49 protein-coding genes and 1 tRNA gene (2 of these 50 running past the window's edge) are annotated in these 57,671 nt (G+C 40.7%); 15 read left to right on the plus strand and 35 right to left on the minus strand.

What is annotated here, in order from left to right:
• Both MSVAZ_RS00890 and MSVAZ_RS00895 read right to left on the minus strand, forming a co-directional pair.
• Nucleotides 1-79 carry the 5' end (the start) of a polysaccharide deacetylase family protein gene (locus tag MSVAZ_RS00890; protein ID WP_048116850.1) on the minus strand. Its footprint begins 818 nt before the window's first position, so 79 of the gene's 897 nt are visible here — the first part of the coding sequence; the start codon lies at nucleotides 77-79; the stop codon falls past the left edge of the window.
• Nucleotides 80-406: 327 nt separating this feature from the next.
• Complete coding sequence (locus MSVAZ_RS00895) at nucleotides 407-2,068, minus strand: IS1634 family transposase (RefSeq protein ID WP_048116854.1); 1,662 nt, start codon at nucleotides 2,066-2,068, stop codon at nucleotides 407-409.
• Between the two features lie 555 nt (nucleotides 2,069-2,623).
• On the opposite strand from MSVAZ_RS00895, the gene MSVAZ_RS00900 reads away from it, so the two are divergent.
• Complete coding sequence (locus MSVAZ_RS00900) at nucleotides 2,624-4,237, plus strand: right-handed parallel beta-helix repeat-containing protein (RefSeq protein ID WP_048116857.1); 1,614 nt, start codon at nucleotides 2,624-2,626, stop codon at nucleotides 4,235-4,237.
• Nucleotides 4,238-4,411: 174 nt separating this feature from the next.
• On the opposite strand, the gene MSVAZ_RS00905 is transcribed toward MSVAZ_RS00900, so the two are convergent.
• Nucleotides 4,412-4,954, minus strand: coding sequence for a metal-dependent hydrolase (locus tag MSVAZ_RS00905; RefSeq protein WP_048116860.1), 543 nt, complete (start codon nucleotides 4,952-4,954; stop codon nucleotides 4,412-4,414).
• Nucleotides 4,955-5,051: 97 nt separating this feature from the next.
• Nucleotides 5,052-5,756 carry a (5-formylfuran-3-yl)methyl phosphate synthase gene (locus MSVAZ_RS00910; RefSeq protein WP_048116862.1) on the minus strand — a complete coding sequence of 235 codons (705 nt, stop codon included), beginning with the start codon at nucleotides 5,754-5,756 and terminating at the stop codon, nucleotides 5,052-5,054.
• A 112-nt stretch (nucleotides 5,757-5,868) separates the two neighbouring features.
• On the opposite strand from MSVAZ_RS00910, the gene MSVAZ_RS00915 reads away from it, so the two are divergent.
• Complete coding sequence (locus tag MSVAZ_RS00915; RefSeq protein WP_048116864.1) at nucleotides 5,869-6,603, plus strand: HisA/HisF-related TIM barrel protein; 735 nt, start codon at nucleotides 5,869-5,871, stop codon at nucleotides 6,601-6,603.
• 324 nt (nucleotides 6,604-6,927) lie between these two features.
• A complete protein-coding gene (locus MSVAZ_RS00920) occupies nucleotides 6,928-7,188 on the plus strand; it encodes a hypothetical protein (protein WP_048116866.1) in 261 nt (86 codons plus the stop codon).
• A 40-nt stretch (nucleotides 7,189-7,228) separates the two neighbouring features.
• Here the strand turns inward: MSVAZ_RS00920 and tmk are convergent, their stop codons facing one another.
• Complete coding sequence (tmk, locus tag MSVAZ_RS00925; protein ID WP_048116867.1) at nucleotides 7,229-7,846, minus strand: dTMP kinase; 618 nt, start codon at nucleotides 7,844-7,846, stop codon at nucleotides 7,229-7,231.
• Between the two features lie 177 nt (nucleotides 7,847-8,023).
• Between tmk and MSVAZ_RS00930 the strand changes: the two genes are divergently transcribed.
• Both MSVAZ_RS00930 and MSVAZ_RS00935 read left to right on the plus strand, forming a co-directional pair.
• Nucleotides 8,024-8,686: a DUF166 domain-containing protein gene (locus MSVAZ_RS00930; RefSeq protein WP_048116870.1), complete on the plus strand. Its 663-nt coding sequence runs from the start codon at nucleotides 8,024-8,026 to the stop codon at nucleotides 8,684-8,686.
• Between the two features lie 80 nt (nucleotides 8,687-8,766).
• Nucleotides 8,767-9,192: a DUF2111 domain-containing protein gene (locus MSVAZ_RS00935; protein ID WP_082091000.1), complete on the plus strand. Its 426-nt coding sequence runs from the start codon at nucleotides 8,767-8,769 to the stop codon at nucleotides 9,190-9,192.
• A 259-nt stretch (nucleotides 9,193-9,451) separates the two neighbouring features.
• On the opposite strand, the gene MSVAZ_RS00940 is transcribed toward MSVAZ_RS00935, so the two are convergent.
• Nucleotides 9,452-10,282, minus strand: a complete 831-nt coding sequence (locus MSVAZ_RS00940; RefSeq protein ID WP_048116874.1) for a F420-dependent methylenetetrahydromethanopterin dehydrogenase — start codon at nucleotides 10,280-10,282, stop codon at nucleotides 9,452-9,454.
• A 415-nt stretch (nucleotides 10,283-10,697) separates the two neighbouring features.
• Between MSVAZ_RS00940 and serB the strand changes: the two genes are divergently transcribed.
• Together serB and MSVAZ_RS00950 are read left to right on the plus strand one after the other, a co-directional pair.
• Nucleotides 10,698-11,390: a phosphoserine phosphatase SerB gene (gene serB, locus MSVAZ_RS00945; RefSeq protein WP_198146774.1), complete on the plus strand. Its 693-nt coding sequence runs from the start codon at nucleotides 10,698-10,700 to the stop codon at nucleotides 11,388-11,390.
• A gap of 49 nt (nucleotides 11,391-11,439) precedes the next feature.
• Entirely contained in the window at nucleotides 11,440-12,297 is an 858-nt protein-coding gene (locus MSVAZ_RS00950) for a coiled-coil protein (RefSeq protein ID WP_048116880.1), read from the plus strand.
• A gap of 794 nt (nucleotides 12,298-13,091) precedes the next feature.
• Here the strand turns inward: MSVAZ_RS00950 and MSVAZ_RS00955 are convergent.
• From MSVAZ_RS00955 to MSVAZ_RS00985, 7 genes are all read right to left on the minus strand, one after another.
• A complete protein-coding gene (locus MSVAZ_RS00955) occupies nucleotides 13,092-14,012 on the minus strand; it encodes a class I SAM-dependent methyltransferase (protein ID WP_048116882.1) in 921 nt (306 codons plus the stop codon).
• An 87-nt stretch (nucleotides 14,013-14,099) separates the two neighbouring features.
• Nucleotides 14,100-14,753, minus strand: a complete 654-nt coding sequence (locus MSVAZ_RS00960; RefSeq protein ID WP_052727840.1) for a TetR/AcrR family transcriptional regulator — start codon at nucleotides 14,751-14,753, stop codon at nucleotides 14,100-14,102.
• A gap of 861 nt (nucleotides 14,754-15,614) precedes the next feature.
• On the minus strand, nucleotides 15,615-16,754 hold the full coding sequence (locus tag MSVAZ_RS00965; RefSeq protein WP_048116883.1) for a radical SAM protein: 1,140 nt from the start codon (nucleotides 16,752-16,754) through the stop codon (nucleotides 15,615-15,617).
• A 70-nt stretch (nucleotides 16,755-16,824) separates the two neighbouring features.
• Nucleotides 16,825-17,982: an NAD(P)/FAD-dependent oxidoreductase gene (locus MSVAZ_RS00970; protein WP_048116893.1), complete on the minus strand. Its 1,158-nt coding sequence runs from the start codon at nucleotides 17,980-17,982 to the stop codon at nucleotides 16,825-16,827.
• Nucleotides 17,983-17,998: 16 nt separating this feature from the next.
• Entirely contained in the window at nucleotides 17,999-18,940 is a 942-nt protein-coding gene (locus MSVAZ_RS00975) for a UbiA prenyltransferase family protein (RefSeq protein ID WP_048116895.1), read from the minus strand.
• 258 nt (nucleotides 18,941-19,198) lie between these two features.
• Complete coding sequence (gene tgtA, locus MSVAZ_RS00980; protein ID WP_048116898.1) at nucleotides 19,199-20,671, minus strand: tRNA guanosine(15) transglycosylase TgtA; 1,473 nt, start codon at nucleotides 20,669-20,671, stop codon at nucleotides 19,199-19,201.
• Nucleotides 20,672-20,870: 199 nt separating this feature from the next.
• Nucleotides 20,871-21,458, minus strand: a complete 588-nt coding sequence (locus MSVAZ_RS00985) for a pyruvate kinase alpha/beta domain-containing protein (RefSeq protein ID WP_048116901.1) — start codon at nucleotides 21,456-21,458, stop codon at nucleotides 20,871-20,873.
• 522 nt (nucleotides 21,459-21,980) lie between these two features.
• Between MSVAZ_RS00985 and MSVAZ_RS00990 the strand changes: the two genes are divergently transcribed.
• Together MSVAZ_RS00990 and MSVAZ_RS00995 are read left to right on the plus strand one after the other, a co-directional pair.
• Nucleotides 21,981-22,727 carry a proteasome assembly chaperone family protein gene (locus MSVAZ_RS00990; protein WP_048116904.1) on the plus strand — a complete coding sequence of 249 codons (747 nt, stop codon included), beginning with the start codon at nucleotides 21,981-21,983 and terminating at the stop codon, nucleotides 22,725-22,727.
• A 4-nt stretch (nucleotides 22,728-22,731) separates the two neighbouring features.
• Entirely contained in the window at nucleotides 22,732-23,121 is a 390-nt protein-coding gene (locus MSVAZ_RS00995) for a DUF473 domain-containing protein (protein WP_048116907.1), read from the plus strand.
• A gap of 339 nt (nucleotides 23,122-23,460) precedes the next feature.
• Here MSVAZ_RS00995 and thsA read toward each other — a convergent pair whose 3' ends face one another.
• The gene (thsA, locus tag MSVAZ_RS01000) at nucleotides 23,461-25,095 is read right to left on the minus strand and encodes a thermosome subunit alpha (RefSeq protein ID WP_048116909.1); all 1,635 of its coding nucleotides are present in this window, start codon (nucleotides 25,093-25,095) and stop codon (nucleotides 23,461-23,463) included.
• A 641-nt stretch (nucleotides 25,096-25,736) separates the two neighbouring features.
• Here thsA and MSVAZ_RS01005 point away from each other — a divergent pair.
• The 4 genes from MSVAZ_RS01005 (at nucleotide 25,737) to MSVAZ_RS01020 (ending at nucleotide 29,834) form a co-directional block, all read left to right on the plus strand.
• Nucleotides 25,737-26,075: a hypothetical protein gene (locus MSVAZ_RS01005; protein ID WP_084626039.1), complete on the plus strand. Its 339-nt coding sequence runs from the start codon at nucleotides 25,737-25,739 to the stop codon at nucleotides 26,073-26,075.
• A gap of 606 nt (nucleotides 26,076-26,681) precedes the next feature.
• Nucleotides 26,682-27,269, plus strand: a complete 588-nt coding sequence (locus tag MSVAZ_RS01010; RefSeq protein WP_232316167.1) for a DUF2795 domain-containing protein — start codon at nucleotides 26,682-26,684, stop codon at nucleotides 27,267-27,269.
• Nucleotides 27,270-28,176: 907 nt separating this feature from the next.
• Nucleotides 28,177-29,658 (plus strand): PI-PLC domain-containing protein, encoded by a 1,482-nt coding sequence (locus MSVAZ_RS01015; protein WP_048116910.1) that lies wholly within the window; start codon nucleotides 28,177-28,179, stop codon nucleotides 29,656-29,658.
• A complete protein-coding gene (locus MSVAZ_RS01020) occupies nucleotides 29,655-29,834 on the plus strand; it encodes a hypothetical protein (protein WP_048116912.1) in 180 nt (59 codons plus the stop codon). The genes MSVAZ_RS01015 and MSVAZ_RS01020 overlap by 4 nt, the downstream gene beginning before the upstream one ends.
• A 340-nt stretch (nucleotides 29,835-30,174) precedes the next feature.
• Here MSVAZ_RS01020 and MSVAZ_RS01025 read toward each other — a convergent pair whose 3' ends face one another.
• The 10 genes from MSVAZ_RS01025 to MSVAZ_RS01075 all read right to left on the minus strand — a co-directional run bounded on the left by MSVAZ_RS01025 (nucleotide 30,175) and on the right by MSVAZ_RS01075 (nucleotide 42,151).
• Nucleotides 30,175-33,222 carry an FAD-binding and (Fe-S)-binding domain-containing protein gene (locus MSVAZ_RS01025; RefSeq protein ID WP_048116914.1) on the minus strand — a complete coding sequence of 1,016 codons (3,048 nt, stop codon included), beginning with the start codon at nucleotides 33,220-33,222 and terminating at the stop codon, nucleotides 30,175-30,177.
• Between the two features lie 200 nt (nucleotides 33,223-33,422).
• Nucleotides 33,423-34,040: a 4Fe-4S binding protein gene (locus tag MSVAZ_RS01030; RefSeq protein ID WP_198146775.1), complete on the minus strand. Its 618-nt coding sequence runs from the start codon at nucleotides 34,038-34,040 to the stop codon at nucleotides 33,423-33,425.
• A gap of 6 nt (nucleotides 34,041-34,046) precedes the next feature.
• Nucleotides 34,047-34,406, minus strand: a complete 360-nt coding sequence (locus MSVAZ_RS01035; protein WP_048116916.1) for a TrmB family transcriptional regulator — start codon at nucleotides 34,404-34,406, stop codon at nucleotides 34,047-34,049.
• Between the two features lie 584 nt (nucleotides 34,407-34,990).
• Entirely contained in the window at nucleotides 34,991-36,214 is a 1,224-nt protein-coding gene (locus MSVAZ_RS01040; RefSeq protein ID WP_048116919.1) for a SufB/SufD family protein, read from the minus strand.
• Nucleotides 36,196-36,939 (minus strand): ABC transporter ATP-binding protein, encoded by a 744-nt coding sequence (locus MSVAZ_RS01045; RefSeq protein WP_048116922.1) that lies wholly within the window; start codon nucleotides 36,937-36,939, stop codon nucleotides 36,196-36,198. The genes MSVAZ_RS01040 and MSVAZ_RS01045 overlap by 19 nt, the downstream gene beginning before the upstream one ends.
• Nucleotides 36,940-37,427: 488 nt before the next feature.
• On the minus strand, nucleotides 37,428-38,090 hold the full coding sequence (locus MSVAZ_RS01050; RefSeq protein ID WP_048116925.1) for an MBL fold metallo-hydrolase: 663 nt from the start codon (nucleotides 38,088-38,090) through the stop codon (nucleotides 37,428-37,430).
• Nucleotides 38,091-38,099: 9 nt separating this feature from the next.
• Nucleotides 38,100-39,071: a DUF128 domain-containing protein gene (locus tag MSVAZ_RS01055; RefSeq protein ID WP_048116928.1), complete on the minus strand. Its 972-nt coding sequence runs from the start codon at nucleotides 39,069-39,071 to the stop codon at nucleotides 38,100-38,102.
• Between the two features lie 527 nt (nucleotides 39,072-39,598).
• Complete coding sequence (locus MSVAZ_RS01065; protein ID WP_232316168.1) at nucleotides 39,599-40,087, minus strand: DUF5817 domain-containing protein; 489 nt, start codon at nucleotides 40,085-40,087, stop codon at nucleotides 39,599-39,601.
• 51 nt (nucleotides 40,088-40,138) lie between these two features.
• The gene (locus MSVAZ_RS01070) at nucleotides 40,139-40,813 is read right to left on the minus strand and encodes an undecaprenyl diphosphate synthase family protein (RefSeq protein ID WP_048116937.1); all 675 of its coding nucleotides are present in this window, start codon (nucleotides 40,811-40,813) and stop codon (nucleotides 40,139-40,141) included.
• 153 nt (nucleotides 40,814-40,966) lie between these two features.
• Nucleotides 40,967-42,151: a redox-regulated ATPase YchF gene (locus MSVAZ_RS01075; RefSeq protein ID WP_048116940.1), complete on the minus strand. Its 1,185-nt coding sequence runs from the start codon at nucleotides 42,149-42,151 to the stop codon at nucleotides 40,967-40,969.
• A gap of 314 nt (nucleotides 42,152-42,465) precedes the next feature.
• Here MSVAZ_RS01075 and MSVAZ_RS01080 point away from each other — a divergent pair.
• Nucleotides 42,466-42,537: transfer RNA gene (locus MSVAZ_RS01080), tRNA-Arg, on the plus strand.
• A 416-nt stretch (nucleotides 42,538-42,953) separates the two neighbouring features.
• Nucleotides 42,954-43,367 carry a cupredoxin domain-containing protein gene (locus tag MSVAZ_RS01085; protein WP_048116943.1) on the plus strand — a complete coding sequence of 138 codons (414 nt, stop codon included), beginning with the start codon at nucleotides 42,954-42,956 and terminating at the stop codon, nucleotides 43,365-43,367.
• Nucleotides 43,368-43,622: 255 nt separating this feature from the next.
• Here MSVAZ_RS01085 and MSVAZ_RS01090 read toward each other — a convergent pair whose 3' ends face one another.
• From MSVAZ_RS01090 to MSVAZ_RS01145, 11 genes are all read right to left on the minus strand, one after another.
• Nucleotides 43,623-44,411, minus strand: coding sequence for a helix-turn-helix transcriptional regulator (locus MSVAZ_RS01090; protein WP_048116946.1), 789 nt, complete (start codon nucleotides 44,409-44,411; stop codon nucleotides 43,623-43,625).
• A gap of 574 nt (nucleotides 44,412-44,985) precedes the next feature.
• Nucleotides 44,986-45,771 carry a helix-turn-helix transcriptional regulator gene (locus tag MSVAZ_RS01095; RefSeq protein WP_048116949.1) on the minus strand — a complete coding sequence of 262 codons (786 nt, stop codon included), beginning with the start codon at nucleotides 45,769-45,771 and terminating at the stop codon, nucleotides 44,986-44,988.
• Nucleotides 45,772-45,926: 155 nt separating this feature from the next.
• Nucleotides 45,927-47,855, minus strand: coding sequence for a hydantoinase/oxoprolinase N-terminal domain-containing protein (locus MSVAZ_RS01100; RefSeq protein WP_048116952.1), 1,929 nt, complete (start codon nucleotides 47,853-47,855; stop codon nucleotides 45,927-45,929).
• A 153-nt stretch (nucleotides 47,856-48,008) separates the two neighbouring features.
• Nucleotides 48,009-50,015, minus strand: a complete 2,007-nt coding sequence (locus MSVAZ_RS01105) for a hydantoinase/oxoprolinase family protein (RefSeq protein ID WP_048116953.1) — start codon at nucleotides 50,013-50,015, stop codon at nucleotides 48,009-48,011.
• Between the two features lie 454 nt (nucleotides 50,016-50,469).
• The gene (locus MSVAZ_RS01110) at nucleotides 50,470-51,558 is read right to left on the minus strand and encodes a cation diffusion facilitator family transporter (protein WP_232316169.1); all 1,089 of its coding nucleotides are present in this window, start codon (nucleotides 51,556-51,558) and stop codon (nucleotides 50,470-50,472) included.
• Between the two features lie 434 nt (nucleotides 51,559-51,992).
• Nucleotides 51,993-52,577, minus strand: a complete 585-nt coding sequence (locus MSVAZ_RS01115) for an acetate uptake transporter (RefSeq protein ID WP_048116955.1) — start codon at nucleotides 52,575-52,577, stop codon at nucleotides 51,993-51,995.
• Nucleotides 52,578-52,629: 52 nt separating this feature from the next.
• Nucleotides 52,630-54,015: a methanol--corrinoid protein co-methyltransferase MtaB gene (gene mtaB, locus MSVAZ_RS01120; RefSeq protein ID WP_048116959.1), complete on the minus strand. Its 1,386-nt coding sequence runs from the start codon at nucleotides 54,013-54,015 to the stop codon at nucleotides 52,630-52,632.
• A gap of 13 nt (nucleotides 54,016-54,028) precedes the next feature.
• On the minus strand, nucleotides 54,029-54,805 hold the full coding sequence (mtaC, locus tag MSVAZ_RS01125) for a methanol--corrinoid protein MtaC (RefSeq protein ID WP_048116961.1): 777 nt from the start codon (nucleotides 54,803-54,805) through the stop codon (nucleotides 54,029-54,031).
• Between the two features lie 1,012 nt (nucleotides 54,806-55,817).
• Nucleotides 55,818-55,949 (minus strand): hypothetical protein, encoded by a 132-nt coding sequence (locus MSVAZ_RS21475; protein WP_269746805.1) that lies wholly within the window; start codon nucleotides 55,947-55,949, stop codon nucleotides 55,818-55,820.
• A 114-nt stretch (nucleotides 55,950-56,063) separates the two neighbouring features.
• Nucleotides 56,064-56,618 (minus strand): TATA-box-binding protein, encoded by a 555-nt coding sequence (locus MSVAZ_RS01130; RefSeq protein ID WP_048116969.1) that lies wholly within the window; start codon nucleotides 56,616-56,618, stop codon nucleotides 56,064-56,066.
• Between the two features lie 1,022 nt (nucleotides 56,619-57,640).
• Nucleotides 57,641-57,671: the final stretch of a CobW family GTP-binding protein gene (locus MSVAZ_RS01145; RefSeq protein ID WP_052727841.1), read on the minus strand. Its footprint extends 641 nt past the window's final position; the window shows 31 of its 672 coding nt (coding positions 642-672); its start codon lies off the right edge, out of view; its stop codon occupies nucleotides 57,641-57,643.

Below are 57,671 nucleotides of genomic sequence, written 5' to 3' on the forward strand. Positions count from 1 at the left end.
CAGCGTAAGGAGAACTGCAGACTGAAGGAATATGATACCAATCTTCAAGATCCACTGTGACTGAAAAACTCCCCCTCATAAGACCCCACCGAGCGACCAACTGTGCTTATAATCACATAACAAATTTTTGACTTATAGTGAAATTACATAAGACTGGGAATAAACGAGAACGCAACTTCGCAAAAAACTTGATGTTTTAAAAAAGGGGCACAAGGGTATAAAAAATTTTTTGATGTTCTGCTTGAAATGCACAGTAGCAATAATCTTAAAAATTGTTTTTGTATTTAATTTTGAAAATTTAATTGTGAGTTCAAACTTTGCTTTCAAAGATGAGTGATTTTACGTTATCCGGCGGCTTTATCTGTGTATGCCTAACAAAAGAATAATCCTACCAACAACGATTCCATTACGATGGCAGATATTTCTCCATATTCAGAAAAGAAAATAACGATGCTTGTTTAGTGTCCATTTCTTCCACAATAATTTTGCTTTTTTTGGATTCTTTTTCCTGAACTACTGCAATCTTAATTTCAGACAGTTTTTCAATCAGTTGTTTCATAGAAAACCCATATATCTTTGCTTCCCAGGCCAAATATCTGTAGAAAAGCAGGCCAATCATAGCCAAAAATACATGAACCCTTATATTTTCATCCTTGTGGTGATAAACTGGTCCTACAGGGACAAGTAAATGGTCGTTCAACAGCTTAAAATCGTCTTCAACAAGGTTTTTACTGTTATATGTTTTCACTATCTTTTTAGTATGCCACTCCTGCTTATCCGTAAACAGAATATTCTTACCAAACGTTTTTTCACACCTTTTTTCGTTTTCCCCATCAACCCAGAACTTCAACTGAGGTTTTTTCCTACCTTCAGGAGCTTCAATTATTTCGTATTTAATGACAGTCCTGAATTTTTTAAGAATAATTTCTGCAACTTCATTTTCGACACTGCTTCTGTTTCTCTCTTTTCCTTTACTGCTTTCTAATCTTCTCTGCAGGTCTTTCAGTTGATCAATTATTTTTGATTTGTTTGTTTCATAAGTGCTTTTTTGGAGTTTGTAAGTCCCTTCATTATAGGTAATTACGGTTGTGAATTCTGTTCCGTAGAACTGATGTTTTGTCCGGCACCCAAAAATCTCGTTACCTTTTGTATTCTTATACAGGTATTCATACCTTGAAAGTGGAACATCAAGGAGATCCTCAGCTTGATTTGCTTTTGCGGCTCCTACAAAACTCATTTTTGAGATTACCTTTTCAATGTTATCCTTAGAGTTGTTACCCTTATCGAAAACAAGAACAAGATCTTCAGAACAGATATTTAATTCAGTTAGTCGATTTATGATTTTGTCTACAATACCCGAAAATTCTTCCGAATCAGGAACATTTCCAGGATAAGTTTCGTGAATAAAGGGTATATTGTTTTCATTTACAGCCAGTGATACACAAATTTGATTTTTGTCTTTACGATGCTTTTTGTTATATCCTTTATGAAGCAGTTCACTTTTTTCATCATAATTAGTGGCAAAGGTAAACCAGTTTGATTCATCAACAAACATTATTGATGGAGTTAACCCCTTCTCAACAAGAACCCGACAAAGGTCGTCTTCAATCTTTTTCATCGTATCTGAATCAATGTAACTCATTTGGTTCAGGAAATTCTGGCAATTTAGTTTGTGAGGAAACTTCCACATGAAAGATATTGGGGATTTTTTGAACCAGTCTTCGATCCCGTTTTCACTTAAAATGCCGTGACTTTTCCCAATTATATCGAGTAAAAGGTATTCTCCAACACTCAATCCATCTATTAATTTTTTGTCAGTATGCTTGTTTACTATGTCAATGAATCCAAGTTCTTCATTTACATGAAGGAGTGCGGCAAGCTTGCCGTACTCAAAAGACTTAAGTTTATCATAAGGCATCGATTCACATTGTTTTTTCATTTCAAGTATTTTTTCTGCACTACCCAGATAAATCTGAAAAACAGTCTTTACCTTTCCGTTAACCCTGGCAGCTTCTACAATGTACCAGTAAGGTTTGCCTTTGATAAGTTTCTTTCTCAAAAATACCATACTCTTTAATTAGGATCAACCTTTATATATACTTTTCCAAGTAAATCATTATCAATAGACTTATTAAAGTGAATTTAGTAGTTAGGATCAACAAATCAAAGAGAAATGAAAAGGCATCTGATAGTGGTTTTGAGGAAAAATCCAGGCAAAAATCGCACTTCTTTGAAAGTAAAGTCAAAGGGACTCTGTTCCAAAATCCAGTGATTTTTGCATTTTTGGATTGAAAATCTGAATTAGCAAGAAGAAGCCAGTTATCATCAAAATCAATATTCGATATCTAAAGACTTCAATTCTTAAGTCGTATCACAAGGATTGTGACTAATTACAAAATCCAGTGATTTTAATCTTTATATTCACCACTAGATTAGCATGAAAGTTCTTTCAAGTACTTTCATTTCTTTGTGCCTGTTATTCGGAGAATTTCATGTGCGTTTTGGTACTGAGTCAACGGAATTAAAAAGAAATATTAATCTATGCCAAAATTTAACTGATAATATTCTCTGAAAATGGTTTTTTCATGCCCGGAGAGTTAATACTAAAAATCTAGGAATAAAAATGAACGGGAAAATTCTGAGACATAGATTGCAAAAAAGGGAAAAAACCGTAGTCTACTTTACAATTTTAGTTTTTTTGATTGCATTAGGAACAACCGCTCTCTCCACTACATCACCAGATATTACTGTTTATGTTTCTGCCGATGGGAGAGGGAATTTTAACTGTGATGGGAGTAACGACCAGGTAGAAATAAACAAAGCTCTCGCATATGCTGCAGAAAACCCTCAATTCACAACTGTTCATCTGAAGGGCCCCAATACATACATCGTCTCGGACAGTATTTTAATTGGAAACGACACTATTCTGGAAGGAGATCCGACAGCCGTAATTAAACTTGAAGATAACGCAGATTGGCCGAAAAATAAGCCTCTGATTACGCAGATGGACAATTCTGGAAGCCAGAATATTACTATAAAAGGATTTGAAATCAATGGAAATCATGACAAGAATAAGGAAAAAAATAGAGGAGAGGGATATTACAATCATATTTATTTCTTAAACTCCAGCAACATTCAGGTTCACTCTATGTACATGCATGATGGGCACGGAGATGGGCTGAAGATAGAGAGAAGCTCTAATATCCAGTTTTACGATAACCGGATGTATAAACTGGGGCATGACGGTCTTTTTGCAATCCAGTGTCAAAATGTAGAGGCCTGGAATAATACAATAACCTGCAGGACTAACAGCGGTCTTAGAATCTTGAATTCAAACCATGTAAAATTCCATGATAACATAATAGATTCCTTTTCCCATTGGAGTGCGGGTGGTTCTGGAATTCTGATTGAGAAAACAACAGGAGTGATGAGTGACATAGAGGTGTATAATAATACTATTCATAACACCTATGGGCCCGGGATATGGCTGTTAGGATATGGTTATTCTTATCCCATGGAAGAGGCAGAGAATGTATATATTCACCACAATGTTTTCTACGGCACTGGTACGGACCCAAACATAGATTGGGTAGGTGGTATAGTAACAAGTGGATTTTACAATACCCTTGTAGAGAATAACGTGTTTGATGGTACGTATCACGCTGCAATTATCCATATGTATCCTACAGGTGGTTCTACCGATCTTTCACCCAAAGGTACAGGATATACCACAATTGTCCGCAATAATATTATTGTAAACACGCTGCAACGTACGAAAGACCCGAGCGGAACAGGATATGGAGTTATTAATTATCTTCCTGAAACGCATTCCTTTGTGTTGGAAAATAATTGCTTTTACAATAACTCCGCAGGAGACTACATGAACGCCAGTTCGACAAGCGATATCCATGTAGACCCTCACTTTGCAAACGAGATAAATCACGATTATCACCTGAAATCAACAGGTGGAAGATGGAATGGAAAAACGTGGGTAAAAGACACTATGAGTTCTCCATGTATCGATGCCGGTTATCCAGAATCTGACTATTCAAAGGAGCTAGTAAATAATGGAAACAGGACCAATATAGGCAGGTACGGAAATACTGAATGGGCTTCGGTCTCAGGGAATAGGCCCGGGTATGTTGTATGGTGGAACCAGCTATTTTCACCAGAATGGAAAACTTTCAGGCTGTTTCTGAAGATGTTTTTCTTATTCTGCTTTAATGTGTTATATTAAAGCTTCATTAGCTTATTTATCAAATTCTTTTATGGCAATTCCCTGATTAGTTTAGCGATGGCTTGAAAAACCATAGTTAGGACAACCTTACCACTCAAGGCAATGACGAGACCAATTGGAAAAAAAGGTAAAGTAGAGTACTTTCATTTCTTTGTGCCTGTTATTCAAAGAATATCATGTGCGGTTTTTGTTATAGCAGAATTCTTTTTTCTTCTCGCTTATATACTTAACAGTAAGAAGGACAATTATAGTCAGTCCGACGGTTTCTGAGATAAAAACTTCTGTGAATGCTGGGTGGTAGGATCTACTAAAAATTATCATAAGATACTCAATAAAGCTTGCTGAAATCGTGTCTTTCGGAAACCCCCAGCCCAGGAGCGGCCAGAAAAATACTTCAGGGGTATTCCATATCTGATCTTCTAAAATGTGGCAAAAGGATGCTCCTGCAATAATCATGAGTTCAGGTTTCCCCTGTCTATAGAGATAGTAACCTGTCAGGCCCAGCAGAAGGCCAAAAAGGAGAGTGTGGGCAAAAATTCGCCCGCTTCCTATGGTTTCGGCAAGAATTATCCTGCCAAGAGGTTTATCGATAAAGTCTGGAAGGAGCGCTCCAAATGCAATCCACGGAACCTTTACCCAGAAGTTATTTTTTGAAAGTAATCGGCTCAGGAGATAAAAGATCCCTAGAGTGATCCCGACGTGTCCGAAAACAAACATCAGACCAAAAATAGTTATTTACTTATAATTCTTTTTCGGCAGGCCTGTCTGGTGACCTGCCGGCACAAAATTTCAGTTTCAAATCAAAAAGAGTTTTTCAAGCCTGGCATTCAGCTACGAGCTTTTCTACCAGTTCCTGCCGGATTGCATTTGTCCTATCTCCTCCGCAGACCATACCCCGAACCCCGATAATATCCGGTCCGATTCTCTCAAGCACTGGAAGGTCCTCAAATTTCAGGGAGCCTGCAATCGCGTTTTCAAGTCCGCACCCATGGGCAAGGTCCGTGAACCTTTTAAGTTCTTCCTCGTCCATAAATTCGAAGGTAGATTTTCCATCCTTAATTCCTGTATCAACCATCACCACATCTGCTCCAGCTTTTGCGGCGATTGAAGGAAGCAGTAATGGAGAAATTGAATTGATGCGCTTGTAGTCCGAATACCCTGAGGCAACAACTTTTTTTGTCGAGTCGTAGTCCTTTACGGCCTGTGTTATTTTTGTGATAAGCTCGAAAGCCTGATCTTCAGTATGGATATCGTAAAGGCCAACTTTAATATAGTCTGCTCCTGCAACGGCTGCTCCAAATGCTGCAAGGGAAGCAGTTCCTGGTTTATAGTTAAAATCTCCTATGGTTGCGCTTATTGGCTGTCTACCGTCTACAGCTTCTTTTACGTCCCTTATTACCCATGGGAAATTCGCGCCAAGGGAACCTTCTTTCGGATTCTTGACATCTACAATGTCTGCGCCGCCTCTGGAAGCAATTATTGCTTCCTCTTTATTAATTGGACTTATAAGCAGTTTCATAAAAAGCCTCTAAATAAACATCTAATTGGAATCTTACAGTGAATATTACTCTTTTTATACAATATTCTTTATTTTATACTTTTTTATAGGATGATACAACTATTGAATAAGTATGTTCCGAGTAGTTTTTGTGATGGATATATTTAACCGTAACGTAGTTCTTGCAAAGGGCGGGGTCAGGGAAAAATACCTTCCGGTTTCAGATTCAAGTACTGTATGTAGCAGCTCGGACCCTGTAGAGATAGTGGAACTCCTGCATCCCAGTGAAGTCTATATTGCCGACCTCAATGTGCTTCAGGGCAAAGGGCCTCTTGAAATCAATGCCAGAGTAATTAGGGAAGTAAGCTTAAGGGCAGACACAATGCTTGATTTCGGGATATCAGCTCCAGAGGACGCGGACAAAGCCCTTTCCATTGCAGGAACTGCCGTGATAGGCACAGAGACAGGTACTCTTTCGGCAATAAAAGATGCAGCTTATGGAAACTCCGGAAGGATCAGTGTCAGCATTGATATAAAGCATGGTAAAGTCCTGAAAAATGATCCTGAGCTTCCGGAGTCTCCTTTTGAAATAGTAAAACTGTTAAATAATTTACCCTTAAAAGACCTCATTTTCCTTGACCTTGACAGGGTTGGAACAGCCTCAGGCTTTGACCCAGAATTCCTTCGAAAACTGGTCAAATGTTCCAGGCATAGCGTGCTGCTTGCCGGAGGGGTCAAGGATATGAAGGATCTTTTTACTCTTGATAAGCTAGGAATAAAAGGAGCCCTGGTCGCAACTGCCGTGCATTCGGGAATGGTCCCTCCGGCCGTGTTGAGTTCAGGGCTTAAGTCAGATGACTTAATATAAAATCGAATAACAAAATAAAATCGAGTAACAAAATAAAATCGAATAACAAAATAAAATCGAATAACAAAATAAAATCGAATAACTAATATAAAATCTAATAACTAAAATAAAATCTGATAACTTACTATAAAATCTAATAACTAAACTAAAATCTGATGACTAAATTAAAATCTAATAACTGAACTAAAATTTGATAATAAAAACTAACTGTTACCTGGAAATCCTTTTATTTCAGCCTAATATGTCTTGTATATAATCGCGTATTTTAGTATTAAGAAAAGATCACAGATTTCATTTAAAAATAGGAAACTATGAGGTTTACATATGGTAAAGAAGGATACATCTGAAGAGAATATCGAAGAAAGCACTGAGGGGAAAAGCGGAGATGGATATGTGGAGATTAAGATGGGAGGAGGCTGGTATATGACGATCTCCCTGGCACACAGTGACCGCTTTGAGAAAGAGTATGTCGAACTTGCAAAGGAGCGGGGAGGCGTAAAGAGGTCCAGGTTCAACCTTAACCCCACTCATGTCAGGATGTTAGGAGAAACCCTGATAAAATTTGCGGATGATAACGGTCTCTAACAGTTATTTGAGTTTAATTTCGGTTCACTCTTGTTTCTGGTCAGTTCCTGCTCAGAAACTCTTGAATTTTTTTCACAACTTCTTTTTCTACGTATTCAGGAGAATGGGAAGCATCGATTACAATAAAACGTTCTGGATCGTCTGCCGCAAGCTTGAGGAAAATTTCCCTGACTCCCCGTAAAAACTCTAATTTCTCGAATTTGCTTTGTTCTCCTCGTTTCCCACAGCGTTCAATTGAAATTTCGGGCCTGATATCAAAGAGAAAGGTTAAATCTGGAACGATAGTCCAGCTCCGGTGCAGATCCTTTACCCATTCAAGAGGATTTTCCAGGTGAGTTTTCAGGGTGATGCCCTGGTAAGCATATCGGCTGTCGGAATAGCGGTCAGAAATTACTATTTTTCCGTTTTCAAGTGCAGGCTTTATAAGTTTTGCCAGATGTTCGGCATGGTCAGCTGTAAAAAGGAAAAGCTCGGCAAGCTGGTCGGTATCTGATTGAATAGCTTTTTCCACGGCGTTTCCAGTTAGAGTCCCTCTTGTTGGTTCCCTGGTAAAAATAGGGTTAAAGGCTTTAATTTCAGGGTTCTTTTTAAGTTTTTCCGCAACGGTGCTTTTGCCTGAACCGTCAATGCCCTCAAGTGTGATCAGTTTTCCTCTCATAAATACCGTCTTTTTTCTTTAGAGATTTTTAGTGAAACGCGTTATCTGTATTTATAATCTACATGCTTTCTGGACTCATGATAAGATCCCAATTTCATGTATAGCTGGCAAGTCAGGTCTAAATTCCAGACAAAATAAGCATCTATTTATGTAATATTAAAAATAGCTTAGAATAATATGACTGTAATAGGAGTAATTACGCGGGGCAAGTACGGGCACCGCTTGATTGAGACTGTCAGGGAGCATAGTGATTTTTCAATCGTAACTGCGGACCTGCCTGAATTTGTGCCTGTATTTATTGAAGAGCCTGATGAATATCTGGAAGCCCTTAACTTCGATAGGCGTGTATTCTCTGCCGAAATTATAATTACTTACTCTCTGCATCCGGATCTGACATCTGCAATTGCAAAACTTGCGGCAGAAGCCGGTGTGCGCTCTCTTATAGTTCCGGGTGGACCATCCAGGGCTTCAGTTCCTGAACTCAAAAAGATCTCCGAAGTTTCAGGTATGGATGTCGAGGTAGATGAGATCTGCTGTAGTCTTGAGCCCAATGATTTCAATAGACCGTTTGCGGAACTCTTTGGGTCTCCTATCTTGAAGGTAAAAACAAAAGATGGAAAAATTGCCGATGTCGAGGTAATAAAAGGTGCTCCATGTGGGAGTACCTGGTATATGGCAAAGGAAATAGTCGGAACGGAGGTTAAAGACGCACCTCCAAAAGCCGGGCTGTTGATCCAGCATTACCCCTGTCGGGCGACACGTGGCGAGGTCGGTGGAATCCATGAGTCAGGGGAACTGCATAAACAGGCGTTTATAAAAGCCCTTGTAAATGAGGAGTGATTATATATTCTTTGAAAAAATATATTATAAATATGACCGGAAAGTCGGATCCAGCTTTTCATTTCTGAGAAGCCTTTAATTTGTGTCTTTCCCGGTCTCAAGTAATTTACAGGGGTGAAAAGATTACTACCCTAACTATCTCAGAAGATTCAGGGCCTGAAGACCTCGAGTCACTAGCAGTTGCGATACACTCGGTCATTGGACTTCCTACAACCATTCGCAGTCTCAAGCGAAAAGGACTTCGCCTGGAAAAGGGTCAAATCCTTGACAGAGACTACACAGGGCCTGTGCTCGAAGAAGTATTGAAAACAAACAAAGTTGTCCACGAAGTCCCTACAGAAGGCGTGTACAGGGGAAAACATGTAGTTGTTGCTCCCATTCACTCGAAAGACGGAGAAGTTATTGCAGCTCTTGGAGTTGTGGACATACTGGCTACTATAGATCTTCACTCTGTTTTTCAGGAATATACATCGGTACTGGAAGAAGTTGAAGATGCTAAGAAATAGAACTCGTAAAATATAGCCTGAAGTTTGTATAATAAATTGAAAAATTACTGAAGTTTGTATAATAAATTGAAAAATTACTGAAGTTTGTATAATAAATTGAAAAATTACTGACATTTAAATAATAAATTGAAATACTACCAAGTACTTGCACAACAATTTAAAAAAGTAGTTATTGGAGGACCGTCTTCCTCTTATTTATCAAGGGAATTATTCGCTCCTCCCTTTAAGCTTCCGATTTAAGCCTTAAGGTTTTCCGGGCTTACTCTGGCTTCTGGTATAATTTTACTTTCTTCAGCAGAGTACCGTTCTTTGCATGGGGTTGCCTGAGTACGGTATCATTGGATTTTTCAATCTCTCTTGCCTGTATTGCAAGCTGAGCGGCGGCTCCCATTATTTCGTGTCCGGCTGCTGCTGTCAGGCATACCTGATCGATTTCTTTTAACATGAAACATGCAGGGAAGTTAACCTGTGCCACTTTTTCAGCCATGTGAAGGGCGGCAAGAGCTTTTGCTTTTGCATAAGGGTTTTCGAAGCCTGCATACTCAACACATTTTTCAGGTTTTGCAAAAATGTGTGGAAGCTCCAGTTCCTTTCCTGATTTTCCGGAAGCAACCTGGTCAGTTACTTTATCCAGTTCTTCCTGGACGAGTCTAACGACACCACAAACGGATAACACTTTCATTGCATCGGAATTGAAGGATGCCATCTCTACAGGGTCAAGAAACTCTCTTTTGGCTCCGATAAGAGGGTCTACTGGGAGGATCATATATCCGAAACCTTCCTTTTCAAGAGCCTCTCTGGCTTCTTTCTTTGTTGGGCCATCTGAGACCACAATGCAGGGAACGTCTTTCCATATTTCACGAGCTGCTTTGGGGCCCGGAGCTGCTGCATTCGGGCTGATAATTATCACAAAATCTGCATCCCACTGCTTGAAACTTTCAGAAGCTGCAGCTTCGGCAGGGCTCATTTTGGCACCTGTGCCAAATACACGTACCGTAATTCCCTCTCTTGCTGCAATTTCATCCTGGAGCAGATTGATAACCTGGCTCATTCCCAGGTTGCCCATTTTTATAAAACCTATGTTGACCATTTTTCTCAAAATCCTGTGTTAACCAATTTCTTCAATAATGGAATTCCTAATGGGTTTATAATCCTTTTGGCGAGTTATGTCCTTATCAACTTTCTTTTATAAAAACATATGCAATATATAACTATTATTCAATATCTTTCTCTGCCCCTCCGAAAAGCTTAAAAAGGATGTGATTTATTTCACTCAAAAACGTTGACATCAATGTGTTGTTTTGTGGTCTTGTTTCACAGAACCCGTATTATAATTTGAAAACTTTATCCATTGGTGGGCTTTTAATGTCAGGGCAAATTTATTATATTAAATTGCGGGGGTACCCCTGAAGAAGGTACACCAGGCAGCATGCCCTTTTTCGGGAAATTATCCCGCTATATCTAATAGTTATTCAGGTCCAGGTTTTGATTGAGTGAACTGTCCTATGCATAATTTTACTGGAAACAAATTGATTGTTTTTGATATGGATAGCACCCTTATAGACGCTGAGACTATCGATGAGCTCGCCAGGGCTGCAGGTGTTGTAAGCAAAGTAGAGGAGATTACGAAGAAAGCGATGTATGGAGACTTCGATTTTGAGCAAGCGCTTATTGAAAGGGTTAGGCTTCTAAAGGGACTTCCTCTCGAAGCTGCCTTTGATGCAGTAAACAAGATCGATCTAATGCCTGGAGCGGCAGAACTTATCCTCTATGTCAAAAGTAGAGGCTATAAAACTGCAATGATTTCCGGTGGATTCACCATCTCTGCCGATACGATAGGCAAAGCGCTTGGTATTGATTTCATTGTTTCCAACGAACTGCTTGTGGAAGACGGCTGCCTTACAGGCAAAGTTGTCGGCCCAATAACACAGAGCGACTCCAAAGCAAAGGTGTTCGAAGAACTCACCCGACTAAATGGGGTTCGGCCAGAGCAATGTGTAGTTGTCGGGGACGGCGCAAACGACGCCTGTGTCTTTGAGAGAGCAGGTTTTGCCATAGCTTTCAATCCCAAGCCCATCCTGAGGGAATATGCGGACGTGGTCATAACAAAAAAAGACCTTAGAGCCGTTATCCCTGTTCTTGAATCTCTTTCTTATCAATGTTGTAATCAGGCACAGCATGTCGACATCGAACAATAGAGCTACTAAAATGCCAGCTTTTTTGCTGGATCGGGAGGCACAATAAGAGATGCTAAAGGAATTGCAGAAAAAAAGATCAGATTTGAAAGACATTTCTGAAGAATCCAAGGAAAAAAGGAATACTTTAAACGCAGAGGCTAGTGCACTCGCTGCAAAGCGTAACGACCTGAACAAGAAGACGAAAGACCTTATCAATGAAGCCCAGGAATTAAAAGTCCTCAGAGACGAAATTAATGAGAAGGTCAGCGAATACAAGAATAAGCGTGATGACACCAATGCTAAGGCAAACGAGCTCTTTGCAAAGGCTGACTCCATCAGAAAACAGAGCAATCTTGGTGGTCCTTCGATCAAAGCTCTGAGAAAAGACATCGATCGCCTCGAATTCGCCCAGCAGACTGAAGTCCTTAGCACAACCAAGGAAAGGGAACTCGTTGGGAAGATCACTCAGCTTCAAAAGCAGTATCAGGTCAAAAAAGTTCAGCTAGAGAGCAACTCCGAACTGAAGACTCTTCTGGACGAAGCCCAGAAAATCCGAGATGAAGCCTCAGAATTCCATACCGAGCTGGCTGAATATGCCAGGCAGGCCCAGGAATATCATGAGAAGATGATTGCAGCTTTCAAAGAGGCTGACAGAACCCGGGCAGAGTCTGACGTTGCCCATAGGGAATTTGTAAAAGCCCAGGAAGCAGCTGACGAGCAGCACAAGGCTTTCATCAATGCCCAGAAAGAAATCCGGGACCTTGACAAAGAAATCTTCAAGCTTAAGAAGAAAGACAAAGAAGGGAAATCCCGCGTTGTTAAGTCCGAACTTCAGAAGGATGCTAAATCTATCTTCGAAAAGTTCAAGGGCGGAGCAAAACTCACCACCGAAGACCTTATGACTCTTCAGAGGTCTGGTTTAGTCTGATTTGTCTCACAAAACAAAAATTTAGCTGAAAGGCTTCAATTTCCATTGCAGGTATATTTACCTGCATTCTTATTTTTCAAGTTCATTTCGGCTTATTCTCTACTGTATTGATTCTGTTTTATCTGATTAACTGTTCTATATTCTATTGTTCTGTATTACTGTTAACTTAAGCTTTGTTAGCTATCGCGGTAATGTACTGATTCTTCTGTAAATTTGCTTTCTAGTTTTCATAGGTTTCATAGTGAAACCTATGGATATTCTAAAAGTTTCAGATTTTGTTGTATCCTGAAATGATTTCGCAGACTCACAGCCATTTGGAAGTCTAATTCATAATACAATCGCAGGAGACGCAAAAGTTTAAATGTTGAATAAATTCCAATTTCATTTTGGTATTGTGGAATGATTGCGTAAAATGAAACAAATCCAAAGTTTAAGTAAAATAATGTGTTATCTGTATACGATATACAACTGTAATAAAAGATGTTTAAAAAGCGAAATAATTTTGGGATAAAACATTCATAGAGAAAAGCTGAAAGCTTTTCTGGTATCCTCTTCAAATTCAATGGAAAATTTTCCAACTCAATAAATATACCACAATTTTATCATCTAGTTATAAAGTTGGGTGCATCGCTTGATGTTGTTTCTCATACTTGATAAAATTCATAAATTTTCAGCAAATACATGAAATTTACTTTTACCCATACAATTTGAAGAGGATACTCAAAAAACATTTATTGCATGTTACAAATAAAACAGCATTTATAGTGTGAATTTGAAGGCTGCACATCCGCTTATTATTCTTTCACTGCATGAACAAATGACATTAGACTGCACACTTCCTTGTCTTTATTTGCTCCATGAAAATACATTTTCTTGTAACCGTCAGCAGTAACATTAGTAATTTGAGAAAATCCCCTTTCTGAAAGGAAAGTCTTCACTGTTCCCTCCTTAATCCCGAATTTAAAAGGCTCTCCTCGCTTTGCCGCATACTCTCTCATATTCTTTCCCACATCCAGCATGCAGCTCCCATCAATTACGGATTCCGGAAAGTAATCTAAAAGAATAGTACTGCCTTTTCCTGAATTCTTTACAATAAAAGCCAGAGTTTTGTCAACAGCTTTGGGAGGAATATACATAACAAGTCCTTCCATGATAAAGAGAGTTTTCAGCAGCTTATTGTATCCCTGTGCTAGCAGCCGTTCACCAAATTCTTCGGTCTCAAAATTAACAGGAACATACACAACATAATCTGGCATAAAACCGAATATCTCTTTAATTTTTTCAATTTTTGCTTTCTGAGTATTCGGATGGTCTACTTCAAACACTTTGATTTTCTCTTTTATGCCTTCAATCCGGTATGCTCTGGTGTCATATCCCGCGCCCAGAATAACCAATTGCTCAAGCATTCCTTCATCTATTGATTTCTTAATAAAATCATCAAAATATCTGACTCTAGCTCTAACAGAATTGGTGAATCCTGGTAAAATACGCTCAAAATATTCGTGTGATGCCTTTGCTTTTTGAGGATCACTGAATGGTTCGAGTGTCTCTGGGCTGATAAAATATATGGCATAAGGATCATAACAGATACGTTCGTTTTCTGGCTTTTGGGACTCTAAGGCTCTGTGAAGTGCAATTCCCTCAGCCATTTTACTGGATTTTCTTTCCTGAATGTTTATTCCACTTGAATTTATGAAATTTTTAGATTCCTGCATTTGATTCAACCTTCATTTGTTTTCACTAAAAAATAAACAATACAGTAATAAATTTCATGAAGCCTGCTTTTTTACTTGTTCGCCTCATCATTTTTCATTTTTTTCTTCTCTTCCTGTGTTCATAAGCAAACGGTGCATGAAACCTGTAACATCCTCATAAAATCGGTATTGACCTATCCCTTGTTTTTCCAGTACTGTTTTGAAATCAGAGCGCATTTCTGTGATACCTTTCAAAATCATAGTTAAGAGAATGGTCACTTCCACAGGATTCATATTACGTCGGATTAATCCTTCATCGATTCCTGATTTTATTGCATTACACGTTATGTCAAAAGTTTCCTGACGCAGGTTGAGAATCTCCTTTGCTATTTCGTTTACATCTTCAACATCCTCGATGGCGAACCTTCCTGAACGAAAATAAAGGTATGCCCGATTATAATCCGGGTACTTATTGACGAACTCAAAGTATACTGCTCCAATCGCATCCAGTATTTCGACACCGTTTTTGCAATTTTTAATTTCTTCCTCGATCATGGCATTTAGGATTCTTGCTCCTCGCAGGACTATTGAAAAGAAAAGTGACTCCTTGTCTTTGAAGTAGAGGTAAAGTGCTGCTTTACTTAGCTCAACTTCGTTAGCAACGTCGTCCATCGAAACATTATCAAAACCTCTGGAGAAGAACAGTTTTTCAGCTGCATCTAGGATGTAGTTGCGTCTTCGCTCTTTTTCTTGTTTTTTCATTTCCTTTATTGACAATCTCATCACTGAATCTCATTCGTTTTAATTACTTAAAGTCACAATTATTACCTATAGTCACAATACAATATAAAAGTTTTGTTTCCGTTGCAAAAAATCTCAGGATAGGCATGTAAATCTATGGACAATAACCAAAAGTTAAAATATTCAAGAAGATTTGTCAATATAAAACCTAGATTCGGCAGGTCAACATAAGGAATTTGAAGATTTTTCTTGATAATCGTTTTTGAACATTTGATAAGTACATATTAAATTTAAAGATGGTTAACGTGTGGCTCAACTCCAATGACACATATAAACACTGGATCGTTTTTCCATTAAAGTTTAGTATGGTAGATTATATTTGGATCATATGTAAACCTCACAACTGCACACAATTAGGAAGCACCATTTCAAAATCGCCATCATCAAAAATTATCGAAAATGAAATGTCGACCTGCCGAATCTAGTGTATCGATTCCAAAGTATATCAGAAATGAATTTTTATGAAATTCACCCTAAAATACGAACTTTATCATATTTAGTTCGTATGAGCTTTTCATGAATAATGGACTTGTAACCTTTGATGGAACGAAGGTTCTCACAGCAGCAGATACGATCGATTTGTTAATTTCATTCCAATGAAGTTCAGGCCTATTTTTGAAGTTAATATAATTACAGGTCTTTGGTACGTGGAGACAGTATCCAGAATTTACTGAAAATTCAAAGTCAAATTTTTGTATATTGAGCATAATTTAGTACTCTTGTTATTGGATTTTCAAACAAGAAACTTATTAAAATTTCTAATTTTATAGGTAAATTGGAACACTGCCCCAAATTACCTTAAAACCTTCACTTGTTCTTGGTTTACTCTGAAAGCTTCAGGTACTTCTCCCTGAACTCGGGATTCCTCATAAGGCAGCACTTTGCATTATATGCAGGGTCTTTCCTGATCTTTTTCCAGACATCCTTTATCCTGTCCCTATGGACGTTCCCATAGGGGATTGGGATACAGGCACAGGGCAGAATATTCCCTTCCGGGGTAATATGGAGCCATTTTCGGCCTGCCATACAGCCTGTGGTCTTCATAACCTGCGGGATAGGGAAGATTCTGGGACCTTCTTTCTCCCTGGCTCCGGATACGAAATTCTCAAATTTTCTCAGGTCCTTTGGAGTCATGATTTCAGAGGCGTGGTCCATCCACCTGCCCGTAGGAACTATTTCGTAGAAGGAGAGTTCATGGACTCCAAGCTCGGATGCAAGAACATACAGTTCTTCAAGCTCATTCACATTGTCCCTGGAAAGTACTACATATATATTCACAAGCAGTCCTGCCTTAAGGCCGTTTTTGACGGCTTCTACCGCACTATTAAAAACTCCTTTCCTGCCTCTTACATAATCGTGTTTATCTTCATACGGGCTGTCAAAACTGACGGTAAGAGAATAAAGGCCTGCCTCTTTCAGTCTTCTGGCTCGCTCTTCGGTCAGCCCCACCCCTGAGGTAAACATGCCTGTAATGGCTTTTTCAGGGTCTACATATCTTATCAGGTCTTCAAGTCCAGGATAGGTTAGAGGTTCCCCTCCGTCAAAAATAACAAAAGTTGTGCCCATTTCGAGCACCTGGTCGATCGTAGATTTTACAATATCAGAGGCAAGCTTTTTCCTATTTTTCGTGTCAGGCAAGGCACAGTGAATACAGTTGTTAGGGCATTCTTCGGTGATAGAAATAGTTACCTGGTCCGGAATCATTTTTCCCAGAATAAAAGAAAGCTGGCTTTTTACCAGGCGATCAAAGCCCTTACTTGGCACCGGGGGCATCCAGGTTGAACAGATGAGCCTGTCGGCTTCGACCTTTGCAGGCTTTTCGCCTTCAAAAATTGAGAGGTTTTTCTCAAGAGTTTTTCTCATAAGGATGGACGCAGCCCCGCTGGTTTTCATCCTCATGTGTCCGTCTTCGATCTCGGCATAAACTCTAAAAAGAGGGCTTTTATAGAAATCGTATTGCATATTGTTCCTGCACCTGACATTTGATAATGTCCATATCGGTTCGTTCTCTTTTGCTCTTTTAAATTTCAGTTTATTTATTCCTGAGGAGTGCCCTGAACTTTAAGATCGCAGAGGGTTTTTTCTTTAGCATGAACGCAAAAACCTGCATAGCCTGCTCAACTGAACTTCCATGAATAAACGAGAGGTCCTCCTTTTCGAAGACCGTAGTCATCTCATCAATTTCCCTGTCCGTCATTTTTCTTAGAGTCTCAAGCCCTATTCGGCCCAGGTAGTGTTCGGCCAGAAACTCTTTTTCCCAGTTCTTCCGGTAAGCCAACAGGGCAGATTTTGAGACATCTCCTTTGCTTATGGCGTCTGCAGCGACATCTCCACATATCTGGCCTGCCCTCATTGCATAACCTATTCCCGACTGACCTGCTGCCCCGCCAACGACCATTATCCCGTCGGTTATGTAGTCACCTGGAATGGTCACAATAGGGTCTCCTCCTGACAGTTTTCTTACAACTTCAAGCTCGTCGAGCCCTTTAAGCTTTTTGAAATTTTCAACCCAGGCATTAAGGTAAGGCGTTGCATCAGTTCCGCACCGGCGCACATAGGCTCCGATTGCGGCATTATCTCCTCCTCTTGGAGAGTATGTAGTTTTCCAGCCTGGGGCATGATTCCCTACATAATACTCAAACATCTCTGGTTTCCCAAGTCCGGGACTTTTAATATCCAGTTCAATTCCCCAGGCAATATCTTCGGGATGTTTCATTGTTTTCAGGCCCACAAGGGAAGCCATTTTTGAATTTATGCCGTCGGAGATAATAACCAGTTTTGAGGTAAATACTCCGGCAGAAGTGTTGACAGTAAATTTATCTCCTTCCTTCTGAATATTCTGTACTTTCACTCCTGTTCGAATATCTACGCCGGTTTTCATTATTTTCTTTGCATAAAACTTGTCGAAAGCCGTTTTATCAATAGCGTATCCAGTAGTTTCAACTTCGACTGCCCTTCCTGACGGGGAAATAATCTTCATGCCTTTGAGATAATGCAGGACATAAGAAGGGTCTACCTTTTCTCCGCATTTATCGAGCATCCCCTTAAAAAAAGAGTTTGCAGGATGGGGAAGATGCCCTATTTCTTCTTTTTTTTCCAGCAAAAGGACCGCTGCTCCTTTCTCACAGGCGTTCCTTGCAGCCATCAGTCCTGCAGGAGATGCCCCTATTACGATAATATCCGCGTCCATTTTTTTTCTACCTGTTTTACCAGAGAATGGAGGTGTAGCCCCCTGCATAAATGCACAGCACTACGTCAAAAATCATTGATCCAAACATAATTGCCCTATAATTTGAACCATTAAGAAAGAGCCTGCCACCTCTCTCCGGGGTAGGATGTTTGATAAAATCGAGACACTGAGTAAGCATCCAGAGTCCTGAAGTAAGAGCTCCTGCAAAGTATACAGGTCCAAGACGAGCCGACCAGCCTATGATTAGTGAAGCGATGACTCCTACAATCCACCAGAAAGTAACGAATCTGGCAGTGAAAGGGATTCCAAAGGTTACGGGCATCGTTGGAGCACCTTTCATTCTGTCCCCTTCCACATCTCTGGAAACTCCTCCGAGGGTAAAAGCCCAGTCCGTAACGCAAATCATTAGCCCGAAACAAATAGCTGGTAAAGGAAGGATTACCCCATCGCTGCCTTTCAGGATTCCTGCAGGGTCAAAGGCAAGCCAGATACCCACGGGTACGAGTCCGTAAGAAATACCTACTGGCAAAAAACTGAGGAAAGTATTCCTTTTTGCAAAAATTGAATATATTGTGATAACTGAAGCCGCAATAATAAGGGTTACGAGAGACTCAGGGTTCAGGTAAGTGGCTGCTGCTCCCGCAATTACTAATAAAAAGATGGTATAAGCAAGCGCAGAACTTTTTGACACTCTCGAAGAGGGTAAGGGACGGCCAGGCAGGTTGATCGTGTCAATGTCTATATCACAGCAGTCATTGAAAACGTATGAGCTTGTAATGGCTGCAAAGCCACCTATTACCGCGATAATAAAGGGAATAAGCTCAGGAAGTCCTCCGGTCGCCAGGTAGGAAGCAAGGATTGCGCTTGAGGCAGGCAGGGTAAGGTCCATGTAGTAGAGTTCGGGTCTCAACAGCCGCAGATAAGGACTAAGCTCACCGATTCTTGCTGTAAGGGACAATAGTTTCACCTATACTTTTCTGGTTTGTACGAAAGTTTTTGTATAGAGCTTTGTATTTCAGCTCTTTTCCTGTTTAGAGGATTCTTTGCAGGTAATTCTATAAAGGTTTGCACCTCAAAAAAGTTTTCTTTTTATCTCTTTTGAGGCACATTTTGATTGCCAGTAGATTTAAGGATTTCAAGGGATCAGGAACTAAAAGTATCCGGTACTCTTAATCGGCTACCCAAAATTTATTTTTTTCCAATTTTTCCTGTATATTTATTCTTTTTTCCAATCTTTCCTGTATACCAGTTTTGCCCTTTTTGTTATTTCTTCAATTAGAGGGTGCTTGAATTCCTCCTCGCAAATAAAAGTAAACTCGGCTTCAGGGTTCAGGTCCATCAGTTTAAGAGTGTTTGAAAGAGCTGTATTGAGTGATTCGTAATCCGGGAATTTTGGAACTTCAGCATTGAAAGGATACACTTCTTCCATTTCGGTAGGAAACGCTCCAAAAGGTGCTTTGAAAGTAAGAATCTGGTCGTAATCTTTCTCTCCTTTTATTGGCCCTGTCCTAATAATTACCGAGCCTTGCAGGCTGAACCTATCCAGCCGTTTTCCAAAACGCATGACTTCGGGGCGGGAGGAGGACTCAGGTCCGCAGTAGAAGAAGGTGCCTTTTGTAGCCGGATCAAGCTGTTCAAGCCAGGAAGAGTGAGTGTAAAGCTTCTTCAGTCCATCCAGAAGTTTTGGATGGGCACGACAGCGCTGCTCCACAAGTTCGAGCAATTTCCCATCTTTTATGCACTGCTTAATCAGCCGGATTTCAGCAAAGGTCGCGTAAAGGTTGTGCCTTCCAAGAAGCTCTTCCCTGTTGTCGGCTTTTTTCAATTCTTCTGCCGTGTACTTTGAACAGACCGGACAGGAACAGGGCAGATAGTTCAGCTTTTCAACGTGGTAAGTTCCATTCACAGTAATATAGCGCCCGTCCTTGGCGTAAAGAGCATAGGCTGCCGAATCAAAAAGGTCACAGCCCATTGCTACTGCAAGGGCAAACATCATTGGGTGGCCTGCTCCAAAAAGATGGACCGGAGAAGCTGGAGAGAGCCCTTTTTTAGACGCAGCAATCACATCAACAAGTTCCGCATAACGGTAGGCTTCCATGAGCGGGACAACTGCTCCAAGCGGGTAAACTTCAAAATTAAGGTCTTTCAGGTGGGAAGCAGCTTTTTCCCTCAATTCAGGATATGTTGAACCCTGAACTGGCCCTGCAAGAAGCTGCTCGCCCTGGATAAACTTGCGTGCCGCTTCAAGGCGTTCAGCTGTGATTGCAAGTTCTTCTTCAGCCCGTCGGTAGTGGACATCAGGGGGCGTAGGGATATCCAGCGGAACAATAATGTCGCTTCCTATCTTTTGCTGGAACCCGAGAATTTCCTCATTCGTAACTTCGACGGACCCATATACAGAAAGCTGGAAAGAACCCGAATCCGTCATAATGGGACCATCAAAACCCAGAAGTCCATGCAGCCCTTTTTCCAGGGCGACACTTTTCAGTTCTTCCTTGCGGTAAATAATGTAAGAATTAGTAATCAGAATCTCTGCCCCGAAGTTTCGCATTTCTTTCGGGGGAATAAGCTGAATATTTGGATTAATCACAGGCATAACGGTAGGCGTCTCAATAGTCCCATGGGGAGTCCTGAGCCTTCCTATCCTTCCGCCTGCATCCTTGTCGAGTATTTCAAATATTGCTGACATGCCGGCGTTATAGATGTCTCTCAGATATATTTATCTTTGGGGAATAGCGAGAAGCCAGGGTAATTCTAGTAAATCACCTGAGCTTCCTCATCGATCTCAAATGAAGAGCTGAATCACCTGTATCAAGGATTTATGTTTCCCCTGTTTTTTCTTGTTTTTTCCTTGTTTTTTCTTTTCTTTTTCTTTTCTTTTTCTCATCTTAATCTTCTTTAGCTCGCGGCATGGCAATAATCTCACGAACCTGAAGAGAGAAGAAATCTCCGCTGTGGGCTGGCCTGAGTACTAGGGCTACGTCTGCACCATGCCTTGTGCCTCCTATCGCTATGATCTCTGTGTTGTCGGAAACCGGGATATGGCCTGAGTCGGCTGCCATAACTGCGACCTCAATGGCTACCTTGAAGCCTTTTCCGAAGAGAGATCTGAGGGTGTCCGAAACGACTTCTACTCTGGAAAATCCCCCGAATTTTTTTGTGATTGAGCGCTCGACTCCTGAGAATATATGTGATTGAGTTGTTATTACCGCCCCAAGGTCTTCAAGTTTCTTTTTGTATTCCTCTTCTACTTCCCATTCGCCTTTCTTATTCTGCCCGTACTGGTGGCTTATTCCAATAACTTTTATGCCGCTGCCCTTTACAGCCTCTGCCATTTTTAGTGCGGTTTTTCCGCTGGTGCTTGCCACCACAATATGGGATATTTGAAGTTCTGCCGCTCTTGTCGCTGCTGCTGTAATAACGGCGTCTGTATTTGACTCTCCTACACTGTCAAAATAGAGAATAGATTTTTCCATGATTTTTCTCTTCCTGTGTTCGAATTTTTCTTTCGATTAGCTCTTTTACTGTATCCGGATGTTTCTTTCGATTAGCTCTTTTACTGTATCCGGATGTTTCTTTCGATTAGCTCTCTTCCTGTGTCCGGATGTTTTTTATATGAAATGTTTTCCCATATTCGGATGTTTCTTTCCATGAACTCTTTTACTGTTTTCTTTTACTGTTTTTCTTGTGTATTATGTTTTTTTCGTTTGCGTTTTTTATCGAATCAGGTTTCTGTTAAGTTTTAAAGTTGAAAGTGAAGATTTGAATTTATTATCTTTCTTTATCAGAGTTATTTTTCTCTATCAGGAGAAAAGATATATATTAAAAAGATTCTCTTTTTATCAAAAAGAGAGTTCGGTGGTCAGAGCCTCGGGTTCATTGTATATTTCTTATTATATGCGTTCAGGGGTTAACGTAGATCGGACTGCTGAGAATCTTGTTTATCTAGGATTAGCTCAGATATAATCATAGGGGTTGTATTTCTCTGAGGTGGTTACTTGTCAAATACAGATTATGACAACAACGACGTGAAGATTATTACCAAACCTGTGCAGTCAAAAAATCCTGTTTTGATTGAAGGTTTTCCCGGAATCGGACTTGTGGGGAATATTGCAAGTCAACATATGATAGAAGAATTGAAAATGGAATACATTGGCTCTATTGAATCAAGGTATTTCCCCTCGATTGCAGTACTTTACGAGGGGCTTATAAATATGCCTGTGAGGATTTATGAAAGCGTGGAACATAACCTGATTGTTGTAATTTCCGATATCCCAATCAGTCACACTGTCTCCTACGATGTTAGTAATGCTCTGGTGGACTGGGCTGAGTCTATTAACGTAAGAGAAATTGCTTCCATTGCAGGAATTGCCATAATGGACGGAGGGCATAAAGTCTTTGGGGCAGCCACCACCCCGGAGATGCTGAATAAAATTAAGGAAAAAGTAGAAGTTTTCCAGATGGGAACTATCTCCGGGATTTCAGGTAGTGTAATGGCTGAATGTCTGCTGCGTGGAATTCCTGCATTTAGCCTGCTTGGTGCTACCAGGACCCAGAACCCTGACCCAAGAGCTGCTTCTGCTGTTGTCGAAGTTTTAAACGAGCTATATGGGCTTTCAATAAGTACAGTTCGGCTTATAGAGCAAGCTGAACGCATAGAGGTCGAACTCCAGAGGCTTGCTGAAGATGTTCAGACTTCAGAGCAGAAAGGAGAAGTAAAGAAGGAGTTCCCAATGTACGGGTGATCCCATGGAGTACATCGCGTTAACAGGAATTGCTGATTCTCTTATCGAGGTCTTGAAGAAACACAATCTCAGGACTCTTGAGATTCGGAGTCCTCAAAACTTCGTAGGAGTACTCGGGCTCAATGCAGGAGATAGCGTTCTCCTGACCTCCACCAGCCTTCAGGATCTCACGAATGGGACTCAGGGTCTCATAGCAAAGGTTGTACAGAAGCAGATCTCGGTTCATTCCATTGTCAGTTCGAACGATTTCTACATTGAAGAACGAGAAGCTATGTCAGCCCGTATCCAGCTTCAGTGCAGGTGTATGGCAAGGGTAAGAAATGTTATTTCAAGCGAGCTTGGGAAACCAGTCCTGGTAGACGCCAGGGAAATTTCTTGCTATGAAGCCAGATAACAATTTTCGGCTCTTCGTTGTTTTGTGTGGCTATCCTCATAATGTCCCCATAAAAACCAATGCGGCCTTGAATTGAAAATCATCTTATCCATAGGGAATGGCGAAGAACCCAATTCACCTTTCACTTTAGCAATTCAGTATCATTCAGTATATAAACTCAAAAACGTCTTTTTTGAATTTTTTAGATTTTTTTGGTTTTGGAAACCCTGAAGTTATGATTTGTTTCCTAAATGATTTAAAAAAGATTTGAAAACTCTTCTAAATAACTGTCCTGAAATTAAAAAAGAAAGTTTCAGGAATGCTGAAAATTTTCGGCACTCCTGGATTTATACTTCAAATTTACATCATATCTTCAGGCATTCCGCCGCCTGGCATTGCTCCCGGACCACCCATTTTGGCTGGACTGGACGAGGCAATTACATCATCGATTCTGAGAATCATAATTGCGGCTTCGGTGGCTGCATTGATTGCCTGGGTCTTGATCCTGAGAGGTTCGACAACGTTATTTTCGAACATGTCCTCGATCTTGCCGGTGTAAACATTGAGTCCGGCACGCTTGTTTCCTTTCTCGTGCTGGGAGCGCATTTCTACAAGCATATCGATTGGGTCAAGTCCTGCATTTTCTGCAAGGGTACTGGGAATAATCTCGAGAGACTCGGCGAATTTCATTACAGCAAGCTGCTCCCTGCCTTTAAGGGTTGCTGCGTATTCCTTGAGCCTGAGGGACAGTTCTATTTCTGGAGAGCCGCCACCCACAACGATCTTCTGGTCTTCGAGAGCAACGCCCACTACTCTGAGAGCGTCTTCGAGTGCTCTTTCAATTCCTTCCACGACATGCTCGGTTCCGCCGCGCAGAAGAATTGAGGTAGCTTTGCTGTCCTTGCAACCTGTAACGAATGTCATCCTTGAGCCTGTAACGTCTTTTTCCTCTACAAGCCCTGCATAGCCAAGGTCAGATTCCTCAATTTCGTCAAGGCTGGTGATAATTTTTGCGTCAGTTGCACGGGAAAGTTTATCCATGTCGCTCTTCTTCACCCTGCGCATGCCAAAGATCCCTGCTTTTGTCAGGTAATACTGAGCAAGGTCATCGATTCCTTTCTGGCAGAAGACAACGTTTGCGCCTGTCCTGATTACCTTGTCCACAATTTCCTTGAGCATTGCTTCTTCCTGGTCTAAGAAGAGCTGCATCTGGTCAGGAGTGGTGATCTTTATTTCGGCTTTAGTCTCGGTTTTCTTGAGCTCAATTGGTACGCTTAAGAGCAGGACTTTTGCGTTCTCCACTACTTCTGGCATGGCTGGGTGGACACGTTCTTTGTCGACAATTACACCCTCAACAATCTCAGAGTCCTTGATGCTTCCGCCGGGTCTCTTCTCGACTTTGATATCCTCGATGTCCACAGTGATTTTTCCATCTTCGCTTTTCTCAGCAACCGACTTAACGGCCTCGACTGCAAGCCTGGAAAGATGTTCCTTGTTAGCCTCTGCACCCTTTCCTGTTATGGCTGTGGATGCGAGTTTTTCTAGAGTTTCGGTATCTTCAGGAGATGCACTGATAGTGATTGTCTCTAATATCTTTGTAGCCTGATCTGATGCAAGCCTGTAGCCACTTGCAATGACTGTTGGGTGGACTCCGCTTTCCAGCAGGTCTTCTGCTTTTGTCAAGAATTCCCCTGCAAGTACGGCTGCGGTGGTGGTCCCATCTCCGACTTCTGCATCCTGGGTCTTGGCTACTTCTACGATCATCTTTGCACCTGGGTGCTCGATGTCCATTTCTTTGAGGATTGTTGCTCCGTCATTGGTGATAACAACATCACCCATGGAGTCTACAAGCATCTTGTCCATACCCTTGGGTCCAAGAGTGGTTCTTACTGCTTCAGCAACTGCCTTTGCGGCCATAATATTGTTGTGCTGGGCATCGGAACCATGAGTTCTCTTGCTGCCTTCTCTTAAAATAAAGATCGGTTGTGCTGCCAAGCTTTAATCTCCTTTTAATGATATGAATTTCTATGAATTTTTATTAGTTGTATTCCTGAGCACGTTACCTTTGTGCGTATTTCCTATTCTTAATGCAAGCACTTCTATATAAGAATTTCTCCGGAGCGTAATATCTCAATTTAAAAAAAGGGTCTCCTGAATCTCTTAATACCTTTTTCGGTTCTTCTTCCAGGTGTATTAAGAGTCTATCCAAAAAGTCAATAATGGCTTTTGTAATAGTTATAATAGGTTTATAATATCGTGTATTCTTTCCTATCATGCGTATTGCCGATTGTTAAGGTTTTGTAGGTCAAGCGCTCTTCGAATAGTATCTAAGCTCCATGTTTTTAATAAAGAGCAATTATTTATAAGCGGGGATATATTATTAATCTATTATATTAAGCCATTATATTACACATTTCAATTTTTGATACTTTTGTATAATTTCAACTCACAAAAGTATAATTATAATAATCTAGCAAAATGGCTACTATCCAGTGATTGTTGTCCCAATTTGACAGGGGGTCGGAATGTCAGTTATATTAATCTTCTATACTCAATTTTTATGTTAATCAGTTTTATATTCTTGAATCAGTATGTTCAGTTGAATCAAATGAACAAGTTCGTCCAGGGGGTATGGAATGAATCTCAAATTGATAGTTTCTCTACTGTTGATGTGTTTAGTTTTTTCTCTTGGATCTGCTCAAGCACAGATGTGGAGGAATAGTTGTGAGCCTGTGAAGGTATCTGGTATTACACTTGATACGTTTGAGTGCATGAAGAAAAAGCTTCAAGACTACGGCATTGACGTTCCACCGGGAAACAAAGGAGAACTTTCGGGAAAAGGGATTATTGGAAGTTTTGAATGGGATGGAAAATCTGATCTTACTCTCATAATTACGAAAAAACCTTTTTTTATTAGCTGTAGAACAGCAGATCGGGAAATAACAAAATTCATAGATGAATGCAAAATTTTGTGAGAAATAGCTTGATTTAAATGTGTGGGCGAGAAGAAACTGGTGCCATGAAAATTTAATTGTGAAACATTAAAGGGCATAGGTACTCATAGCAAACCTATATTATCAAGTTCCTTGAGTAAAGAAATTCTGCGTTTATTCAGGTGGTTCATAACTTAATTTTCACGACACTAGATACTTTTTATTAGTTTTTGATTTTTGATCTTTCTAATTAGTGCCATCATTTTTCCTATTGATTATGAATTCTTTCTGATGGAATATTGGGTATCAATCAGAGAAACAAGGGTATGTAAAATTTCAACTTATTGTTATATTTAGTAAGACTGTTCTGTTTAGTAAGACTGTTCCGTTTAGTAAGACTGTTCTGTTTAGTAAGACTGTTCTGTTTAGTAAGACTGTTCTGTTTAGTAAGACTGTTCTGTTTAGTAAGACTGTTCTGTTTTTATATGTACATCTAAAAAGTAGGAGATTTTTTGGAAATATACTATTTGTTGAGTAAATATATGATAACGTTGACTGAATAACCTCAACATTTAATTTATATCGGTTTCTTATTTATATTTCTCTAGATATTATATTAGATAAATACAATCTCCTTGTTGATACAATTTGAAATCACCTTCATTGGCGCGTAAAAGAATTATAAATCAAACAGATGTATATGTAAAATTGTATCAAATTTATCAAAATGTTGAAAGTGGACAAACTCCACAAATTCCACAGAAAACAGACCGATATACGTCTACAGAAAAATACGTCCACAGAAAACAAACCAATATACGGGGGAAAAATCAAATGCAGGAAAGTGCTACTGAAGTACATAATGCGATTCAGAAAGCTTTACAAGCTTTTCAAGATATGAAATATCCTGTTACGAAATGGCAACTTATTGATAAAGCTAAAAGTCTTAATGCCCGTAACGAAGTAATACAAGCTATTGAAAACATTCCAGACAAGGAATACCACAGCTCTTCGGATGTTCTCCAGGAATTCAAAGGTATTCAGAATGTTATGCAAGCTTTTAGAGATGTAAAGTTCCCTGCAACAAGGAATCAACTCGTAGAGGAAGCTAAAAAACTTAATGCTCGTAGTGAAGTGATAAACATTCTCGAGTCTTGTTCAGACCGGGAATACACAAACTTTTCCGATGTCATCAAGGAATGTAAAGGTAAAGGTGAATTGGCAAAGCCGCGGTAAATACAATACCTTAATTTATGGATGAGCTCATCAAGGTGGTTCAATCCAGATTGAGATGTCTATGAGTTCATCCAAAACTAATTTTATTTCCAAATCCTGGCTGGTCTGGGAATAAGAAGTGCTTGTGAAAATAGTCTGGCTTACATAAAAGAACAGTCTGCTGGTAGCTTCCATAAAGTAAAATCTTAAAAAATTGATTGAAGGGATTCTGAGGTTCTCCCTTCGTGTTTTTCTTCACAGATTTTGTGCAAAGGACTCTCAGTGCTTTTTTATACTTAATCGTGTTGTGAAGTCAGCAGGGGAATGAGCTCGGGAAGCGTGAATTAAAGGGAAAATTCGGTTTACAAAATTCGGTTTACAAAATTCGGTTTACAAAAATCCGATCACATCTACAAGTTCCTGAAAACGATAAGTACTGAAATGCATGTATATTTTTTCCTTATGGTTGGCAACGTGCCTGTTTTTCAGATTTTCTCAATAACTCACGGACACGACCAATATTCTTAGGCGCCATATCCACAGGCCTTACTGAACTTTTGAACGCCGCCAGTTACAAGCCTATCCAAAAAAATACTTATCTGGCCCATATCAAAATCAAGTTTGTTTTTAAATCAAAAAAAATTCAGAAATATTTTAATGAGCCGAAGCTTTTTATTTCTCTATGATACGAGATGAAATGAAGCGATTTTAAGTTTTTAGATCAGCTCTATTTATATTCGGTTAAGATACAATCTATAAGAAATATGTTATTTTTATTTCCACTTCTGTAAACCTATAAATGTAAATCGAGATGCATAAAAATGTAAATCGAGATGCATAGATAATTGCAATAGTTATTTTGACTTTGGCATATTCCTTAACCAAATACAAATGGATAGAATTGAAATAACAACATAAGGGAGAAAGTATGTCATCAAAATTGATTGTTCCAGTAGAAACATTTATGTCAACTAAAGGAATAGAACGCTACGTATTTCTGGATAATGAATATTTTACCATCGCTTTTTATGCTTCTGGCTCAAAATCAGTTTCTTTCTCTAATTCTCATCCAATGTGTAAGGGCAGCTTCCATATTAATATCTTAAATGATGGTGGAAGTTTCTCCTGGACAATCGCTTATAAAAAACAAGTACTTATAAAGCACTTTGCCGAGATTAATCATTTACTGGGTAATTTATTGAATTCTGACTTAAATAATATGATGTCTACTCAATCAATAATCACCCATGATTATGCATTATCATATGGGTTTTATGACTGTGGGAGCAGGTCGATTGAGGTTCATTTGACCAACCATGATCGTTCCTATGTTTACCTCACCAAAAATTATTCAGAATGGATGAAAGACCTCTCCAGTGAAGAACCTAAGTTTTTGGAAAGACCATTAAACGTATTAGCTTTGCCTGGAGCTCATGATGCAGGAATGTTTGAAATCTTCAATCCCGGGTCCATACTTAAAAATAAAGATTTCTTAAATCGAATCCACTCACATTTTAAAGACTCTCTTATGAGTAAATCTATGAATTTTTCTGATATTACTGATTATCTTGAGCGAATCATAATTAACATAGCTTGTACGCAAAAAGATGATATTAACACCATGCTTGATCTGGGAATCAGGTATTTCGATTTTCGTCCGGGATATTGTTACGGATCTCTTAAGAGCATTCCAGAATTTAAGGGCAAAATTCTCCACCAGCATGGGTTTGTTCCAGGTTATTCTTACTATGGTTTCTTGTGCGACATATTAAAATGGCTCTCAGAGCATCCCAGTGAAATTGTTGTCGTTAATCTCAACTTCCAGGGCTTTGAAGAATCTTCGATGAAACCCAACGCTGACTACCTTATGAGGTTATTATCAGATTCTCAGGTGGCTACTAACACTCTTAATATAGCTATTGGGAATAAGACCGACTTAAGTGTGATGATTAAACAATTGCTAAATGAAAACAAGCGTTTGATTTTCCTGAACCAGATAGAAGCAAGCTCTAATACGCATAAGTATGAGGCATGTAAGTACGATTCCTATAATGACAATTATGCGACTACAAACGTGAAGAAAATTCTTACTGTATTGAACCAAATGCGTTTTTATCCGCCAGAAGGTCAAGATTACACGGTACTGCAACTTCAAGGTACTGCAACTGCAGATGTAATTGCATGCTCAACATCAGTACTTGATGCAATTGGCCCGTTTAGCAGTGATGCAATGTCTCCTTTGATGTCAACTAAAGCTGCTTTTGATTACTCAACATATCCCTGGATTATAAATAATGTGCCAGAGAAGTTTTCGCCTAACACTTTATTAGTATTCCTCAATGACTTTGTTGATAATGCACTTGTCAAGCACTCAATTGATATCACACTCAAGCGGATTTTAGCCTCGTGACTATAGGTACACCAAATCAACTTGGTGAATTCGAGTCCGAGCTAACTGCTTCCCTGTTTGGAGTTGTACCTGCTGTGTTAATTGGTGGAATTGGTTCAATAGTTATTGCAGTTCTATGGATGAAGCTGTTTCCAGAGCTTTTGCATGCAAGTAAATTGGGATATTCAACTGACTAATACTTCGTATTCCAAAATACGCTCACAAACCTGAAATTTTAAATAAATTCATTGGTCAATGATTTTTCAGGTTGTATCCGTGAGTTATTGATCAATTCCAAAAAAGAGAGTACATTCTCCACGTTTGAAAAAATAGAAATGTATCCTTTGCTTACGTTTTTCAATAACTCATACCCATTACTATTTTTCATTCAATAAAGTATTCATTTTGAAATCGATAAACTATTTTAAAATACATAAAAAGAGTTTTAGTGAGATCTCCTGTACGAACCGTTATCGTATAGTAATCGTTAGTGAGATCTCACATACTAATTGTTAGTGAGTTTTCATTTACCAATGCTTAATGCGTCTTTATGTACTCAATCATGCGCGGAGTCAGCAGAGGAATAAGCTCCGGAAGCATATTCGGCATCAAATTATCCATAGCCTTTGGCATAAGGTCAGGAAGCTGCTCTCTCATGTAGTCAGGCATAGGAACTTTCTTTTCTACAGCTTTGAGCATATCAGGCATGACTTTCGGCATAACCATCGGCATGAGCCTGGGCATCATAATCGGCATCATTGGTTTCATCATGGCATCCATGCCAGGCACATATTTGACCATCTTCATCATTGCCTGAAGTGGTGCTGGCATCGCTGCCATCATCTGGGGCATGAGTTCAACCATCAGGTTGGTCATATTCTCAGGCTGCATGAGGTCGATCATCTTTTCAAAGGGGACCCACGATTCTAGGGTATAGGAGGTTGAGTCAGGGATATTGTATCCAAGGCTTCTGCCCACAAGAGCTCCCAGATCCTGAGCCTGGATATTGAGGTTGCCTTCCTTTGCTGCTACACGGAACTGGAAAATACAGCAAGGGCAAAGCGCTGCAATAATATCGGCTTTAACATCAAGGGCTTCCTGGAGTCTCATATCTCCCAGTTTGTATGCAACCGGCGGTTCGGCTATAAGGCTTACAACCGAGCCACAGCAGTGGGCTCTTTCCCGGTTGTACTCAAGTTCCCTGAACTTTATTCCAGGTATAGCTTTGAGCAGTTCTCTGGGCGGTTCGTATATTTCGCCTCCTGCTCTCCCAAGGTGACAGGAATCATGCCACGCTACCACTTTATCTAGAGGCTGTTTAAACTTTGGCTTGAGGACATCGAGATGATCCACGAGCACTTCAGAGTAATGTTTTGCCTCAAGCCCATACTCGATACCCAGCTTTTTCGCCCACTGAGGATAGACCGTATGCCACATGAGCCAGCAGGCAGGGCAGGAAGTGATTACGGTTTTTACGCCCTTCTTTTTCATGTTTGAGACATTCATTCTCATTATTTTTTCAAAAACGTCCCATCTTCCGGCAACAAGCATAGGAATTCCGCAGCAGGCTTCCTTGTCTAAAAGACTTGTAAACTCTACTCCTGCATCATCAAGCATACGGACAGCCCCTATAGCAACGTCATTTTCAACAAAGGAGGCTGTACAGCCCGCAAAATAGGCGTATTCGGCTTTATCCTTAATCTTTGCCCTGATATCCTCTGGAACCCATTTATCACGGTCTTTTCTGTAGTTTGCCCAGATATTTCTTTCTTTTAAGAGGCTTGCTGCCATAATCTCAAAAGGCGGGAAGGTCATCTTCTTCTTTTCCTGGACAAGTTTTCCCCGCATGGTCATCCAGGCATGTTCGATTGGCATGTCAAGCTCGCAGCGGGAATCGCACATCTGGCAGGTAGTACAAGCAAGGAAAGTATTTGTCTGTCTCTGGTCAAGTTTTTCCCGGCCTGCCAGGTATTCCTTGATAAAAAACCATTTTCCACGAGGTGACTGCGACTCCCAGCCTCTGCCATAATATTGGTCGCACTCGCTCACGCAGTACCCGCACTGAGAACAGGAATAGGCAAGCTCTGCGACTTCTGCAGGGATCTCTTTCTCGTCTTTGAAAGAAACCTTGCCAATTCCGGACATGTTTCCGGCTATTCTGCCAAATGGTTCAAAGGCAGAGCCCATTGATACTGCAGTGTTCAGAAGCCCTTTTCCCTCCAGGGTTTCAGGGTTCATGATACCGTTAGGATCAATTTCTTTTCTCAGGGCCTCTATTTCAGCAATTCTTTCACCAAAGACACTTTTTCTCTTTGAAGCGAAGAAAAGCCCTGAAGAATAAGCCCTTCCACCATTTTCTTCTGCAATTTTCAAAATGCTCAGGGAAAGAGCAAAAGCTGTATTAAAGAGCACGGAGCGCTCCGAATGGCGCATGAAACAGAGTAAAACCACATACCCATCGCTTATAACCATGCCTTCGGTAAGCACAGGCAATTTTATTTTCTTCCCGATTTCTTCAAAAGCACTGTCCATTTTCTCAAGAGGCACCAGGACTTCTGCCGGGATAAACGAAGGACCCAACCTCTTTACTTTCATGGACTTGAACCATTCATCGGTCTCGTATTTTGCAATTTCTTCCGGAAGGATTGTCCCACCTGCACCTTCGATTGCTTCCCTCAGACCGGAGACGTCTCTTGAGGCAGGGTACATGAAAGTTGAAACGTAAGATACCGGCAACACTGGTCTGTCTTTATCCACTATTTCTTCATAGTGGAGTTTCCTGGGCGCTTTATTTTTCATATCCGCCCATTCGGGGTTCAGGAAGGAAATTGACCAGAGAGGGATATTTTTTCTTTTTATCTCTTCTACTGCCTTTTTCAGGGCTGAAGCGCTTGGGAAACTGACAGAAACAGCTTTTCTCTCTTCGAACTTCTGGACTTTCAGGGTTATCTCAGTAATAATCCCTATGGTTCCCATTGTCCCGATTAACTTTTTCAGTTCAGGGCCTGAAAACTCCCGGATCTCTCCTGTGGGAAGCACAACTCTGGCTTTTTCCATACTCTCGTGGCCCCAGCCAAACTCATAACTTCCATAACCGGCTCCGCTCTGGGACAACCATCCTCCAACTGTCGAAGAAGGAGCGCTTGAAGGAATTGCTTGTAATGAAAGCTCTTTTTCTTTTAGTTTCCTTTCCAGCTTTTCCCAGATTATACCACTCTGCACAACCGCTTTCTGCCCTTCGGTATCGATGCTTATGATATTATTCAGTGGTGTAACATCGGCAACGATCCCTCCTTTTGTTGGAATTACCCCTCCGTATCCTGAAGAGGCTCCCGCGCGGGGTACAACCGGAATCTTATGCCTGTTTGCGAATTTAAGTAGCTTTACTGCGTCTTCTTCGGTCCGGATTTTTACGACGGCTGCAGGGTTAGTATCCCCAATTACCTTCTTAACAAGTGGAGGTAAAGCTCCCATATCGTGGTTGTAATAGTGGCGTTCCCGTTTGTCAAGATTGACATATTCCCCAAAGAGTTCGGAGATTTCTTTTTTCTGAGCTTCTGAAAGTTCCGCTACGCGACTGGTCATGTTTTTTCTCCTAATCTAGCTAATTTGTAGACACTTTCCAGTATGCACATTTTGTCATGTTAAAGTCAAACTCCGGAAGTCTTTCCGGCTCCCCTATTTTTTACTATATAAGTGGTGATAATAATACTTATTATATTTGTCCAGGGTCATTCCGTTTTTTCTATTTATATCGTACCAATAAAATTAATCACCATAGAACTTCAAAATTGCAGGGCGTCTTTAGGGCAGACGTCCACACAGCGCCCACATTTGATACAGTCTGGGTTTGCAGCATCCTGAGTGATTTTGAGCTGCATGGGACAGACTTTTTCACATTTCTTACAGTTAATACATTTTTCCTTTTCGAGTTTAAGAGGATACTTTTTACCACCAAGCAGGCGTTGAGCTGTCCCCATAGGACAGAAGGAACACCAGGTTCTTGGGCTCAGGTAACTGCCCAGAAGGGTTGCGATTGCAGTTGTTACCAGGCACATCATTACAAACACCATGCCGATTTTCTCAAAAGTATTGAGGCTTCCAATAGTGTTTGATATCCTGTATCCCATAAAGCCCATTAGCAGGAAAAATATTGGCAGGCGGATCGACAGGGACCGCAGAGTGGGGGGTATCTTCTTTTTCCTTGAAATCTTGCTGACCCAGAAATCAACAAAACTTCCCCTGGGACAGAGATTTCCGCAGAACCACCGGCCTCTGAAAGGACTAATCAGAAAGAGCGCTGCAAAAACCAGTAGCAAGAAGTATCCGAGTACAGGATACCAGAGCCCTCCTATGGAAACGATAAGAACTATAATTCCCAGGTAGGGCGTTATTTTAAGCAAAGTGAATCAACCTCCGTTTTCCCATTTGTCAAGTTCCTGTCCGAGCCTTTCAGCCCAGGAATTCACCACGGTCATGATGATATTTTTTATTTTAGCCCTTGCGTTGACCTTATACTTGAAAATGTAGCCTCCTCCATCCAGATTCTGCTGCGACCTTTGCAGAATTTCTTTTTCGTGTAGTTTTTTGACGGAGCGCTGGATTGTGGAAATATCCAATTTCAAGACTTTTGAGAGAAACTCAGTGTCAACCCACTGCTCTTTCTCATTTAAAAAGTACTTCATAACCTTAAGGTCAGCCTTTGTAAGGTTAAGGGCGCACTTGATCACGTCTTCGATTTTGAACTCTTTACAGGCAAAGTCTATCATTTCAATCCCTCTAAAGCACTACAGTACTGTAATATTACCACAGCCGTATATATACGATACCAAGTACTGTATTGTACAGCCAAAAATGAGAAGTACTGTGATTTTTAACGTGTTTTTAACCTTGCTGCCTTGCAGAAAAATAAAAATAGTCTGCACATAAAAAGGAGAGTGCAATTAAAGCCTCTTCGGCGTGTCTTTATAAAATGAGATATTTGTCTAGGGACTTCGATATCTTATTCATTCGCGACATTTACGGAAACATTTTTATACTTCCTTATTTAATTTGCGAACTGCGGTTTAATGAGCAGATTAAACTTTAAGGCTTTCTTTTTCACAGGAAAACCCTATTCTCATAGTGTTCAGCTCATTAAAATCCACAAACACTCAATAAAAGACCGGCAGGTTTCTCCTTTTTCCCTGCCGGTTTCACACACCCGGTTCCAGAATATTCTGGTTCGGAGAAGTTGTATCCAGATTTAGTTTTTCTAGACCCCTTATTTCCCCTTATCCGATATCACTGTTCAAGCTTTATTATCTTAAATTATGTCTGTTTTGGATTCTGTTCGGATTCTATTCGTTCATAATTACATTCCAAAGGCTGTCTGTGTAATCGTGTTTTCGATTTCTTTTTTCAGTTCCTCCGGAATTCCCCTTATTCCTACGTCCAGGAACCCGCGTACAATCATGCCTACAGCTTCATCTTCGGTAAGGCCTCTGGCCATAAGATACTCTACCTGGTCTTTAGCAATTTTTCCAACTGCGGCTTCGTGAGTAAGTTCTATATCATCTACGTTTGCTTCAAGGATGGGGATTGCAAGCTGGCTTCCTTTATCGGTAAGGACAAGCCCTTTGCATTCAAGGTGCCCTTTTGCTCCCTTTGCATTGCCTATCATTTCTCCTCTTGCAATTATTCTTCCGCCGATTGTAATAGTCCTCGATATAAGCTCAGCCTTCGTGCCAGGCGCATTGAATATCGCCTTGCTTCCGAGATCCAGTTCAGAGCCTGGATGGGCAATGGCTATAGTATTTAACCTGGTTACTGCTCCTTCTCCCTCAAGTTTGACAGTTGGATACGTCTGGACAGAACGAACAGGTTTCAGGCAGATATAATTGCTTACGTAAGTTCCACCTTCTTCCACAGTAACTACCGTCCTTGGCCTGACTCCTATCTGCTCGGCCCAGTTGTGGATCATTGTGAAATTCAGAGTAGCGCCTTTTTTCACGTACATTTCGGAAATTCCCAGGTGCAGACCTTCTTCTACTCCCTTTTTAGCTGTGCAGCCTGTAATTATGTCAAGGCTGGCGCCTTCCTCGACGATTATGATATTATGTACGGTCTGATACGCCTTTTTACTGTTCAGCATAAGGCAAGTCTGGACAGGCATTGAGGATTTCTTGCCAGCAGGTACCCGGATAAAGTATCCGTCCGCATTTTCAAGGTAAGTTTTTGCGGTGTATTTGTCGGTGTCAACAGACACAAGTTTCCATGAGTAATCTTTAAGCCAGTCATATTTTTCCAGGGCTTTCTGGGTGGACATAAGTTCTACATTTTCATCTTTCAGGGAAGAATGCGATACTGCATTATCAAGCACCAGCAGACTGCCAGATCGGCCTTCTTCGCTAGGCACGACTCCTACCTGGAGCAGGGTTCTTTTGCTTTCTTCGTCAAGGGTCTGGAGGTCTTCTATAGGCTTGCTAATCCGGGAACCTTCCTCAAATTTTTCCAGCTCTATATCTTCTCCAAAAGCTGCCTTTTTCTCGACTGCGCTTTCAGCGCGCTTTTTCAGGTTCACTTCATCAGTCTGCATTTTATACACTCCTCATACCCTCTGCTCTTTATTTCTTCCAGCATTTTCAGGGGATTTCCTGAACACATAACCGTTCCATTGCAAAGGATGTACCCTCTATCTGCATTTACATAATCCAGAATCTGGCCGGTATGGGTAATTATAAGGGCAGATTTACCTTTCTTGCAGCCTTCCCCAGGACAGTTCAGTCCTTCTTCAAGTAGTTCCTTTATTGTTATCCCTACCTGTTCTATGCTTACGAGGTCCACTCCGGATTCCGGCTCGTCAAGCAGGTAAAGGCTTGGGTTCTGGGTTGCAAGCTGAAGAAGTTCTGAACGTTTGATTTCTCCTCCCGAAAAGCCCACATTCACATCTCTGTCCATAAAGCGCTTCATATCCAGATCCTCAACAAGGGCCTCCGGATTTTTAGTTCCTTTCGATAACACCTTTACAAGATCCCTCAATTTAATTCCGGACATATCTGGAGGGCGCTGCATCATAATTCCCAGGCCAAGGCGGGCTCGTTCATCTACCGGCATCCCGGTAATATCTTTTCCTTTAAACAGAATTCTGCCTTTTATAACTCTGTATTCGCTGAAGCCCATGATCGTTCTCATCAGAGCTGACTTTCCGGCTCCATTTGGCCCAAAAAGCACATTGGTATATCCTTTTTTGACTTCGAGGTTCACGTCATGAAGCAAAATTTTTCCGTTTACCTCTACAGTCAGATCCTCTATTTTTAGCATCAACATTTTCTCCCTTTATTTCATTTTTAATATGGTTCCCCTCTACTTTTGTTCATTTAAATGAAATAATACTTGAAAGTAAATTTATTTAAACTTCACTTTAAATGGCTGGAAAAACGTCAAGAGCCGGACAATTTCAGCATATTTTCCCACCTTCCGTTATTTCCCACCAAATCCTGTATTCTTTTTAGAGGACATTCTATTTCTAACTATAGATTCTTTATTAATTTTCTGTAACTTATATTCTTTAAAATTAAAATGTTAAAATCCAGAATTTTTATAAAATCTATTTCAAATACAGGGTTATAAAGTAAAATTTTTAGAATAGAAGTTTTTAATTTGTTTAGGATATCTGGCTTTGCAGAAATCGATCTAAATAGCTCTGACTGGATCTGAAAATGAATGTGTAAAAGTATATCAGGTAATTCAGTTTAAACAATTGAATATTCTTTATTTACTAGGATTTCTACATAACCGAATATTTTAATTTATTCCAGGTCCATGCGCAGACCGACTTCGATTTCGACAAATTCTGCTGGAAAAATCTCTTTTATTTTTTCTCTATGAGCGGTACAATGCCCTGCTGCTATGAGTTCCATCCCTCTCAGCCTTTCAAACTCCTTGCTATCGTGAAGCCCCCCAATAATTCCCTTTACTTTTCCGTAACGGTTGGCAGTATCCAGAATTGCGGCAAGCCCAGGGTGAGCACAGCCTGTAAGTACATAAGATCCGTTTCCCGTATCCAGAATAAGAGCCTGCTCCTTTACCTTGTCTCCAAGTTCCCCTGTACTCCTGATGCCACGAGAGATTTCTACAGGATCTTTTATTTCGATAAGAGTTGCCCTGTTCTTAATTTCTCTTTTAAGATTCTCCGAAAAAGAAGCAGGAACATAGACCTCAAGCCCGGGATTTGCCTGAAGGACCTCCGGAAGGCCTCCTATATGATCCCAGTGCTGGTGAGAGAGAATTATTTTTCCGATGCCGGCTGGGTCAATGTTGAGCCTCTTCATGTGTTCCAGGAGGAGAGGGCCATCCCATCCGGTGTCAAAAAGAAGGATTTCGCGATTTGTTTCAATAAGAGCTGCAAAACCCCAGCTTTCTGTAAAACCCTGACCGGCTTTGTTGTCATAAATGACAGTAAGCCTGAACATTGGGATTCCTCAGATTTCTGTCATGGTTTTATATTCCATAACAGTAGAAACAGGATTTGTCTTCATTTTAATTCCGGTCTCTTCAAGGGCGCAGATGCCATTAATGCCTCCTACTATTGCAATCCCGTACTTTCCGGTTTCAACGGGGGCTCCAAATAAAGTTTCATCAATTTCTCCCGGAGGGAAATAACCCGCAAGGCCGACTTTTTCTACTGTTTTGAGAACTTCTCTAGCTCTGTCATAAGCTGAACAATTAATCTGCCGCATATTGGCAAGGATTTTACCTTCCCCTTTTTCAAGCACGTCAAGGACAGAAGTGGTCTTTCTGCTCATGAAAATTTGTATAGGATCAATTGAGGTTCCACTGTAGGAAATCAAATCTGAAAACCGTGCAGGTTTTTGATTTTCTATCTGAAGAATTCCGCCGTAAGCAGGTTCCACAGGGATGCCAGCTTTTAGAAGGAGACCATCAAAAGCGACGCTGCAAACCGTAGCTATTCCTATTTTTCCAGGGGGTAGGGAAATCAGTTCTTCATCTTCTTCAATAATCTTTACTCTAGGGCTTATCATATACCCTTCGTGTGCAGTATATGATACCACCTCAATAACAGTCTCTAAATCGTCCTTATCAAAGTATGATATATTTACAGGAACTACTCCATCATTGGTTTCAGGATTATACGTGGTTCTAAACGCCATTTCTTCTATCCGGGATATTACAAAACCAAACCGGTCTGCGATGAGGGCGTCGCTCATCTCCCTCTCTCCAAGCTCGGTAAGTGTACGACCTGCATATCCGTGTTTGCTTGTAAATCCTCTTTCATCCAGGATCCTAAGATGGTAACGGACCGCTCGCTCTCCTATATCATAGCCCCGGTTATTAAGTTCATCAGCTATTGCCCGGGCACCTATAGGTTTGTCACTTTCGTGAATTACCCTCATAATTTCAATGAGTTTTCGCTCAATTTGCGGATCCATCATGTTTAACACCGTTATACTTTACGAGAAAAATGAATTGCCTTTGATTTTGGCATGAAAGTTCTTCCAAGTACTTTCATTTCTTTGTGCCTGTGATTAGAAGAATTTCATGTGCGTTTGGCAAGATTCTATAATTTTTATCTAAGCTCTGAGTAAAGCCTGTTCTCTCCTGGCTTCCCCAAAACCGATTTAGTTCTTATTTATATTCAATTATAGTAAATCTTTTCGTAGTAATATATTTTATCTCCCGAGTCCCGGCTCGGGAGGACGGAGCCCTTTTCGCTTCGCTCAAGAGGGCTGAATTATGGGTAACATAAATTGTTTTTCAATTTGCTGAAAAGGGCTGATTTACCTGCAGCCTTTTTGAAAAGGCAACTGCAAACCTTTTTTGAAAAGGCTTGATCGCAAATCTTTTTTGAAAAGGTTTGATCGAAAACGTTGTTACGGTTTGATCAACCGGCGCAACTATAGAATTAGGGGGGGTTAAGTTACGCTGGGTTATATGAAGGTGGTTGTGTTTAGTTATATCCTCATACAATTTTTATAATTCCTGGTTGGGGGGAATAAAGTTCTCCTGTTTCCAGGAGGTTTTTGAGGATTGTCTCGAATTTTTCCTGAGTTATTCCTTTTTCGAGGGCTTTCTGTCGAAGTTCTTCTTTTTCTATTTTTCCGCCGGCGGTGTCCAGAATATCGATAAGAATTGATTTTGGATCTTTTTTTATAGGGGGCGAATTGGAAAGGCTTTTTTCTGGGAATTTAAGTTTTTTTACTGGGGTTTCAGTTATGGAGGTTAAAGGGTTAGATTCTTTGGGCGATAAGGTTGGTGAAAAGTTTTCGTTGGCTTTTCCGGAGATTTCAGCTTGAAGGTGAGTTCGAAAAAGCACGGCGTCTTCGAGATCTTCGGAAAAGTGGAATACCCTGAGTTTTCGGGTTTGCAGGAGAGCGCCGCAATGCTGACATTTCAGGGTTTTTTTTCCTGTTTCTGTGATCTGGGCATGCTGTCGGCATTTGGGGCACACAATCACTGAATAGCGCAAATTTTTGTGCTTTTGTCCAAATTCCAGCTCAGCTCACCTTCCGTATCTTCTCTTTCTTTTCTGAAAGTCCCTCATAGCCCTTAGCAGATCGACCTTTCGTACATCTCTCCAGTTAACATCTGTAAAATAAAGTTCTGAATAGACTGACTGCCATACCAGGAAGTCCGAAAGGTTCTGCCCTCCCGAACGGATCATGATATCAGGCTCGTGGTGGACGAGGAGATGAGATTCGATCATTTTTTCGTCCACCTCTTCAGGCCTGACAGTTCCTTCTTTAACTTCGGCAAGGATAGTCAGTACAGCCTTCGTAATTTCATCTCTTCCCCCAAATCCCAGTGAGACATAAACAAGAAAATCGTTTCCAGGAGCAGTGTTATTTACCTCTCCGTCAACGCCATAGATTCTATAACCTGTACAGGCAGGAAGGTTAGAAAAGACCTTTTCCAGCTTTGCTTTGAGAGTTGATGAGACTTCAGCTTTTAAAGCCGGGTCAGTATTCAGGATGTCTACATAGACGCTCACAATTTTGACCTTGAATTTTCTAAAAATATTAAGTGTGGATATGAGCCTATCGATTCCTTCGGGGTCAAAAAGGTCAGTTTCCTTGAGTATGATTGCTACATGCCTGGGAATATTTGAAAATTCCCTGGCTATTTGCCAGGTCAGGTACCTCTCATAGACCGGATATGCAAAAGAAAGTAAATCCATCTGATTAATATCCTCCCTGACAAGCTAAAGCAATCCACTATTTCATCTTTTCTATTGTTAATCTCAACTTCATAATTCTTTCCAGGCATGTTCCGAATGATCTTTTCCGGATGACAGCTTTTTCAGATTTATTATGTCTATCATTGGGTTTGTTTACTTTGCAGTGGATACGATCTTGATTACATCGCCGTTTTTCAGTTCGTGCTTTTCCCCAAGCCTGAGCCTTGTCCTTGCATCTACGGCATATAAAAATCGATCCCCAATTTCAGTATGGATCTGGTAAGCAAGATCATGACAGGTAGAGCCCCTTTTCATAAGGTAGGCATCAGGAAGGACATTCCCACTTTTATCGGACCATTTTCCTTCATCTTCTACGGGGTATACAACAATAAGGTCCAGAAGCTCGAAGACAGTTCTGTTTATGCACTCCTGGACGCCTGTACCGCCAAGCCTCTCAATCACTTTATGAATAGCTTCGAGCCCTTTTTTCTGAGCTTTTGTAAGGTTTTCACCAAGCACCTCGAATTTCCTGTCTCCGGGACTGTATTTAATAAGCTCATTTTTTGCTGCAGATTTAAGTGCCAGTTCGGCTGCTGCGCTTACAGGGACTACTATTCTATCAAGGTCTTTAAGCCTGTCCAGGTTTTCTCTTGAGGCGACGTCGGCTTTATTTGCGGCGATAAGCAGAGGCTTGCTGATCTCTCTCATTGCATCGCAGAGCCGGATCATATCTTCTTCGCTCCATTTAATGTGGTCCAGTCTTGCAAGCCCTGTTTCTATCAAAGCTGCATTCACATGGGATTCTCTTATTCCTGCTCCGGCAAGCTGTTCTGCAATTACTGCTTCTAGCTTGAGCCCTTCGGCCTGGATTTTTCTGGCAAGCTTGACCCAGTTTCTTTCCAGAATGCCATAAAGCCACATTGTGATTTCCCTATTCAGGAAAGCTACGTCTTCAAGAGGGTCATGATCTCCGATATCTACAGGGTTGCCCTCGGCGTCAGTCCCGCCTGAGGCGTCTACTACATGAACAATTGCCTGAGCCTGCCTGAGTTCATCCAGAAAAGTATTTCCAAGTCCCCTCCCTTTGTACGCATCAGGGACAAGTCCGGCAACGTCAATTATATCAATCGGGACGAGCCTTACCCCATCCACGCACTTTCCGCATCTCTTTTCCTTTTCTTTGCAGGGGCATTCAACCCGCACATAAGTAACTCCGTGATTAGCATTAATAGTTGTAAAAGGATAATTTGCAATTTCAACGTCTGCAAGTGTGGCAGCTTTGAAAAAAGTGGATTTTCCCGCATTGGGTTTTCCTGCAAGTCCTATAGTCATTGACATAAATTATAAAAACGAACTTGTTGCATTTAATCTTTATTGGTAGTGATGTCGGAGAAACGGGATTTTTTTCCCCAACTTTCAGGCCAGGGTTAGAGCTACAAATTAGAGGTTAAGCTCTTGGGTAGTGTGCCAATTTTTCTGTACAATCAGAAATCTAAATAAGTTACTGGGTAGAAAATTCCAACTCGGAAGATCAATTTTGTTCATAGTACTCAAAAGCTGACTTCAAATTTACAGCAAATTTGAGACACTGTCGTCTCTTTGAGGAATAAAGTTTATATCCTTGAATGTGCTTATCAGTGTTGCTTGCTTGTGTCCCGATAGGGTAGTGGATATCCTTGAGGCCTGCGGAGCCTTAGACCTGAGTTCAAGTCTCAGTCGGGACGTAAATTTTTTGATTTTCTATTTTTTTTATTTGATCTTTTTCCTTCAGTTTTTTACCGGATTTCATTTTTACTCTTCTTGATTCCTTCTTTGCTTCGGTTCCGTTCGGTTTTTTTACCGGATTTTATTTTTACTCTTCTTGATTCCTTCTTTGCTTTGTTTCCGTTCGTATTTTCCTCGATTTGTCACTTTCTTCTGTTTTTCTCCCTACTTTGTGCCCTTCTCTTTCTTGTCTATGATTTTTTTCCTTTCTACGCTTCGCTTCTTGTCTATGATTTACTTCCTGCTTTGATTTGTTTCCTGTCTTCTGCTTCTTTGTTCCACGAATTACATTTTTGTTTTTGCTTTTTTCTGTCAGATCAAAAAGATAATGAATATGATCTGAACTTATACTATTAAATGAAAAAGAGGGATATTTATGAAGAGAAATAGTCTGATTTTACTTATGGGGTTAATATTCTTATTTGCCTCAGGTTGTACTGAGAGCAATGAATCGGTGCCTGACGATTCTAATTCTTCGGTACCTGAAGCCGAGTCTGCCTTACAGTCGGAAAATAACACGACTTCAAAACTCGGAGAAGACCACATTGTCCGTCTTGAAAAGTATGGTGTGGTACGGCCTTCTGAACTGGAACTCTCAAAAGGGGATACTGTTTCCTGGTGGAGCGACAAGAGACAGGGTAATTACGTGCTTGTTAGTGAGGAAAAGCTGTTCCCTGATGAAAAACTTTCATACAGGGTACCTTTCACGTATACCTTTAATGAAATCGGAACCTACCATTTTATTGTCAAGGATCTTCCTGGAATGAACGCTACGATAAGGGTGAACTGAAATTTCTGCTTCCTTGCCCTGTATTCTTTATTGAATCTTTTTTCCACAAGGAGGGAGGTACTTCTCCTAAACCTTTCTCCTAAACCTGGCTTTTTTCTTGCTTTTTTCTTTTTACTCCAAACTGGCTGAAGGTTCAGGATTGAAATATTTATAGAAATTTGGAAAACTTGTAGAAATTTGGAAAACTTATAGAAATTTGGAAAACTTATAAAAATTTGGAAAACTTATAAAAATTTGGAAAACTTATAAAAATTTTCACACTTTGGTTATAGGTCTTGCTATCCTTTTGTAGTGATTGAAAAGATCTTTTCCCCATTTAAGCGCACTTTCATCAAAACTTACCAGGTTATGATTATAGTAAATTCCACTGTTACAGAAGAGGGAGAGCGCCATGAACTTTTCCGTGACTATGCTTGAAGCAATTTTCATATTATTATTATTGCAGACATAGAGTTTGGTATGTTTCAGGTTCAGGAAATGTTCAAGTTCCTTCTTGTAGTCATTGAGCATTCTATCATAAACGTATTCTGTAAACACCAGGGTTATGTCCGTGCCCTTTGCGGCAAGTTCTATGCACAGGGACGGATAGATGGGCAGGAAAAAGGAAGATGAAATCCTCACTTTATCGGATTCGGACAGGTGTTTTACAACTTCTTTTGGATATTCAAACACATGGTTTCGGTCAGGGTTTACTTCAATATAGTTTCCAAGCTTTCCGATCTCATCGAGAAACTCAGGAGGAATTGATGTCATATCCTGATTTATCCAGTAATCGTGGTTTTTATCAAAGACGTTGAATGTTTCAAGAATTGTTTTCATCTTCGGAACCAGAATCTCTCCGATACTGGAAAGTTTATAGAGCCTGTTACTCTCAACAATAAGGTCCTGCTTCATCAGTATCTTTATCTGGGTCATTATTGGGCTCGAACGGACATCAAGCGTATTTTTGATTTCTTCGATGTTCTTTGGTCCGTCCAGAAGCAGTAAAAGTAGGTTTTTCCTTTTTTCTGAAAGAAAGAGAACATCCAGTAGTGATGAATCCATCTGATTCCCTCTCTTAGGTCTCATCCTATTATATGTGACATCATATATATCTCTATACTAAAATATTCTGAACTTTCTGTCTTTATCCTTGCCATTGTAGTTTTTCATAGGATAAAGAATCTTCAGGTGTGGGGTTTTTGGTTTCCTTTGGGGTTTATACTTGAAGGTTTTTGAGATTTATACCTTGTATATAAAGAAAATTACCATTTTTTGTGTCATGATATCATAATTTCATGTATCATAACATTATAATTTCGTGTATCACAACATTATAATTTCGTGTATTATAACATTATAATTTCATGTATCACAACATCATAATTTCATGTATCACAACATCATAATTTCATGTATCACAACATCATAATTTCATGTATCACAACATCATAATTTTATGTATCATAATATCATCATAATATTACTTGTAAATATAATTACTTTTTATTACTTTTTGATAAGTTCTCTAAAAACTTCTATGCGGTAATCCTTTTAGACTGCATCTGTTATTATTTCTTTATACAGTAGTCCATTTGGAAGTAGATAGAGATTATATAGGTTATAAGTCTGTATCTTTTCATATCTTGTTTACCTGTCTGGAAAGCCTTTTGAAATAATCGAACAGTTCCTGACCCCATGAAAGGGCGCTGGGTTCGGAGCTTATAATGAACTGCTGGTCGAATTTCCCTTTTTTATCAAAAAGGCCCAGCATCATTGTCCTATCAGTCACGGTAATCTCAGTAAGCTTTATTCCTTCTTTGGAAACATACAGGCTTACATTATCCATGCCCATTAATTCATTTATCATATTTGAGTGTTCGTTTGATAGATGGTCCCAGACAGATTGATTAAAATTCAGGGAAAGTTCGGCATCTTTTCTGCCAAGCTCAACGTACAGGGGGAGATAAGCGGGGTTGAAATAGGACGCAAAAGTCGAAGCATGCCTTGCATTGGCCATGCTGTCTATTATTTCTTGAGACGGTTCATATATATGGTTAAGGTCTGGCTCTATAAATGTACAGTCTCCCAGTTCGGATATACGTTCCAGCAGGTGGCGGGGAATTCCGTTCAGATCGTGACCTGTCCAGTATGAGTTGTTTTTCTCAATTACATCAAGAGCACTTATCAGGGGTTTTATCTTCTTGATTATGAACTCTCCCAGGACTGTGAGTTTATACATTTTGTCTTCCTGGACAATAAGATCATGATCTATCAGTTTCTTTATCTGGGGAAGGATCGAGGTGGCTGTAACATCCAGTGTGGTCTTGATTTCGTCAATATTTTTTGAGCCGCTATCCAGCAATATAAGAAGGTTTTTTCTCTTATCGGAGCGGAAAACAAGATCAATAAGTGAAGAATCCATGTTCTCTTACTTCCTGTTATTCAGTAACTTGCAGTTGTAGTCGATCTTTCTTTCCAGCAGGCTGGTTCTCTGACTTTTCGTTTTCAAATTGAGCATTTCTCCGGCTTTTATATCAACTTTTATATATAAAAAATATCATATATATAATTTTATCTCTAATTTGTTAAAATCTCAGGGTTACAGACTCCTACAAAAGTCATTTTTGTCTCCATTGGCGTATGTTTCCAGCCAGGTGGAGAAAGGTATTCCAGACTTGTGCTTATTTTTATTGACCCTTCTGGAAGTCCAAAATCTTTCATTGAATCCAGAATAAGTTCTTCACCGGTTTTATGGGAATATTCTATCGCCATACCATATTGCTCGAATTTCTTCCTTCCTTCAGGGGTAAATACCAGGAAATTTTGGTCCGGATTTTCCATTGAAGATGGTCTTATAATTATCTCAATTCTTTTAATTCCTTTTCCTACTAGAGCTCCAACTGCATTTCCTACGCTGGCCTGGTCAGGAACTATAACCTCTGCGTCTATGAGACCCTTAATCTCTTCATAATAAGCCTTTACAGGGCCTCCGAGCAGGACTATGGGAATATTAAATTTGTACTGGACAGGAACGTCTTCCTCCAGCATTTTCTTTATCCCTTCTTTTCCCCTGCCTTCCATGATAAAAGACATAAGGCTGTAAACCATATTTTTTGCAATCTGCTGCTTTATCTTTTTGCAAAAAGCATGAACTCCCATTTGAGTAAAACGCGAAAGTTTTTTGGCTCCAATCTGGGCAGCTTCCACATCCCATTCGGTATATTCCCCAAGTACGTGCAGGGCATCAGTCGGTGTGAAGCCTATAGCCTGGATTGCACGCTGCTGAATCAATGAATCAAGGACTTCTGGAGAGGGGAACCGCTTCATTTTATTTAAAATTCCGTAGATCGAAAGAGGCTCGTCTTTTACAATCTCAAGTAACTTTTTTTCGCTTTCTGTAGGACTAATAGGGGCTACTCCAGTACTAACAAAAAATTTTGTGGGCTGAGTATGTTCACTGAGCATGGTTCTCAGGGGAACAGGGTTCTTCTCAAGTTTCTCTTTAAAGTTTGGGTACCGTACAGCAGCAACGCAGAGAGGCATAACCCTTTTCGGACCTATCCTTATGCATTTCTTAAACCACACATGGCTATCTCCCCCGTTTGCTGAACTCTCCATTCTTATTGCTTTTACGCGGGTTTGCCAGCCTCCTACAACTGCTCCTTTCTCACAAAGCTCAGGAACTCCATTTTTTATTATGGAGACATCCGTACTTGTCCCTCCCACATCAATTACGGCACATGTGTCCAGTCCTGAGAGGTAAGAAGCTCCCTTAATACTTGCAGCAGGGCCTGAGAATATGGTTTCAATGGGACGCAGTTTTGCGCCTTTTATATCTATAACCGAGCCGTCACATTTCAGCATAAGGATTTTTGCATCAAGGTTTCTTTTCTTTATTTCGGCAGTGATGGAATGGATAAACTGGTAGGTTATCGGAATTAGCTGGGCGTTTAAAACGGCTGTGGCTGCCCGTTCGTAAGCTCCTAGCTCCTGAGATAGTTCATATCCGCAGACCACAGGATGCCCTGTCAATTTAAGGACTATCTCCTTTACTTTAAGCTCATGTTCCGGGTTTCTTGTGCTGAAGTACGAAGATACTGCAAACGCGGAGACTTTCTTTTTCAGGCTTACTGCAAATTGTTCTACGGCAGCAAGGTCCAGAGGCTGCAGTTCATCTCCATTGCTGTCATGTCCTCCTTTTACAATAATACAGTAGTCTGCTGGAAGTTTTTTTGGGACGGTATAGTTCCCTACCAGAATCAGACCAACAGGATACCCTGTTTTTTCGAGAATGGTATTTGTTGACAGGGTTGTGGAAACCGATACCAGCTTTACTTTGCTGAGATACTCCGGATTCAGTTTATCAATTGCATTTCGAATTCCGGCCATAAGGTCCGGATAGGTAGTAATTGCCTTGCTGGTATCAAGGATCCGGCTATCCGAATCTCTTAATATTACAGCATCGGTGTAGGTTCCGCCTGCGTCAATACCCAGACTATATTGCATGTCAAAACAGCCCCATTTTTACTTTATATTACAAATTAAGGTCCTTTTTTAGCTGTATACATCTTTTTTATCCGGATTTATAAAATTATTCTCAAGATATATATCTCTGTTTATAATATCCGGCTGCTGATATCCTAATTTATCCTTATCCTCTCAAGCTGTAATCGTAGTTTTTGGGATTCCTATTCCTACGAAAACAAGTTTTGTTTCCAGGGGCACATCAGTCCAGCCGCTCGGAGCTAGATGCTTCCGGCTTACGTCTATTTTTATGTTCTCCTTTTGAAGTCCTGCACTCACCATGTAGTCCATAACAAGCTGTCTTCCAAGCTTTTCTGCGAATTCAACGGCTTCACTATAGCTTTCAAATTTCTTTCTTTCAGATGGGGAAAAGACAATGAACTCGTTTTTAGTCTGATACGGCAAGGTATCTTCTGCAGTACACTTCTCATGAGCTTCGTTATCTATATTCTTAGCCTCTCCTTCAAAAGACTTGATAACTTTTGTTTTTATAAGAATCTCTACCCTTTTAATTCCTTTCCCGACAAGAGCTCCGACAGCATTTCCAACCTCAGCGTGCTCTGGAACTATAAAGTCAGCATTAATCAGGTTTTTGAGATCCTCAACATATGCCTTTACAGGTCCTCCTAGAAGCACCACAGGAATTTCAACTCTGAAACGGGTAAAGTTTCTTCCGAGAAGAACCCTGTCGATCTCGTTTCTAGGCATTCCTTCTATAAGATAAGCAATAAGATCTTCGGCAATATTTCGCGCAACCCTGCGTTTTGCTTCCGCGCTGAAATTTTCTGGGCTCTGCTTAACTATCCTTCCAAGCATGGAAGCTCCGATTGTTGCAGCCTCTACATCCCATTCAGTATATTCTCCGAGCACATGAAGGGCATCGGTAGGCGTAAAACCTATTGCCTGGATTAACCTTTTCTGGACTAATGAGTCCAGAATGGACGGTGATGGACGTTTTTTCAGGGCTATGAGCAGGTCACCGAAGGAAACAGGCTCTTTTCCGATGTGCCTGTATATTTCCCTCTCTCCTGCCTTCAATTCGATAGGCTTGAAGCCGGTCCTGACATAAAATTTTGTTACCTGAATACTCTCGCAGAGATACCCTTTTGCAACTCTGTTCGATTTCAGTTTTTCCCTGAAACCGGGATATATAACCGAAGCCCGGCAGAGTGGAATTACCCGACGAGGGCCGATATAAGTTCTGTCGCCTTTTACCCAGATATGGCTGTCTCCTCCTGTTGCAGAGGTTTCCATACGAATTGCTTTTACGCGGGTTTGCCAGCCTCCGACAACGGCACCCATATTGCTGAGTTGGGGAAGCCCGTTCTCCATCATGGCTACATCCGTGCTCGTGCCGCCAACGTCGATCATAGCACAGGTCTCGAGCTTGCTCAGATGAGATGCCCCAACAAGGCTTGCGGCAGGCCCTGAAAATATTGTCTCAATGGGCTTTTCCAGGGCTTCTTCTATTCCCACCACTGATCCGTCACATTTCAGCATCAGCAGGTTAGCATTTATACCCCGGATTTCGAACTCCTTAACTATTGCCTGGATAAACTTGTGAGTGATAGGAATTAACTGGGCGTTAAGAAACGCAGTTATAGCCCTTTCATAGGCTCCAAGGTCCTGTGAAAGTTCGTGCCCGCAAACCACAGGGTGCCCTGTAAGTCCCTTTACTGCTTTTTTGACCGCAAGCTCATGTTCCGGATTGCGGTTACTGAAATATGAAGAAACTGCAAAAGCCGAAACCTTATCTTTTACCTTGAGGGCAAATTCTTCTACTGAGTCAAGGTCAAGAGCCTTCAGTTCTTCTCCGTCACTGTTATGCCCACCAGAGACCGCCACCCAGTAGTCCGTAGGAAGTTTCTCAGGAATCACATAATCCCCTACCATGATTAGCCCTACCGGAAACCCAGTGCTTTCCAATATGGTATTCGTAGACAGGGTTGTAGATACAGATACCAGTTTAATGTCTTTAAGATGCTCCGGGTTCAGCGTATCAATAGCGTTTTTCATTCCAGGTAGGGGATCGGGGTATGTAGTTAGCGCTTTACTGGATTCTATCACAGATCCATCTGAATCTCTAATGATAGCGACATCAGTATAAGTGCCTCCTGCATCGATTCCAAGACTGAAGTGCATTTTTAACCTCTTTTGAAAGTTATATATAACTTCCAGGATTTTCAGACAATTTTTTAATTTAGACCACTTTAAATTCAGACCACTTTTAATTCAGACCACTTTTAGTTCAGGCCATTTTTAGTTCAGGCCATTTTTAATTCAGACCACTTTTAAATTCGGGTAATTAAGCTTTCTTTAGCAAGCGATAAGATTCAGAGCTCTCTAAATTAGGTGTCAATTTATACCCATATACGTAAAACCTGGATATCTGTTAAATCTTGTAGTAGCTAAATAGATACCCACTAGAATTAAAGCGATGGGTTTGCTGTTTTCCTAACTTTCGGTTTTCATATTGGTTTTTTCACACCATTATTACCATATTATTTTATTTTTTCTATGTTTTATTTGGCATGAAAGTGCTCTTAAACACTTTCATTTTTTGGACATGTTTTTGAAGAATATCATGTATGTTTTGTTAAAATAAACTTGCCTTTTCCCCTTTCTTCTCATTAGAGGGTCTACTTTTGCTTTTGAAATTCTGGTTCTTTCCTGGTACGGGCTCGATCTTTATCAGTATGTATGTGTCTTCTGTAAAAGCTGCTTTCAGCCTCTCTTCTACGAGATTTGCTATCTCTGCAGCTTCCAGGACACTCAGGGAGTTATTCACATTAACAATGGCGTTGATTGCTATACCCTTTCCTATCCTGCGAGTTTTAAGTTCTCCTGAACCCGTGACGTTTTCGGTTTTGTTTATAATCTCTCTGATTCTGAGGTTATTCTCCTCATCAAGGGAAGCTTCTATCAGCTCATTTGCAATCCTGTAGAGAAGTCTTCCTGAAGTTCCAAGGAGATAGAGGCTTAAAAGAAGAGCAGCGAAAGAATCAGCTATATCAAAGCTTTTTCCAGGCAGAAATGTGCATCCTATCCCTGAAATAACAATGCAGGATATTAATACGTCTTTTATTGGAATTATTAACAAGCGTTTTACTGGAATAATTGATAAGTCTTTTACAGGGATATGGGCTTTTGAAAAATCCTCTTTAGCCTGCAATTCAGGATTTTCTGTTAGAACAGCCATAATATTTCTGAATATAAAGGCTGAGATTGCTGCATAAAGTGCAATAATTTCAGGAGTTTCGGGCTCTTTGCCCTGCAAAAACATGAGCATTTCCCCAGAACTCAGGGAAATCATATGAAAACTTGCAAAAAGAAGAATAAAAGCTTCTGCTCCCATGCAGAGGGTTGTGATTTTTCCATGTCCGTAGTTATGGCTTTCATCTCCAGGTTTACTTCCAATAGAAAAATCCAGGAGTTTTATACATTCATTGGCGAATTCGGAGAAGGAGCGAACTGCATCGGCAAGAAGCAAAGTACTATTTCCCAAAATCCCGGCTAGCAGCTTGAAAAGTGTCAGTATCAAACTCAAAGCAAGCCCTGTATAGGATCTATTGCGGATTTTGTTATGGGTTTTGTCAAGCTTTTTATCCGCTTGCATTCGAAGTTCACCGTTAATTAGTTTTTCCAATCTTCTTTCTAGCTCAAACGTTGCCTCGTTTTCGATCAAACATTTTTTGAAAAGGTTTTCAATCAAACGTTTTTTGAAAAGGTTTGTGCCACAACTGTTGCACCGTTTAATCACGCTGATAGGGTTCGGAGATAAGATACTCAACTTCAATTATTGCTGAGGTTTTTGCCCAAGCCTTTTTTTAAAAGGCTTACGGTAAAAACAAAAACGAAAACGATTTTTTAAATTGAATAAGCCCTCGAGTGCCTGTGTTTTTATAACGCGGTCACAATACAGAGTTTAGCCACTCATTCAATACTATTGGGAGGATTGGTAAACACAGGTTTAATACCTGTGCTTACCTGAAGAGTCGTTTTTAGCTGTTTTTCTGTTTTTTCCTGCAATTTTAGAATTTTATATGTTTATTGAGGTTGGTGCAGGTCTTTTACCAGGTACTCGAGAGTTTTACTCAATGAATGCTGATTATTTTACTATTAGAGTGGGATTACGGTTTTTCCGTGGACCTCGTTCATTACCATGCCAAGAGCTGTATAAAGAGCTCCAAGACCCATAACAAGTCCTACATAGCCAGCTACTATAAGCAACCCTGTACTGCCGGTTGCGTTTACAACAGCAAGCAACATAAATAGCAAAAATAATGTAACAAAGACAAACTGAAGTGCACGGACTCCTATTCTCATAGTAGCGACCAGCATAACAAAGGTATATACACCCCAGATAAAGAGATACGCGGCCATAGCAGTTCCGGACGAAGCCTCAGCCCAGCCGATTGCAGGCATAACAAGCAATCCGGCCAGTGAGAACCAGAACAGGCCGAAAGCAGAGAATGCAGTCCCTGCAAAAATATCTCCTTTTTTCCAGGACATAATTCCTGCAAAAACCTGGGCAAATCCACCCAGAAATATTGCCATGGAGACAATCATCGATTCCACAGGATATATCCCTATGTAGCTTAGACTTAACAGAACTGCGGCAAGGCCAAGGCCGGTAAAGCCCAGAGGGGCAGCATTTGCAGTCTTGTCAACTATTACAGTAGCAGTTCCTACGTTTTCGCTCATAGTTTCACCTGAAGCCATAATTTTAAAAAAGTTAAAAAAAGAAGTTTAGGGCTTAGAGCCCGTAGTTTTCTGGTTTGAAAACTGCAACTTCTTGCTTGAACTTGGTCAGGTTGTCGCTCATGAACTTGTCAGCATCGTCAGTGAGGGCTTCGAGGTCGGCCTTAACCTTTGCAAGAGCATTGGTTTCGAATCTTGTAAGTCTGAGCTTGCCGGAGTTGACACCTTCTTCGACGATGTTGCAACATTCGATTGCTGCGTTCTTTGCACGGAGGTAGTTGTTCTCTCCGTCCTTTGCGATTGCCTGTCCTACCTTGTAAGCGTTGTCGTAGGCAATCACATAGCCCTGTGGGTCTCTGTATTTGTCAGAGAGCACGAGGATGTCCCTGAGGTCCTTTGCTTTGCCAGTCTTAAGGGCAACGTTCATCATGGAACAGTCGTATGCAAGGGTCTCGGACCAGCACTGAACAGTTGTACCGCCGAATTCACCGTGGTACTCAACGGACTCGTTGGACCAGAGGTCACAGCACTGCATGACAATGTTACCCATCAGGTCAGAGTGGGCACAGGTTGAGGTCTTACCTTCCTGAGCTATCGGGACACCTGCAATGGATTTTACAATGCTGTTTTCATAACCACAGTCCTTTCCAGGGCCTACTGCACCGGCTTCATATGCACAGAGGGATCTTGCTGCAGAGATTGCCCTTGCAACAATTGCAGTTGTGTGGGCAAGGTTCTTGTCAAGCAGACCGCCTGCAATGAACATTGCAGTGTTTGCCTGGGCACAGTCTGTGTCACCTGAGGCTACAGTTCCTGTCTTCTTTGCAACGTCTGCAATGTCGGACCAGACCATTTCCATGTCCATGCTGCCAAGTACACCAATTCCGAAGAGGATACCTGCAGTGTCGTTTCTCAGAATAGAATAGTCGAAGACTTCCTTACCACCCATTGACTCAACTGCGAGCAGGTCTGCACCATTGTTGGCAGCTTCTTCAAAGGCTTCCATAAAGGTGCTGTACTTGTCTCCTCTGAGCTGGAGGTAGTCACGGTCTTCACGAATGTCACCAATTGTGTGGCGAAGTGCACACTTTATGCCGTATTCGTCATGGTATTCTTCCATGATGGTCTTCTGGGCATGTGCAACAGCTCCTCCCCAGGAGGGATTGTTGGACATCTGCTGAACGTGTTCAGTTTCAAGTACAACAGAGGGAGCTCCTATCTGGACCATCCTTGCCATAATGTCAGTGGTGATCCTTTCATACTCTTTTATGAGTTTTTCTTTGGATGCGCCGGCTCCAGGCCTTGGGGCATAGTTTACTTCGGGAGTCGTGTAACCGGCACCAATTTCAAGGCCAAGCCCTGCTTTTACAGGGAATTTTGATTGCCCGAAAATCAGTTCATCTGCGTTAGCGTAAGCCATTGAAGTGTATTTTTTTACCATTTTTGCTCCCTCCTCAGTGTTTGTGGAATTCCTCTCTTAATGCTGTGATATCTGTAGTACCTGCAACGATTGCGTCAGCAATCTTGGGGGCATCAGCAGCTTCTTCACCATAAACTCCAAGTTCATACTGAGACACGAAGTCCTGGTTCACAGCACCGCCACCACATGCGAATGGGATCTTTATTCCCTTTTCAAGGAGTTTGTCATTAACTTCCTTGAATGCATACATGGTGGTTGTCATAAGAGCAGTACCTGTGAGCATTATTGGCTTCTCTTTTTCGACTGCAGCGATTACTTCGTCTACAGGAACATCTCTTCCAAGGTCAATTACCTCGTAGCCATTTGCTCTCAGAAGGGCAGCAACAATGTTCTTTCCGATGTCATGGACGTCTCCTTCTGCAACATGGCAGACAACCTTGCCCTTTGGCTCGGGAACTTCGGTGGTCTGGCTCTTACAGAAGTCGATACCTGCCAGCATGGCATCAGCGGACATCATAACGTTCGGGAGGAAAATGATACCATCGTCGTAGAGCTGGGTTACAACTCCCATTCCTACCATCAGGGCATCATCGATAAGGGCGATTGGCTTCTTGCCTGCATCGATAGCAGCCTGGAGTGCGTCAACTACGTCATCCTCTTCTCCCTCATAGATTGCTTTTGCAACAGGATAGATGAGTTCGTCTTTTGGATAAAGCTCTTCTGCAGCTTCATCAGGGGTCATTTCCTTTTCGAGGGCGACGTTGTAGCGTACTAATATGCCGTCGATATCTTCCAGTTTCAAATCCAACATATTTTAACCTCCATTTAGCAAAAGAGTCTCGGATTGCTCAGATCGTTGACTCTGCAAGTCACATCTCCCTGAAATGTTTAAGCGTTTTTTACCAAACGCTTCTTGAATATAATGGCAGGGAATTCGAAAACCTCCAGATCGAATTCCTTCCATTGAGAGGGATTGGATAACTTTGAGTGGTGTACTGTTCATTCAGAAGCTGGAGTTCAGTCCTTTCTCTTGTTTTTCAAGCTTTCTGAAAATAACTTTTGAGTTACTTCCCGTTTTTTATCCCGTTTTTAAGCTTTTTTCAGAAAGCTTTTAAGCTGCCAGGTTCAGATATCTTTTATTTTCTATTTCCTGGCCCTTATGGATTTTTTTCCAGTTAATTCTGATAAGTGTACTCCCTAGTATTCCGGGATGCACTTGCAGATCACAGTTAGATTTTATTGCATATACCTTCACCTATGTTAATTTTTGAATCGCTATAATTTTATAATTCTCATCTCAATTTTCTCTGCAAATGATTTTGTAAAAAAGAAGTATTTTTTTGCTCTCTTTGATCTAAACAACGAGATCAAAATTTATGGGTCGATTATTTTCAATTTCAAAGCGATTTTATTGCAGAGGGTGAAGATACGGAAGTTTTTATTTTGAGCGAGGAGGTTATCAAGTAGATTTGTTTTTTATTGTAGATTTGAAACAGGCAAAATATGGTGATCAAAGTATATTTTTGAAAGTACACAAGTGAAATGAATCTCCTGTTTAGTTCTCCTCAGTAATTACCTGATCTCTTACTTTCGATGGGAACTTGCGCAAGAGTTTCCATAACTCCGATCTTTTAATTCTCTGGAGTTTATTCATATTTGTTTTTTGCCGTTTTTCAACTCTTTTTTAAACAGAGGCAAACTATTTTCCGGGAAGGTTATTCTATCTCTGTCTTTAATTTTTTAATAAGCAGGCGTCTTTATGACTGTTTTAAATTCTGCTGTTTATCCGGGGCCAGTTTTCTCTAGATGGCTGAAAGAGTACCTTACCTCTCTATCCAAGAGGTTATCTTCCGGACAGGGGCGATGACCATTTTATAATATATAAACTTTTTGTGTGTCAGGTCAAGGCTGTCCTGAACCGGAAACATTTTTCCTTCTTCTTTACTTTCCTCCATGCCGCAACGTCCTAAATCGGAAATTTTCACGCCGGAAACATTCTTCCTCCTGGAATTCCCTTCTCCCTGCCAGGTTGAATTATGGATTATTCCTGCTCTAAGTTCTAAGAAGATTCAATAAATAAGCCCTAAGTTATCAAACTCTGTCTTTATGACCTGCAGGCCCTTCTCGCAATCCTCCGGAGATTTGCCTCCTGTGATCACCAGTTTGCCAGAGCTGAATATGAGCACTACTACCTTGGGAGACTCAAGCCTGTAAACAAGTCCTGGAAATACCTCTGGCTCATATTCTACGTTCTCCATACCAAAGGCTATGACAATTGTATTCAGGTTCAGGTTCGTTTCCAAATCAGCAGTCGCTACAATGTTTTGAATATAAACCTCAGGTTCTGAATTTATTTTCTCGCAGCCAATGGACTTGAGTATTTTAGCCAGATTGATTATGGCCATTTTAGCGTTCTCGACCGTCTTAGCCCCGGTACATACCACTTTTCCGGAGGTGAAAATCAGAAAAGCAGCCTTTGGGTTCTCAGTTCTGTAGACCAGGCCAGGGAACTTAGCTTTGTTATATTCTGCTCCCTCCAGTCCGGCCTCTATCTTCAGCAGGTCGAAATCTTCCGCCAGAGTGGTGGATGCCACCACATTCTCTATAGTTATTGCGTATTCCATACAACATATATCTTAAATGTTCTATAGAAGCCATTGTCGGTTTAAGTCACAAATGGTTAAAAACTGGGGTCTGTACGGGAGAATCAGTTAATGCAAATATTATGAAAATAGCAAAATTGGTTATCTACCAGTAATACACGGTTGATTTTTCATAATCAAGTTTCCAATGTAAGAATTATTCATTTTCATGTGTTAAAACGGGTCTGCTGTAACAATCGAGTTGCAGAGCTAAAGGCTTAGAAACAGCATAAAAAATATTCCAAAAAAGATGACGGCTTTTGTGGACTATTAAGGAAAAATTCTAAATTTTGGAGGAAAGTTGTCTTTCTTTCAGGCATCTGCTTATTGTCATCCACAGCTTTAATAAGTTCGTTTTTGGGCATGGCGTTACCGCAGAAAATACCGCTACTCTTGATTGAGATTTTCTTCATTTTTTAAGGGCTTCCATTTTAGGGATTGTGCGCAGAGGTTACACTTCCCTTTACAAGATTTTCCTGATGCCTGAAAGAAAGCTTAATGTGGTTTATGTGGTTTGGTGGTTTATTGGTTGGGTAGTTTATGTGATTGAGTGGCTTATGTGGTTGGGTGGTTTATTTGATAGGGTGGTTTGTGTTATTGAATGGTTTATTTGATAGGGTTTTTTATGTGGTTGTGTCGTTTGTGTGATAGGGTGGGTTGTGTTATTGAGTGGCTTATGTGGTTGGGTGGTTTATTTGATAGGGTGGTTTGTGTTATTGAATGGTTTATGTGGTTGGGTGGTTTATTTGATAGGGTGGTTTGTGTTATTGAGTGGTTTATTTGATAGGGTTTTTTATGTGGTTGTGTCGTTTGTGTGATTGAGTGGTTTATGTGGTTGGGTAGTTTATCTGATAGGGTTGTTTATGTGGTTGGGTCGTTTATGTGGTTTGGTGATCTATGTAGTCAGGGTTTAGCTCTTCTGCCTTATTTTTTATGCTTTCCAGAATCTACTCGGAAACAGAAATCCCTGTTTTGATAGAGACCTCCTGTGAAGCGATTTCAAATTAGGACGAATAGGCCGAAACTCCCGACATT

Source organism: Methanosarcina vacuolata Z-761, assembly GCF_000969905.1.
In the GTDB taxonomy this organism is placed as follows: domain Archaea; phylum Halobacteriota; class Methanosarcinia; order Methanosarcinales; family Methanosarcinaceae; genus Methanosarcina; species Methanosarcina vacuolata.

What these genes read in the sequence shown, in the direction of transcription:
- MSVAZ_RS00895 (WP_048116854.1), bottom strand. Translation starts at nt 2,068, where the DNA reads ATGGTATTTTTGAGAAAGAAACTTATCAAAGGCAAACCTTACTGGTAC.
- MSVAZ_RS00900 (WP_048116857.1), top strand. Translation starts at nt 2,624, where the DNA reads ATGAACGGGAAAATTCTGAGACATAGATTGCAAAAAAGGGAAAAAACC.
- MSVAZ_RS00905 (WP_048116860.1), bottom strand. Translation starts at nt 4,954, where the DNA reads ATGTTTGTTTTCGGACACGTCGGGATCACTCTAGGGATCTTTTATCTC.
- MSVAZ_RS00910 (WP_048116862.1), bottom strand. Translation starts at nt 5,756, where the DNA reads ATGAAACTGCTTATAAGTCCAATTAATAAAGAGGAAGCAATAATTGCT.
- MSVAZ_RS00915 (WP_048116864.1), top strand. Translation starts at nt 5,869, where the DNA reads ATGTTCCGAGTAGTTTTTGTGATGGATATATTTAACCGTAACGTAGTT.
- MSVAZ_RS00920 (WP_048116866.1), top strand. Translation starts at nt 6,928, where the DNA reads ATGGTAAAGAAGGATACATCTGAAGAGAATATCGAAGAAAGCACTGAG.
- tmk (WP_048116867.1), bottom strand. Translation starts at nt 7,846, where the DNA reads ATGAGAGGAAAACTGATCACACTTGAGGGCATTGACGGTTCAGGCAAA.
- MSVAZ_RS00930 (WP_048116870.1), top strand. Translation starts at nt 8,024, where the DNA reads ATGACTGTAATAGGAGTAATTACGCGGGGCAAGTACGGGCACCGCTTG.
- MSVAZ_RS00940 (WP_048116874.1), bottom strand. Translation starts at nt 10,282, where the DNA reads ATGGTCAACATAGGTTTTATAAAAATGGGCAACCTGGGAATGAGCCAG.
- serB (WP_198146774.1), top strand. Translation starts at nt 10,698, where the DNA reads ATGCATAATTTTACTGGAAACAAATTGATTGTTTTTGATATGGATAGC.
- MSVAZ_RS00950 (WP_048116880.1), top strand. Translation starts at nt 11,440, where the DNA reads ATGCTAAAGGAATTGCAGAAAAAAAGATCAGATTTGAAAGACATTTCT.
- MSVAZ_RS00955 (WP_048116882.1), bottom strand. Translation starts at nt 14,012, where the DNA reads ATGCAGGAATCTAAAAATTTCATAAATTCAAGTGGAATAAACATTCAG.
- MSVAZ_RS00960 (WP_052727840.1), bottom strand. Translation starts at nt 14,753, where the DNA reads ATGAAAAAACAAGAAAAAGAGCGAAGACGCAACTACATCCTAGATGCA.
- MSVAZ_RS00965 (WP_048116883.1), bottom strand. Translation starts at nt 16,754, where the DNA reads ATGCAATACGATTTCTATAAAAGCCCTCTTTTTAGAGTTTATGCCGAG.
- MSVAZ_RS00970 (WP_048116893.1), bottom strand. Translation starts at nt 17,982, where the DNA reads ATGGACGCGGATATTATCGTAATAGGGGCATCTCCTGCAGGACTGATG.
- tgtA (WP_048116898.1), bottom strand. Translation starts at nt 20,671, where the DNA reads ATGTCAGCAATATTTGAAATACTCGACAAGGATGCAGGCGGAAGGATA.
- MSVAZ_RS00985 (WP_048116901.1), bottom strand. Translation starts at nt 21,458, where the DNA reads ATGGAAAAATCTATTCTCTATTTTGACAGTGTAGGAGAGTCAAATACA.
- MSVAZ_RS00995 (WP_048116907.1), top strand. Translation starts at nt 22,732, where the DNA reads ATGGAGTACATCGCGTTAACAGGAATTGCTGATTCTCTTATCGAGGTC.
- MSVAZ_RS01005 (WP_084626039.1), top strand. Translation starts at nt 25,737, where the DNA reads ATGAATCTCAAATTGATAGTTTCTCTACTGTTGATGTGTTTAGTTTTT.
- MSVAZ_RS01015 (WP_048116910.1), top strand. Translation starts at nt 28,177, where the DNA reads ATGTCATCAAAATTGATTGTTCCAGTAGAAACATTTATGTCAACTAAA.
- MSVAZ_RS01025 (WP_048116914.1), bottom strand. Translation starts at nt 33,222, where the DNA reads ATGACCAGTCGCGTAGCGGAACTTTCAGAAGCTCAGAAAAAAGAAATC.
- MSVAZ_RS01035 (WP_048116916.1), bottom strand. Translation starts at nt 34,406, where the DNA reads ATGATAGACTTTGCCTGTAAAGAGTTCAAAATCGAAGACGTGATCAAG.
- MSVAZ_RS01040 (WP_048116919.1), bottom strand. Translation starts at nt 36,214, where the DNA reads ATGCAGACTGATGAAGTGAACCTGAAAAAGCGCGCTGAAAGCGCAGTC.
- MSVAZ_RS01045 (WP_048116922.1), bottom strand. Translation starts at nt 36,939, where the DNA reads ATGCTAAAAATAGAGGATCTGACTGTAGAGGTAAACGGAAAAATTTTG.
- MSVAZ_RS01050 (WP_048116925.1), bottom strand. Translation starts at nt 38,090, where the DNA reads ATGTTCAGGCTTACTGTCATTTATGACAACAAAGCCGGTCAGGGTTTT.
- MSVAZ_RS01055 (WP_048116928.1), bottom strand. Translation starts at nt 39,071, where the DNA reads ATGATGGATCCGCAAATTGAGCGAAAACTCATTGAAATTATGAGGGTA.
- MSVAZ_RS01070 (WP_048116937.1), bottom strand. Translation starts at nt 40,813, where the DNA reads ATGGATTTACTTTCTTTTGCATATCCGGTCTATGAGAGGTACCTGACC.
- MSVAZ_RS01075 (WP_048116940.1), bottom strand. Translation starts at nt 42,151, where the DNA reads ATGTCAATGACTATAGGACTTGCAGGAAAACCCAATGCGGGAAAATCC.
- MSVAZ_RS01085 (WP_048116943.1), top strand. Translation starts at nt 42,954, where the DNA reads ATGAAGAGAAATAGTCTGATTTTACTTATGGGGTTAATATTCTTATTT.
- MSVAZ_RS01090 (WP_048116946.1), bottom strand. Translation starts at nt 44,411, where the DNA reads ATGGATTCATCACTACTGGATGTTCTCTTTCTTTCAGAAAAAAGGAAA.
- MSVAZ_RS01095 (WP_048116949.1), bottom strand. Translation starts at nt 45,771, where the DNA reads ATGGATTCTTCACTTATTGATCTTGTTTTCCGCTCCGATAAGAGAAAA.
- MSVAZ_RS01100 (WP_048116952.1), bottom strand. Translation starts at nt 47,855, where the DNA reads ATGCAATATAGTCTGGGTATTGACGCAGGCGGAACCTACACCGATGCT.
- MSVAZ_RS01105 (WP_048116953.1), bottom strand. Translation starts at nt 50,015, where the DNA reads ATGCACTTCAGTCTTGGAATCGATGCAGGAGGCACTTATACTGATGTC.
- MSVAZ_RS01115 (WP_048116955.1), bottom strand. Translation starts at nt 52,577, where the DNA reads ATGAGCGAAAACGTAGGAACTGCTACTGTAATAGTTGACAAGACTGCA.
- mtaB (WP_048116959.1), bottom strand. Translation starts at nt 54,015, where the DNA reads ATGGTAAAAAAATACACTTCAATGGCTTACGCTAACGCAGATGAACTG.
- mtaC (WP_048116961.1), bottom strand. Translation starts at nt 54,805, where the DNA reads ATGTTGGATTTGAAACTGGAAGATATCGACGGCATATTAGTACGCTAC.
- MSVAZ_RS21475 (WP_269746805.1), bottom strand. Translation starts at nt 55,949, where the DNA reads ATGGAGGAAAGTAAAGAAGAAGGAAAAATGTTTCCGGTTCAGGACAGC.
- MSVAZ_RS01130 (WP_048116969.1), bottom strand. Translation starts at nt 56,618, where the DNA reads ATGGAATACGCAATAACTATAGAGAATGTGGTGGCATCCACCACTCTG.